Origin of the sequence: Okeania hirsuta (genome assembly GCF_003838195.1) — a bacterium.
GTDB classification, from domain to species: domain Bacteria; phylum Cyanobacteriota; class Cyanobacteriia; order Cyanobacteriales; family Microcoleaceae; genus Okeania; species Okeania hirsuta.
On the sequence record NZ_RCBY01000021.1, the window covers coordinates 1 to 57,671 of the forward strand.

Sequence of the window (57,671 nt, forward strand, 5' to 3'; positions counted from 1 at the left end):
AATTTTAGCCAAACAATTCACGATACATTAATGTAATCAATCTGCATTAGGATTGCTCCAACATAGATTTTCGATTTGAATCTTTCAGATGGTTTGGTAGTTTCCTGACCCATTGACTGAGTTTAGGTCCTGCAATAGGGCGATTGCCTCCGGCACCAGCGGAGCTGAACGCTTCCTAACCAGAGGCCATCGCAAAAAAACTAAACCTATGGACATTTCGTCCAGAGTTAATGTTGTTATTTAGAGGTTTTTCTTAATGATTTTCAATCGTATTTGGCAGCATCTGTGGAAGAAGGTAGTGGCGATCGCAATAACCACTACTTTCTTTTTTAGTGTTGCTGTCCCCCCGGCGACAGCATGGAACCTATTCGACTTCTTCAAAGGGCTTGACTGGTTTAGCAAATCCGAACTAGCTCCCACCAGCACTGCTGCTGAGTCTGAGGCTACAACCTTCACCCTGCAACTTCTCCATGCTTCCGATTTTGAAGCTGGCCTGGAAGCTCTGCAAGACGCCCCTCGTTTTTCAGCCGTCCTCAATGCTCTCAAAGAGGACTACCCCAATACGCTTTTCCTTTCCTCTGGAGATAACTACATCCCCAGTCCGTTCCTGTTTGCAAGCGGCGACCCGACCATGAGTGACACCCCTGTAGGTAAAGCTGGTATTGGTCACGCTGATATCGAAATCCTCAACCAATTGGGCGTTCAAGCCTCCACTTTTGGCAATCACGATTTCGATTTGGGCACCAAGGAAGTGAGCGATATCATTCAACCTTCCGGCGAATACCGTGGGGCGTTGTTTCCTTATCTGAGCGCGAACTTAAATTTTGGTACAGACCCCGACTTGGCAGACCGGGTGACGGAAAACGGACAAGAAATTAGCACGCTGGCAGCAGGAGAATTAGCTGGAACGGCGATCGCTACTGTTGGTGGTGAAAAGTTCGGCATCGTCGGTGCAACTACACCATTGTTACCTGTAATCTCTTCCTCCGGCAACGTAACTGTACTCCCTGAAAATGATACGGACTACGACGCCCTGGCTGCTGATATTCAGGCTGCTGTAGACGAGCTGACAGCAACGGGCATCAACAAAGTAATTCTTTTGTCCCATATGCAACAGTTGAATATCGAGCGCGACGAACTTGCACCCCGCCTCCGAGATGTGGATATCCTCGTTGCGGGCGGTTCTCATACGTTGCTCTCTGATGAAACAGACCGCCTCCGCACTGGAGATACCAGCGCTGGTCCTTATCCTATTCTCAAAACTGATGCGGACGGAAACCCAATCGCTGTAGTCAACACGAAAGCAAACTATACTTATGTGGGTCGCCTGGTGGTAGACTTCGATGCCGAAGGTATCCTCATACCCAGTAGCATCGATCCTAGCATCAGTGGAGCTTATGCCACTGACGAAGAGGGGGTTTCCGCCACTGGTGGCACGCCAGTTCCGGAAATAGTGGAAATCGTTGATGCCCTCAATGGAGTCATTGCTACCCAGGATGGCAACATTTTTGGCAACACGACGGTTTTCCTACGAGGCGATCGCTCCTATGTCCGCACTCAAGAAACCAATCTAGGCAATCTGACTTCCGATGCCGATCTGGCATACGCCAAAACGGTAAATCCCAAGACGCGTATAGCTTTGAAGCATGGGGGTAGCATCCGTTCCAACATCGGCATCATCAATGCAGCGAGTGGCAGCACCGACCCCAATGACTTTGAACTGTTGCCCCCAGAAGCAAATCCGGAGGCAGGCAAAGCAGAGGGAGAGGTTTCGGAACTCGACATCAATAATTCTCTCCGCTTCAACGACGGACTCACCCTGATTACTCTCACGGCAGAACAACTCTTACAGACACTCGAACATGGGGTTGCAGAGACAGCTCCCGGTGCAACCCCCGGTCAGTTTCCTCAAGTCGGTGGTCTGAAATTTAGCTTCGATCCAGAACGTCATGCTGGCGATCGCGTTATCTCTTTAGTAGTCTCTGGTGATGGCGAATCTGATGTTGTTGCTGAAAATGGCGAACTGGTTGGCGACCCCAGTCGCACCTTCCGGGCGATTACTCTTGGCTATCTCGCTGACGGTGGCGACAGCTATCCTTTCCCCAGTTTTTTGAATGCCGATCCAGTTTTGTTCGACCGTGTCGATCTCTTGGGCGAGCCAGATAGCGATGGCGATGGAGATTTTGAACCGGAAGAAGACCTCAACAAAAACGGGGTGAGAGATGAAGCAATAGCAGAACCTTTCGATGGCGTTGCTGACTTCTCTCCTTTCGGCACTGAGCAGGACTCACTGGCGGAATACTTCCATCAAGTTTTTCCTACGGCAGACAGCGCCTTTAGCCAAGCGGACGCCCCCCCTGCCTCTGACGAGCGGATTCAGAACCTAGCGTTTCGGGAAGATACAGTGATTTCTCAATAGACATAGGCGTGAAAAAGATATAGCAGAAGAAGGAAGGAAGAAGGAAGAAGCAAGAAGGAAAAATCTTGCGTTATCTGAGTTTTAAGCTTTTAATATGTCCTAATCTTTGCTTCGACTGCTATATAGACTTTTTGCATATTGTTTCGGTAATGACCCTGGCAACGTTTAATCAATAGCTAACTAAGGAACTTGTGCCTAAAGAACATACCAGTTATTTAGCATACTGCAAGTGAGAATCGGATACACTTGCCTCAAAGATCTACTGCACTACTTTAGAAGTAGTAGCTGAAGTCCAAGCTAATTCTACCTTGTTATCAAGTGTAACTGATTAATTAATCTTGTTAAGGAGAGCGATCAAGCACAATTCTGAATCATTTAGTTTTAAGGCGATCGCCGTCCTCTTAAATTCCTACATCTCCTTCAGAATAGTTGTTTCATATATAAGCTATTGGTGATTATTTGTCAACTAAAATCTCTGATTTTTAATAAAAAATAAATTGTTGACAAGAACAAAAGACGTGATAGTATTTTGAGTAAAGGCAATAAGTGCAAGCAACTAATGGGCATCTCCAAAAATCCCAAATAAAATCAATTCTCACACATAAATTATCAATTATTTCCCCTCCCAGGAGGGGGAGGGGCGAGGGGTGGGTTCCCTACTGCCTACAGCAAAGCTGCCTACTGCCTCTTTTCTGGAGATGTCTAATGAATATTATTTGATTGCTATGGCCTTCAAGAAAGTTGAATTGTTCACCTTCAAAACAGACAATAGTTCTTATGTTCAACCTAACTCGCCATCGTCTATTTAAGATGGCAGCCAGTATATTCCTGAGTTTTACACTTCTGTTTGTATCCAGCGTTCAACCAGCTTTAGCATTAGTGTCCTCAACTCATCAATATCCTGTTGATAATATTGATGGAATTATTGCCGATGTTCCCACAGGCGAACGTTGGCTGCAACATTTGGAAGAAGACTTGCTCCCATTTTGGACAATGGACGAAGCACTGGGCGATCCCGTTGGCAATTACCCGACTTATCGATGCAATGACGGGTCTTTGTACAGTTGGAGAAATCCCTGTCCAGAACTTGAAAATGCTGATTCGGGTATCGTCAAGCTCGATCGAGAGTACATCAGGGCAAAATCAAGACAAATCTTTGCTTATGGCGTTGCTTACCATCTAACCGGAAAGAGCGAATACCTACAATGGGCTAAAGATGGAGTAGATTATCTACGCGAATATGGTTTAGCCCCAGAAGGTGGTGCTTACACCTACTTTGAAGATGGAGTTGGCCTACCAAGTAAAGATCGCAGGATCAGTCAAGATATGGCTTATGCTGTTGCTGGTCTAGGATTCTACTACTATCTTACCCGTGACCCCGATGTATTAGAAGATATCGTTGCCCTCAAAGACTATATCTTTGAGACCTATTACGATGCAGAATGGGATTTACTTGCATGGGCACATGAGGATTATGTAGATTACGTTGATGAATATGGTAACGAACAAAAAGTTAGTAAGGATCAACGGGAATTAGTAGCTCAACTTGACCAAGTTTATGGTTATATGTTGTTGCTCACTCCCACATTGCCTGAAACTTTTAATGGCAAACCCCTCCGCTCCCAATGGGAAGATGACTTGGTGCATCTAGCTACAATTATGAGCGAGCAGTTTTATACACCAGACAACAATATTTTCTTTGGAGCAATTACCGATCCAAGCAAACAAAGGTTAGGAACAGATCATACAGATTTTGGTCACTCCATTAAAACCTTATGGTTGATCTATGAAATCGGTAAATTAACTGGACATTACGAACTCACTGCTTTTGCTCAAGAAAAAGTACCTTTAATTTTTGAAGAAGCTTTCCTAGAAGATGGAACTTGGGGTCGTCGAATCAATCAATATGGTCAGTTAGAAACTGATAAAGAATGGTGGATTTTAGCTGAGTTGGATCAAACTGCTGCTACCTTCAGTTTGCGCGATCCTTCTTACGCTAAATACTTGCCCACTACCTATGCTTATTGGTTTAAGTATATGATAGACCACGAACATGGTGGTACTTGGCACTGGGTAAGTGCTAAGAATAATCTTCCTGACTTGAGTATGCCTAAGCAACACTCCTGGAAAAATGCTTTCCACAGCTTTGAGCACGATCTAGTTGGTTATATTACTGGTCAAGCAATTCACAATTTGCCTGTCACTTTGTATTTTGCTTTCGAGGAAATTCCTGATAACACTCAAATTCGTCCCTACCTGTTTGCGGCTAAGGTTCAATCCATGATCGAGCCTCTGAAGCGCAATGGGAGAAAGATTCGCCCAGTTTTAGGTTCAACTCAACAAATAGTTACATTAGTTGATGTTCGATAAACCCTAAATCTCAAGATATAGTTACTAGACTTGTCGCTTTATAACTATAAAAAACTGCTAAACCCTTATCATGTAAGGATTTTAGCAATTTCCAGTGCAAAACGTATGGAATTACTACTGTGTCTTAATTTGAGCGATTTTTTCTATCTATTTAGCGACAACTCTATTTCAGAAACTTTAGGGGACGGGAAGCAGCACCCCATTATTGCGGTGGTTGCGGTGTTTGGCAGCACGGAAGAGGGCACAGTGGATGAGCTGGTGAAGATTTTGGATCTGCGGAACAACTATCGTAAAGATAATGATGTGGACTTTGTGGTGCATGCGGATTGTGCTTGGGGTGGTTATTTTGCTTCGCTGATCGGTGTCGATGAAACCAACGTCCCGAGAGCCGTCAGCGACTACGTTATGGCTCAATATGGGCAACTGGGTAAGACGGATACAATTACGATCGATCCCCACAAAACTGGTTACTTGCCTTATCCAGCGGGGGCTTTGTGTTATCGCAATATGACGATGCGGACTCTGATCGCCTTTGGCGCCCCCTATATCAACAATGCTCCCGGCGAGACAGATCCCAAATTGTCTCTGGGAGACTATGGTATTGAAGGCTCGAAGCCAGGGGCAGCAGCAGCAGGGGTATATCTCAGCCATGCGGCTATCCCCCTCACACCTCATGGTTACGGTAAACTGATGACCCTGACGGCGTACAACTGTAAAATCTTCCATTGGAAGTTAGTGGAGATGAGCGATCAGGACCCAGATTTCACTGTGGAGCCAACGCCTCATTGGTCTGACTCAACCCTAAGTAAAGAAGAGGCAGTCAAGTCTTTTCTGAGCAAGCTGTCTGGCAAAACCCCTCAATCAATCCTCAACGATGCCATGGGTACGGATCTGGCAACTCTGCGCGAGGAGGGGTCAGATTTGAATATCCTCACTTATGCCTTCAACTATAAGCTAAACCCAGGTGGCCCGGTGGAAACGAATCTGGACAAGTTGAATGCGTTTAATGAGATGATCTACGATCGCATCAGTTTGAAGGCAGATGATCGTGACATCTACAACTATAAGATTCTTGTTAGTTCGACATCCTTCTACAGCGACACCTACGGCGAGGTATTTTTCAATGATTACCTCGGACGCTTGACGGAGACTGACCCGAATCTTCCCGATCCTACTTCCAGTACTGGAACTGGCGACAAGATCGTGGTAATGCGCTCGGTCATTATGGACCCTTGGATTACAGAGAGATGTGGACGGTAAGCCCTTTGTCGAGTACATCGTGGCTGAGTTATTTGACATCGTGCGAGAGGTGGTTAACGAAGTTCGGGCTAATCCAGCCATATTGGGTGTTTAGTTAGGTCAGGTGTGTTTGTTAGAACGCACCCTTTTGCTTTTAGGGAAGTCATGGTGGGCAAAATAGCCCACTTTGATTTGATTACTTCCCTAATATTTGGAAAGAGGCGATCGCTATGCTCAATACCACAGTACGATCGCCCCTATTGACAAGAAAAATCTACCAATGGTAGATCAAACAATATTGTTGATTGGAGTTAGTCAGAATAATGCTTTTTGCTACCTCTCGACGCTATTTTTTGCGAGAGATGGCTGTATTTGCAGCCATCCTCAAAACTTTCTCAACTTTCAGGAAATTAACTTAAGGAGAATATCATGTCACTACCAAACAAAGAAGACATTCAACCATTTATCAACCAAATCAGAACTTGGTACAATACTGATGATACTGGGTTTAAAACCTTTTTTGATGCAGCAGTAGAAAATGTCAAACCAATTCCCGAAGGTATAGATGAAAGCGTTAAAAAGGACTGGCAAGGGGCAACAATAGATACCCTATGCGCTTTCTTTGAAGAATGGTACGAGTGGCTACCGGGAGTACCAGAAGGGTTGGATTATATCCAAAAATTTAGTTGGCTATATTATAAGAATGAATACGGTTTGGCTTTTGTCACCAAAGGTAAAGGTTATGAAATGACCAAACAATTTGTAGATTTGCGCGGTGATTATCTTGATTCTACTGACAGCACAGACCTCATTGACCAATGGATAAATGAACTGGGTGGTGCAGATGCAGTTTGTTCTGAGTTTTCTTGTCCGGCACCGGGAACCGCACATCAAGGATTTACTAATTTTAATGAATTTTTTGCCAGGGAACTCAACACAGAAAGCAAGTCAAGACCCATTACTGCACCAGATGATGATTCTGTTGTGGTAGCTCCAGCAGATAGTGTCATCAATATGATTGTTGACGACTTAACATTGGAAACAAAAATTGCTGTCAAAACAGTATTTTTGAATGTGAAAGAGCTGTTGAATAATTCCAGTTATGCCGATCGCTTCCTGGGAGGAACTGCAGTTTCTTGTATTCTTATGCCTGATACTTATCACTACTACCATGCACCTGTATCTGGCAAGGTTGTAGAATCTAATGAAGATGTAGCTGGAGAATATTTCGGCATCAATAATTTTCCGGGTTTGTTGAACGATGATAATGTTGGTTATGGATATAGCTACAGCGTCTTTGAACATTTTCGGCGGGGATATTTGGTGATCGAAACAGCCAATTATGGTTGTGTTGGCATGATTCCTGTAGGATTGAATACTATTGCTTCAGTGATATTTGAGGAAGCATTCAAGAATATTACTGATAGTACAAATGGTGTTGAAGTGAAAAAAGGCGATCGCATAGGTTGTTTTAAATATGGTGGTTCCTTAAATATTCTTTTGTTTGAAAAGGACCATTTTCCTTCATTAAATATTATGCAAGGTCAGCAAATTGGATTATTGATGGGCGAATCCGAATCAGAAGTCAAGTTAACGAGAACAAGGTTGAATCGTTTCTTGAATCGAATTGCTTATTTAGCAAAATAAAAAATTAGTTCTCTAAATCTACAAAATCCACCTAATATATTTGATAACTCTATTGCTGTCCTTGACAACAGGTTACAAAGGCTTGTTTATTTTCTAGAGATGTCTCATTATAAATAGCCTTAAATTCAGACAATTTGTTATATCATTTTGCTATATCATATCTGGTTGAATATTTATAATTAGAGCTGCATAGTAGGGTTTGAGCAAAAAGATGGATATTTAATTGGCTAAATCTCTACTACAGACAAAAACTTTTTTATCACTTATGATCGGAACATGATATTACCTATAAAGTAGAAACAGGAATCGTATTTATGGACACAAAAAATCGTTTGGCTTTCAGTTTTCTAATAACGTGGGTTTGTACCTGCTTCCTGGCAGTAATTATTGGACTGACATCCAATGCTGCTCCTGCCAAAGCAGATGTTATCTACCACGCTTTCGATGAATGTTTTGCCAATGTCACAGCAGAACTGCCAGAAATTAAAGCAGCAGGATATAACTATATTCAAATTTCTCCTCCCAATCAAACACCATCACGGGAAGATGATGCCTGTACATCAGACAAATACTGGTACTTTCAGTATCAGCCTTATGATTATGTTCTCGAAGGAAATCTAGGAAGTGAGCAAGATTTAAAGGATTTGATTGACGCTGCTCACGAACGGGGAATTAAAATTATTGCCGATGTAGTTTTTAATCACATGGCTAATTATCGTTTTTATAAAGATGTTGCACCTTTCCCTGAAGCATATCCGCTCTACCCAAAAAAAGAATATTTCCACGAGGCAAAATGTATCGCCAACTATAATAATTCCTACGAAGTTGAAAATGATTGGTTATGCAGTCCCAATGACAAGGAAGGATTGCCAGATTTGAGGACAGACTTACCTTATGTGCAACAGAAACAGCATGAGTATATGCAAAAATTGATGGATCTTGGCATCGATGGTTTCCGCTTTGATGCTGTCAAACACATTTCTGTTGAGGATTTGGAAAAGATAGTCGAAATTATCCCTGAAGATAAGTTTTATTATGGTGAAGCGATCGGTCGCAACTTTGACGAGAGCATGAAATATATTCCAGTGTTTCCCAAAGTAACAGATTTTCAACTGGTTAATACCTTGAAAAGTGCTTTTACTTACGGGGGAGACTTACGCTCTTTAATTAATCCAGTAGATACTCAGCGTGCTGTACCTGGAGACAATGCGGTTACCTTTGCTCGGAACCACGATACTTGGGCAATAGGACAGTTTGATAATTGGAAATTTGACAAGAACGATTTAGTTTTAGCAACAGCTTACGTTTTAGGGAGAAAAGAAGGAACGCCTTTGATTTTAACTTTTGATGCTTTCGACCCTACAATTGTTGCTGGCACAAAATTTCACCAACAAATGATGGGAGAATCTCAATATTATCGCAATGGTAACGAAATTGCTGACAGTGCGGACAGTCCTAATTTACTCTTGATCGAGCGTGGAGATAAGGGTTTAACCATTATTAATAAAGCTGGTGAAACATTTGATGTCAGTGCTGCTAAAATGCCTGGTTTAGGAGTTGGTTGTTACAACGAACTACAGTACGACTTTGAAATGTGTGTAGACTATGGCGGTGACGGTCAGAAGTATATTAACAAGTGGGGTTCTCCTAATCGTGGTGGAATTGAAATCGGTCCCCGTACCGCATTGTTCTTTGTCAAAAATGAGGCTTAAGTTGTCTCTTTGATGACCATACCAGATTAATATTGGTGAGGATAGCGATCGCCGTACAATGAATTTATTCATATTTGATGGCGATCGCCTCTTTCTGTAATCTTCTAATTTGAATGTACAGAATGTGGCTTCCAAGCTGACAGAGACTTTAATGCTGCTGTCAATTTGGATATTTGTGTAATTAGGTGGAATTTCCACCGAAATTATATCAAATTCGGTAGCATCGGTTTCAACAATTAATAATTAACAATTAATAATTAATAATTACCTCTTCTTATAAAGAAGCTGAAGATAGAACATTATTTTTATACCAAATTAAGCAGATTTGATATTAAGTCTGCTATTGAAGATAAGTTGCAGACTGCGGTCATATCATGTCCACTGGTATCGTTTGTGTAAAAGTTAGGGTGAATATCTACAGGAAATTTAAGTTTTTTCCAGCTTTTAAGCCTTCTCTCCTAGATAACTAAAGCCTTCTTCCTTACCCTTACCTTACAATACCAATGCTACCGGACTTGATATCATTCGTCTACTGTCAAACAGGAAGCTAGACTCCTAAGTTCAAACCATCATTTGGGTAATATGAAATACAAAAAATTGGGCGTTGCATAGTTGCGGGATGATGATTAAATTTGCACGCATCTGAAACTGTTAATAAACTAAGAGCAAATTTTTGGTCAGATATCAAAATCATCCCTTGATAATGCAACGCCAAAAATTGTGCTAGTTATACCAATTCACTTTAAAGATGTCACAAATAGTTTCAAACCCCCTATGTGAAATAATTGCCTGAAATTACTGTAGCATCAAACTCTTAAGCCTATAAAATCTTACTTTTGACTGTCAGATATGCGTCTTACATTCTGTTCGCGGAGCGTTTCCGCAGGAAATAGGAACCTCACCAATTAGCACTTGATGCATGACTTTTAACTTCCGTGAAACGGTATTAGAAATTTCCTCATCACCCAATCACCCATCTCCTTTGCTTGTATCGTGTTTCATTAACTGATAATCTGGCTAAGGACAGCGATCGCCTATAATTTGATTCAATTGTTTGATAATAATTCATATTATTATCAAAGACTAAGTATAATGACTTTAACACGTAATCCAAATCTAGATCTAACTACACTCTTCTCTCCTGAGCAGAAAGGGGAGAAAGATCAAACAGATCCCCTGATTGACCCTTGTCCAGATTGGTGGTGGACTGGGCTGCGACCTACAGAAGTCCTAAAAGCATTGCCGATCCCAAATCTAGCCACCTGCACGCGCCGCGAAGTTCTGGACTACTTTGATAATGGCTGGCTAATGACCGAAGTTTTGTTGTCAGCACTACAAGGAGAACAGGCATTCCTCGATCCACCCTACCACCAACTTCGTCATCCTCTAATATTCTATCTATGCCACCCTGCCGTACTCTACATCAATAAGCTTCGGCTAGCTGGACTCATCCACGAGTCGATTAATCCATACTTCGAGCAATTGTTTGAAACAGGTGTTGATGAGATGTCCTGGGACGATATGTCCAAGAATGAAATGGATTGGCCGTCAGTTCGTGAAGTTGTTGAATACAGACGCAGCACCTACAAAATTATCCGGGAATTGATTGAAACCCTGCCCGACCTGGAAGACAGCCATCCACCGATTGCGATGGACAATCCCGCATGGGCACTATTCCTAGGATTTGAACACGAACGCATCCACATCGAAACCTCCAGTGTCTTGCTACGAGAGTTACCACTGTCGGTTTTGCGTCGTCCAGAAGCATGGCCAAACCTGCATCCTTCAGCATTTGCAGAGAGTCATACCGTTGAGAACGAGTTAATCGCCATTTCCAGCAAAACTGTCACCTTGGGTAAGCCTTGGAGAGAACCCTATTTTGGTTGGGACAACGAGTATGGTTCACGGCAGGTAAGGGTTCGGAGTTTTCAAGCCAGTCAATACTTAGTTACTAATCGTGAATTCTACGAATTTGTTGTTGCAGGCGGATACCAGGAATCGAAATACTGGACAGAAGAGGGCTGGGCTTGGAGGCAAAATCGCAATACTAAATGGCCTACTTTCTGGGTTGCTGATGGACCAGCAGGACTGCACCAATACCGACTGCGGACAATATTTGAGGTGGTAGAGATGCCTTGGTCTTGGCCTGTTGGTGTCAACTGGTATGAAGCGAAAGCCTACTGTGCCTGGAAGACTGAGCAGGATAACAGCCCTGCACCCTACAGACTTTTAACGGAAGCCGAACATCATTGCTTGCGTAGGGGCAACCCGCCAGTTAATTTGAATTTAACTTGGGGTTCGGAAACTCCAGTGAATGCTTTACCAGCTAACGAAGCTGGATTTTACGATGTCTTCGGCAATGTCTGGCATTGGTGTGAGGATGACTTCAATCCCTTAGAAGGGTTCCGCGTTCACCGGATCTATGATGACTTTAGTACCCCTTGCTTCGATGGCGAACATAAGATGATTCTTGGTGGCTCTTTTATCAGCACTGGAGATGAAGCCACCCAGTGGGCAAGGTTTCACTTCCGGCGTCACTTCTTCCAGCACGCAGGATTCAGGCTTGTGCGATCTGATGATGGTGACGCAAGCTGCGATGCGGTACTGATTAGTAGCCAAAGCAATGGAGTTAAAGCCTATGAAGGTGAGAAAATTTTGGCAGAAAACCTGATGCTGCATTATGAGTTTGCTGATGAAGTAATGCCATACAATTTCGGCCCCAAGAATGCCGTGGGATTTCCCCAGCGTATTGCTCAACTAACCTTGGAGACAGCCGATCGCCTGGGAATCAAGAAGGATCGGGCAATAGATGTTGGCTGCTCCGTTGGTGGCTCAACCTTCGAGTTAGCCCGGGGATGCGAGTCAGTGTTAGGGATCGACCTCAGTGTCACCTTTATTGAAGCAGCCGAAACCCTACGTCGCAAAGGCAGACTAGCTTATAGTCGTCGGGATGAGGGGGAAAACACCAGCCAAGCTGAAGTTTGCTTGCCAGAAGACTTGGATCGCCGTATAGTGAATTTTCGCCGTGCCGATGCCTGTGGGTTGCCCCCCGAACTCGTTGGGTTTGATGTGGTGTTAGCGGCTAATCTTATTTGTCGTCTACCTAGTCCTAGAGGATTTCTCGGTCGGTTGTGTGGCGCACGCGGTCTAGTACGGCCAGGTGGACTACTGGTGCTAGCCACACCGTTTACCTGGGATGAGCGTTTCACTCCACGGGATGCTTGGCTGGGCGGACATGATGGTGAGGATTCCTTGACTGTATTGCAAGGAGAGCTAAACCAAGATTTTGAGTTGCTCGACACGCAGGATATGCCCTTCCTAATTCGGGAACACGCTCGTAAGTTTCAGTATGTGGTATCCTTGGTCAGTTTGTGGAAGCGGCGTAGCGACTAAATGTATCAGGACTTACGCAAAATATTAAGTCATACACCATCTGTAGGGGCGATTCGCGTTTGCGCAGCATTCCGGAGGAAATCGCCCCCTACTAGATATGCTGGTTATGCGTAAGTCCTGTGTATATTATTGCTAATGCGCTTGTTATATAAAATCCAATTGAACAGTCGTCATTGCGACGATAGGAAGCAATCTCAAGGATGCGCGGAGATTGCTTCCTTCCACTCCGTTCCAGTCGCAATGACTTGAGTATAGTAATTATCCAGATTTGATATTATAGTAAAAAAAATTTAGAGGGTGATAGAAAAATGAACAAATTCAAAAGTATAATCGACAGGGCAAGCAGTGAAGCAGATCAGGAACTTAAAACCCTACAAGAACTAGAAATCTTTGTTCTAGATAATTCTGTTCGTGAAACCACTGTGGGAACTGCTCGTGGTCATGTCCTTGAAGACAAAATAAATATCTTAAAATCTATTGCTGAAACTGAACTAAATGAAGTGATTCTTGGCACTTATGGTTCTAACAGAAATGTTGATGACCAAATTCCTAAACATTGGATCGATCTGGGTGGAACTTTAGATAATATGTGGGGATTTAGCGAAGCTTACAGTGCTTTAGATAAATATGGAGTTCCCATTGATGAGCCAGCAGATGGATTGTTGGAAATGGTCAACGATCATAAGATGAGTAATGCGATTATCGAAATAGATTTATGTAGTCCTGCCATCAATTATCAGCAGTTCGATCTTAACCAATTTATTTTAAACCAAGTGGAGTGGGGTAATAAAAATTTGATGCCACGGGGCGAACAAAAACTTCCTCCACGTCTCCTTGTAAATTTGAGAGATTTCGCAAATTTTGAAACTGATACAGAGGGTTTAACCAGAGCGCTCCATCTCGTTGAAGCTTTGGGTAATCTGCCTAGCGATCGGCGTCCCTTTGGACTGATGATAGAGGAACCAACGGGTTTTTTGCTGCCAGAAACTGTAAGCAAACTGACTAGCATTATTCGTGAAACCATGATTTCGGCAAATTGGTCAAATGGTAAGCTACTTGTTCATGTACATTGTGGTTTTGGTTTGGCAGAGTCAACGGTTTTAGAAGCATTGGCAAATGGTGCTGATGGGATATGGAGTGCTGTTTGCAAGGCTGGAGCAGCTTTGGGTCATTCATGCTCAAGTATTACATTAACAAATCTAGCTAGGCTTGGCAATAAATTTGTAACTCGTACATACAACCTGCCAGCCATTATTAAAGCTGCGCGCAAAGTACATACAATTGCATCAAAAGAACCTGTCCCTAGGGACCAGGAAGTTTATGGTAAGGAAGCTTTCGATCTCGTGTTCGGTGGATGGCATGGATTCATGGGAGATAAAATGGGTGCCGTTGCTAGTATGATTGGTGTCAAGCAGACTGTAAGAATCAGCGATTTTGCCAATGCCGAAATGCTACGTCAAGCTATGATTGAACGATTCGGCGAACCAGAAAAAACCGGATGGGATGAAAACTTATGCAAAAAGATGGAAGAAAAAATTGATGATCACTTAATTCGCGGACAAAGCTTTGACTATAATACTATTACTGGGTTAGCGCAATTATACGAATATAGCGGAGGATGTATTTCATCGTCTATGCTGAAAATTATTACCTCAGACAGCGATGTTCCTGATGAACACCCACTGATCGTTAGTCTCAAACAACGATGGAAAAAGTTGTCAGAAAAAATTAATTCGCCGTCTCATGAAAGTATAGAGGAACTGACTTCAAAACCTAGCATATTTTGGCAAAACCCAGAGATTCCTGAAACAATGGAAGAGATACCCATCAATCATTTTCTTGATGATATTTTCACAGGTGTTCATGTCACAGGAAAACAAAGGGAGATGATTAGCAATTTGTTAGATGTTGACGGTAACGGTTATGTATCTTGGCAAGAGTTTTGCTTTCGTTTGAAATGGACTATACAACAGAAGGGTGTACTCTACTACCCAACACCGGAAGCATTAATTTTGGGAACTTTTGAATTCATCTTACAGCAATTTTAATATAGCAATTCCCATACTGGTGAGGTACAAAATTTTAGGTTTGAGGGAACAGGGAACAGGGAACAGGGAATAGATAAAGAAGAAAAACAACTGTACCTCATAACTTTGGGAATTGCTATCATGTGTGTAGACTACTGTGGTGATGGTCAAAAGTACATTAATAAATGGGTTTCCCCTAATCGCGGTGGAATTGAAATCGGTCCCCGTATCACATTGTTCTTTGTTAAAACAGAGGCTTAATATCAAGTCCGGTTGACAAGTGGTGATTAGCGACGAAAGGAAGTAATCTCTTAAACCTTTGAAATAACTTCCTTTCACTCCCTTCCAGTTGCTGTGTGCCAGGCTATAGTAATTATCTGGATTAGCCTTCTAATTACAAACCAACAATTAATAAAGAAGGTGGAGTCAAAATTGCTCCTGATACTGCATCTTCTCTCTAAATCAGTCATCATATCAAATCCGGTAGCATCGGTGTAATTAGATAGTTAATCTAGGAGGACCGAGTCAACCCACCCCTCGCCCCTCCCCCTCCGGTGGAGGGGAAGGACCTCCTCAGGAGGGAAGAGAATGCGCGAAACATTTGCTCTTGGATGAAGATGAAAATTTTTTTTATACCGAACCCGAGCGGATTTGATATCAGTTAAAATTAGGATTGAGGAAAAATTATAAATATCTTCGATCTTTAGCAGTAATTACAGTAATTAAATAATTGATAATCTGGATTACATAAATTGCTTTACTGGGAAGATTTTATGTTTTGCCGAAGGTCTATAGGAATATAATCATTATACTTATTCTGATTGTAGAAATAAACAGTCCGAATTGGATAAGGAATATTAATATCTACCCGATCAAAAACTTTCTTAATAGCAATAATTGCGTGAGTTTGAGTTCGGCGTACTTCTTTCTGTTCTGCCTTAGTCCAATACCGCACAATAAAGTCTATTGAACTATCATTAAAACTAACTAAATCTATCTCAGGATCGGGATCTTCTAAGACACCTTCAACCTTTTGAATAAGTTTGTATAATATCTCTGCTGCTTCTGATAAAGGAGTATTATAATCTACACCTACTCCTAGGTCAGTTCGTCGAATACCAAAAGCAGTTCTTACTTGTATAGCACTGGTAAATACATTAGCATTAGGTAAAATCACTCTTTCGCCATTGTAAGTCCGAATTTTCGTAGTCCTAATATCAATTTGTTCTACAGTACCTTCATACTTATCAACTATTATTTGGTCGCCGATACGAAATGGCTCTTGTAATAAGAGTAATATTCCTGCAAGAAAATTTTTAAATATGTCTTGAAATGCAAAACCAACTGCAACAGAACCAAGACCTAATGTCGCAATAATATCTCCTAGTTTTAAACCGGGAAAAGCAATAACACAAGCAATAATAACTCCTATTACCCAAACACCCACATGGGTAGTTTTTGTGATTAAAATTTGTAAGGATTTACTACGAGTTGCACGCTTTCCTACCCGTTGAGCAAGGTTCCGAAGTAATTTTGCTGCATAGCGAGTTAAAAAAATAATAATTAATGCTATTAGTATGGCTGGTATGACTTTTATAGTACTTTCAAGTACATCTTTTAATCCATTAATAATTATATTGATTATTTCATCCATATATAAGTAAAAATCCTGAACTTTAGTAACCTCTATTTAATTTCTTGAAGAAGGTTTAAGGTTAAATTGATAATAAGATTATAGGTGGTAATTTGGGCATAAATACCCGGATATTACCACCTAAAATATAATAACTATTTATCTTTTAGCAATAATCCAAACAGCATGAACAATTCCTGGGATATAACCCAGTAAAGTCAAAAGAATATTCAACCAAAATTGACCGCCAAAACCTACTTGCAGAAATACGCCAAGCGGTGGTAAAAAAATCGCACAAATTAAACGAATAATATCCATGTTAATCTCCTTAATAAAATGGTTCTGTGGTATATAATCTATCTCACTCTTTGTGAGGTATCTTGGTTCTCCTTCTTTTATGTCCTCTGTTCTCTGTTTTCAGTTCTCTAAAACCCAGAACTTTGTATCTCACTCAGAGATGAGAATTGCTATATTATCAACTTGTGAGGCAAGTTTGTCAACGCTTTATATGAAATACGAAAAATGATGCTAGTTATGAATTTCCCCATCTCCCTATCTCTCATCTTATCGCTAGCAAATATTAACCTATTTCATATTATTTACTATTGCCAAACAAAAACTTAGGCTTCATATTCTGGCAAATTGCTCTGAATATTTTCATCTCCCGATTCAATATCGTAGTTTCCATTCCATTCATGACAAGTACCATTTTCAGGAAAATGAGGAACTTGATACCCAGCCAAATAGTTATATGAAAGTTTAATAGAGGGCTTTATTTAATTTTAATAATTCAGGTAAAAAATATATTTATTATAGAATGTATCTTACTTCTGACACTGAAATAAGTCATCTATCTCAAGATATAGATCCTATACAGACCCAGCAAATCAAAAAAGTTGTTTTTATTGGATCTTAATTATTCATTCTATCCCAAATTAAAAATATCGTGAAAAAGAGACAGGAAATAGGGTAAACCAAGCCTATAAAAAATCTACCCTAACTCTTGATTTTTCTGTCGTATTCAATTCTTATCTCTCCTATATGAGTTGTGAATTATGGCAACTCAATCTTTATTGCAACTGTTATTAATTCTTTATTTGTCTCTCTAAAATTATCCAAGCTTTACTGCCACTTCAACCTTTTGATAGATGTGAATTTATATTTTTTTAATTTACTATGACTGTAGTAAGTTCAAATTTCGGATTAAGGAGCATTCTAATATTATGTATTTATTAGAAGTTGCTACAAAAGCACCTCATTTTCCTTTTGCTGCAACAGCAGTATTGGTAATTGGGTTCGTTGCTGCAGTAACAATGGGTTCTATTGCCTGGTACAACTCTAAGCGTCCCCCTGGTTGGGAAAACAAAGAACGTCCTGATGTTGTTCCTAAAGTTGATTCATAAAAAATAAAATACTGAATAATATCTGCTTTAGTCGAGCGATCGATAAAACATTTTTTTTAAGTTCAATAGAAATTTATTTGGAGGTTAAATAATGACAAATCAAACAAATATAAGTCCTAACTACGATGCTAATATCATTCCTACAGATGTAGCAGATAGGATGGAAAGAGAGGGAGAAAACTTTATGAAAACTCCTGAAGCAGAAGGAGAAGAAAATAATACTACATCAGGTTATACTGTTGATACAGAAGGTAGGTTAAATAATTTTGCGATTGAACCTGAAATGTATGTCAATGAACCAGGAGATTTAAGACAGCAAGAAGAAGAACAAAGACTAGAACGTGCTAAAACTATGAAAGAAATAAATCAGACTAATGAAGATGGAAAGTTAACTATGTCTGAAGATAATCGTGGTAAAGGAACAGGTATAATTTAGTTATCAATTATAATTAGTTGAGCTGCACATATCATCAAGTATTCATAAGTGACATAAAAATTACTGACCTAGCTAATAATGCTAGGCTTTTTTGTTGATAGAGGCAAAATCAAAAACTATACCGATCTTACCGAATTACCGAATAATTAGGGTTTGCGTATGGAAAGTCTTATGGGTGAGGGGAGGAGACAGGAGACAGGAGACAGGAGAAATGGGGAATTTAGAGGAGTTAGTCGAATATTTTATCCCTCAATTTTTCTGCAATTATTCTCCTTTCAACCCTAACTTTCTGCTTGCTCAAGCCGAAAAAGCCAGACCCACTGGAGCGAAAAAAAGCCTAAAACCTTTATCTGTCGATTAAAAAAACTGACACTCCCGCCTGTTCCCTGTTCCCTAAAAGCGATAAGGTTTTTATACACAAATAAAATAGGACTGCTATATCTATCAAATGGTATAATCATAAAATACATCAAGATACTCCTTTCGATAGAAGAAAGTTTAAAAAATTATTATTAGTATATAAATGTAGATAAAAAAGTTCTGAGGTTAATATCCATGACTACCGAAGATAGAGTAAAAGCAACTGTTAAAAATATTGAAGGTAAAGCTCAAGAAATGCTTGGAGAAATTACTGGTAATCCAGAAGACAAAGCTGAAGGACAAGTTAAGCAAGATGAGGCTAGAGTAGAACACATTGTAGAAAATGCTAAAGAAGAAGCTAAGAAAAAAATTGACTAGACTGACTAAATTTTCTCAATCATTTTAGTATAACTAATATTTGATCAGAATCCAAGGAAAATATATTGAATACTTTTCCTTGAATTAATAAACTCTTTTTCAAGATAGGATAAGTCAAGAATTAGTTGGGGTGAATTTTTAATAGCAAAGGATTGAATAAAAAAATCTTTTTATTCAAGCTATTAAACCACTCTGACATCTTTGACTAATGCAGATAGAAAGCATAACTATTAAAGGAAATCGATCGAGCTTAACTAACTAAACCAGCACGCAAAGCACGGACTGCTGCTTGAGTCCGATCGTTGGCACATAGCTTATTTAAAATACTACGAACATGGGTTTTGACAGTTCCGATAGTGATATAAAGCTTGTCAGCAATTTGAGCATTGCTACACCCAGAAACTATTAGCTGTAATACTTCTAATTCTCTTTCTGTTAGAGGATCTATCTGAATTATTCCATCTCCTCCCGGCGCACAGTCCATTTCATTTAGTTTTATTAGTGGTTGAGAAGTTGGATAGTTACTATCAGAAGTTTCCTGAGCTTGCTTAATTACCACACTAGCGATCGCCGGGTCGATCCAATTATTACCTTCATTAGTAACCTCAATAGCCTGAAGTAAATTACTAAAACTGACATCTTTGAGACTATATGAGTCTGCACCAGCACTAAAAGCAGCTATTACAGTATCTTCACTATCTTTTGTTGTTAAAACTAACACTTTTGTTTGTTTATATTCCCGAGCACCATTTAATTGTTTCAACTTCTGAGTTAGTTCAACTCCATCCATATCAGGTAGATTAAGAGCAACTATTGCTACATCAGGCTGAGTTGTTTGCACAATATTTAAACCTTTTTGGCCAGAAGCGGCATCCCCAACTACTTTAATACCTTCAGACATTTGTAATGCAGCTACCAACCCAGCACGACTTGAGTCATGCTTTTCAATCAAAACAACTCTGATTATGTTCATCGTAATTCCCTTTTGCTTAAGTTAAACTTGTGGGATTGTTTGTAAATCAGTTTTGATTTATCTTATAGGGAAAATAAGAAAATGCTCTTCAGCTTTAACGTAAAGCCCCTATTTTTGTAAGCTTATCATCTAATTGTCTCAAAAACTGTAAATCTGTCTCTGGTAAATACCCCCCACTATCCTTTTCTAAAAAACTAAACCCTTGCCTAAACTCATACCCACTTGCCTGAATAGGTGCGTCAAAATGACAGGGAATAATCTGCCGAAAATTCCAACTTGCCACTTTCTCAACCCACTCCATCACCTGTTTGGGATCGCGATTCAAAATCAGGGTTTGCAATATAGGTGCTACTAACAACCGCCCATCCTGTCGTAATTGTGTAAAAGAACGCTGCCAGTCAGACTTCCATCGCCACGGTAAGAGACCAAAATATGCACGCTTCGAGCGATCGCCTGCTTTCCAAACATTCTTAAAAATTTCCCCAGTAGGAACTACCTCTAAAGCACCCACCTGAAAATATAATCCAAACAAACATATTTTTTGCCACCCTACACATCTATTTGTGGGAGTATCCTCTACCACATCAAACACATCATCTTTGGCATGAAACAATAACGGATAGGGATCTAAATTCAAAATATCGGGCGGTTCAGCAGGTACAGATAAAACAGTATCAACCGCCAGTAAAGTTTGGGATGGACTATGCCAGAATACTACTTCTGCAAAAGGTTTGAAACCAATATCAAGGGGTCCGAGAGTTGCGTAGTCAAATTCTGCTGCAAAAGGTGCATCTCCACTATTCACAGGGAGTAAGTAGGTGCGGTTTCTTGGTAAACCCAACCAACTCAGGGGTAAATTTAGAGGAAAACTCCATTGGTTGGGCGTGACAAAAACTTCAGCTGTGGGAAATTTTCTCGCAAAGGGTCCCACATATACTTTATGTTCTAAGCCAGAAATAGTTGGTAAAATAATATAGCGAACTTCTCCAAATTTTTCTACCAATTCATTGACAAGGCGCACACATTCCCGGGTTGGTGCTATTGGGGCGTAGACAAACAAACCACCTCCGATCATTCTTACCACTGTCATCCGAATTGGTACAGTGACATAGAAGATACCCTGAAGTTGGTCAAAAGTCCAGATTGTATCTTTGACAATCTCCTTTCGTAATGTTCGTCTTTGTCCATAAGGGTATAAGGGTAAAATAGGCCATAGAGGCCATGACCAATCCTGAGAGTGAGAAATATTCTGTTGTCTTTGTTTCCCTGAATGCACTTTTAATGCAGTTATTTACTACAGTTATTACTTTATAGTATTAAGAAGAAATAAGGAAGTGGGCTAGCCAAAATTAAATTTCGGAAATTAGAATTTGATGCAATTCCTTTACGTTGGTAGTTCTACTGTAAAAGTTGTCCAACCATTACTGCTAGTGACAAGTATATTGCCATTTAGCTGCTCTACCAATTTTTTTACTAGAGCTAAACCTAAACCTGTCCCCCCTTGTTTCCAAGGATCGGCATTAGGCACTCGATAAAATTTATTAAATATTTTAGGTAACTCAGATTCGGGAATTTCTGATGGGTTACTAATCATAAATTTGATTGTAGAAGGTACTTCTTTAAGGCTTTTTTTGCTACTTTTTTTCTGGTTAGATTCAACGGAAAACTTAATTTCGCCACCATTCTGGGTATACTTACAAGCATTATTCAGGAGTTCTGCTAAAATTCTGCTTAAACTATGATTATTAGATATAATTTTAGGTAGTTTTTTAGAACATTTAACTTTTAGAGTTTGTTCCCGTTCTCTAACTCTAGATTTAAAAGGATCGATCATAGTGGGAAGCCAACTTGCTAAATCTATTGTATCTATAGGGATAAATTCAGTGCCACCTTCTAAGCGCTGTAAATCTAACAAATCGGTAATTAACTTAATTTCTCTTTTACACTCTGTATCTAAAATATTTAAATATTCTTTACCGCGTTCTGATACAGGAAAGACTTTCAACATATGAATAGCCATTTTCATGTTCGATAGAGGTGTTCTTAACTCATGAGAAACAGTGCTTAAAAAATCATCTTTGAGAATATTAAGTTGCTGTAGTTCTCGCACTTTTTGTTGCAATTCTGCTGTGCGGTCTTGAACTTGTTTTTCTAAATCTGTGTTCAGAGTTTGTACTTGTTGATAAAGTTGGGCCTGTTGAATACCGATCGCTAACTGAGTTGCTAGCTGCTTCAAAAAATCAATTTCAGATTGTTGCCACTCTCGAATTCCCGAACCTTCCTGGGTACACATCAGTCCCCATAGTTGTCCATCTTGGGAAATTGGTACTATTAACCAAGCTTTTACCTGTTTTTCCTTCAGCTCAGTAATTTTTTCTGTACTTGAATCTGTTTGAGTGATATCAGAAACTGCCTGAATAGTATTTTGATTCATGTTTAAATTTGACATTAAGCATTCAGATGAAATTGTTTCTCCCATCCAGGAGTTGCAGTTTTTTTCTACTGACTCAGCAACTATTTTAGCGACTTTTGCAGTTTCTACCTGAAATAACACTACTCGATCTGTTTTGAGGAATTGCTTAACTTCTGTCACTACAGCATTAATAATTTCATCTATATCTAGAGATTGATGAATCCGAAGAGCTATTTTTGCCAGGAGGCGATCGCGTTCTAACTGTGCTTGTATTTCCGCCGTTCGTGCCTGCACTTCTTTTTCTAATTGTGCATTTCTAGTGCGTAATAGTTCAAATTTTTCTGCTTGCAGTTGATTAACATCTTTTCGTAATTTTCTGACCAACCCAAACATTACTGTCGGGTCTAATACTTGCAGTAAACTAGTCTGATTAACTGTTCCCAGAAACTCTCCTTGTTTACCACATACTATCAATATTTCTACCTGTTCATGCAACATTTTTTTATGAGCATCCCAGAGAGAATCTGTTTGTTTCAAACAATTCAATGGCGTTTTCATTACCTTTTTTACAGGTGTTGTTGCCAAACTCATATTTATATAATAGCCTTGTGCAATATCATCTGTAGTGATTATGCCAACAGGTTTGTCAATTTCAGTCCTTTGTGTTTTATTTTTTTTATTCTGTGTTACGATTACACTATTTACTTGTTGATCAGACATCAATTTACTAACCTCCAACAATGATGCCGTTTCTGGAGTTGTGACTGTAAAAGAATCATTTTTTACTTCATTTACCCTTCTTGAGCTGAGAATATTAGAAGGTTGCAGTACTTGACGAATTCTTTCTGGTGTCACAACGCCAACTATTTGACCCATACTATCTAGCACTGGTAGATGACTAATTTTATGTTGGCGAAACAGAGATAAAGCAGTAAATAAATCTTGATCGTCTGATTCTTTTATAGTCACAAAATTAGATGATATGACTTCTTTTATCTTGACATTTTCTGATAAATTGCTTAGATTACCAACTTGACCAGTCGCAATTAGTTTAACAAGATCGCTGACAGTAAATATTCCTAATAGAAAAGAAGATTGTGCATTATATTTTTGATCTTTTTCAACATATTTTTGTTCTACAATTAAAACACTTGTAGCTTTTTCCTGTTTTGATAATGGTGATTCATGAATTCCATTTGTCAGTGTATTGACAGGTATTTCACAACTGCTTTGTAACAGACTCATTTGTTTTAGTACGTCTACCAGAGGAGTTTCGGGTGTTACAGTTAGTGGATAACGGTCAATTGCTTTTTGTAGAGGTGATGAATAGATACAAGATTGAGCAACCATAATCATATCTCCTTTATAAATAAATGCAAAATATTATTTAAGATTTTTCAGGCAAATCTAGAGTTTTTTATATTTAATAAGTAATTCTATTAGAACCGTAATTATTGCCTAAAAATTACAGTATAAATTTTAGCATCAAATCAAGTTTGGATCAATATTTGAAAGTGCTAAAATTAGGTTTAGTTTGAGTTTACTAAACTCGATCTACTTTGAAAAAAATCAGAGTGTTGTGAAACTGATTACTGTTAACAATAGTGGTGATTAATGTATGAAACTAAGTAAGGAAGCGATCGCGAGCACTACTGATATTAAGTTCGATTGGATACTTACTTGCATTTTATAGAAACAGACCCAAGGAGGTTATATAATAGAGTTGTCGCTAAATAGATAGAAAAAATATCCAAAACCTAGACAGGGTAATTATTTTGAGTCTTTTTATCTATAAATAATATCATGTCCGTTGGTATCGTTTGTGTAAAAGTTAGCGTGGATATCTACAGGAAATTTAAGTTTTTTTCTTGCTCTTAAGCTTTCCTGTTTGTTGCCTTCCGGAGCTGTTGCCTACCTTTGCTATACAATACCGATGCTACCGGACATGATATAATTACAAGCTTTACATAAGGGGATTTCTACAATTTTTTAGTTTATCAAGCGACAAGTCTAATATATTTACATAAATATAATGCTCTACTTTTTGAAGTACGGACTTCTCAGGATTTTTGCTGACTAGCATGGCCTTCACTTTTGATATTTAAGAAATAAATTAGAATATAATTTGCCATTTCTAGAATTTTTGTTTCAAAATATTAAGTAAAGATGAGTTGAGAGTATTACCTATGTTTCCATTCTTTGCTAAACCCTGCTGTGGCTGGGACTTTTTTCAACCAGAGTCTCGTAAAGTCCATCAGGAAAATAAACTGAAATTCCTCAAGTGGATGCGAGATGATCTAGAAACTAGATTAGCTGGACTTAATGCGGCCATTCAAACCATTGAACGCCAGATTAATCAAGACCAACCTTCTTAATGTTATAGAGTTTATCATCCACCGAGAAAGCCTTGGAGTGCATTACTCCTAACACTTTAACTACAGTTATTTTTTCTGGGGCGCATAATATTACGCCCCTTACTTTGAGAATATTGGAATTACCCAAGTAATATAATTTCTCATTGATGAAAGCTACAGAACTAATCTTTTAGCCCTTGACAATAAATTTAAAGGTGTTGGTGAATCAACATAAGAATTAAGATATTTGGACTAACTGTAATCAACATAAGAATTATGAATACCCCTTTCATTACTTGCTCCCGAACAACCCGTAAACGAAATAATCTGTAGGGACTTTGTATTCAAAGTCCCTACCTATTCCCTATTCCCTAAGCACGAAAATCATAGCTAAATTTACCAACGCCAATTTAAATTGTCAGGCAACATTGGTATAATATAAATGATTTCTTCTTCTTTGTTACTGTTTTATCTTTTAATATCTACAGCTTTCCTCCAAGTCTAATCACAACCCCATTCTCAGTCACTCATTGACTACTGAATACTTCTTCAAAATTTCCTAGAGATTTTCTACACACCCATGCCGAGGATGACTATAGCAAAATATGATAGAAGCTATCAATCAAGTTACCCCTTTCCAGGCTTTGGCCCTTCAAGTCCAGGCGAAAGCAGTAAATCAGGCCAACGATCGGGAATCTGCGCGATCGCTGATTCAATCAACCATCAATCACCTAGCCAAACAAATAGCTGCTAGTAAAGCTTTTATTGGCCTAAACTGTAAATTAGTTTTACTGCCAGAATATTTTCTCACAGGTTTTCCGATGGCCGAGTCTTTGACAAGTTGGGCAAATAAAGCGTGTTTAGAAATGACTGACCCCATCTACGATCGCCTAGGAGAGATTGCTCAAAAAAATGATATTTTTCTAGGGGGCAATGCTTATGAAGTTGACCCCAACTTTCCCGAATTATATTTTCAAAGCTGCTTTCTCATTGACCCCAGTGGCAATATCGTATTGCGCTATCGCCGTCTTAACTCCATGTTTGCTCCTACTCCCCACGATGTATGGGATAAATATCTCGACTGTTATGGTTTAGAGGGAGTATTTCCCGTTGCTAAAACAGCGATCGGTAATTTTGCTGCCTTTGCCTCCGATGAAATTTTATTTCCAGAAGTGACCCGATGTTTGGCAATGCGTGGAGCAGAAATTTTACTGCATCCTACTTCAGAAGTTTATGGGCAAGCGCGATCGCCAAAAGAAGCAGCGAAAGTTTCTCGTGCTGTGGAAAATATGATGTATGTGATATCTGCTAATACTGCAGGTATTGCCAATACTCCCATTCCTGAAGCTTCCGTTGATGGGGGTTCTAAAATTATCGACTACCGAGGTTTAATATTAGCGGAAACGGGTGCAGGGGAAAGCATGGCCGCCTATGGTGAAATTGATATTATGGGTCTCCGCAACTATCGCTCTCAAGTGGGAATGAAAAATTTATTAGCAAGGCAACGATGGGATATTTATGCAGAAAGTTATCGTCAGTTTCATGCTTATCCTGCTAATACTATGGATGGTGGAGTAGTTGAGCGAAAACATTTTATTGAAACTCAACGTGCAACTATTGAAAAGTTGAGAAAAGAAGGTATTATATGAGGAACAAGGGAGTAGGGAGTAGGGAGTAGGGAGTAGGGAGTAGGGAATATATTGAAACTTACCTTACTATTGAAGTAATAAGATAGGTTTTTTCAACTAACTCCTACGACCTTCTTCACATCATATTATCGCTGAAAAAATGTAAGCATTCAGCTATTAGCGTTCAGCGCTTCAGATGCATGAAAGAAAGAATCAAGCAATAACCAAGGTTAGCTGAAAGGACTATTTCATTTCCTGCGGAATGCTGCGCAAACATCACTTTTCATTATCCTTGAATACTAATTACTTTTTCCAAGATAATTACTTAATAACTCATAGCTGATAGCTGACCGCTGAATGCTTACGAAAAAATATATAATATTATGTCCGGTTGAATAGTTATAAATAACGAGAGAGGAGTCAGGAGTCAGGAGTCAGGAGAAACGGGGAATTTAGAGGAGGTAGAAGTAAGAATTGTTCCTCAAGTTTTCAGTCCTTGATTTGCCCAAAATGCGCTCCTTTTTGAACGTTTTAAACTAAAACAAGCGCATTTTCTTGGGATCTCAGAAGACACTTACCTTTATCTGTCAATGCTTTGATAGTTAATCAGCAAATCCTAATTATCCGGACATAATATACAGTGGTTTCCTTTGCTATGAGGTACAGTCCAATCTTCTTAGTTTTTGACTTCTGAATTCTGCCTTAAAATAAGGTGTGCCTGATTACATTGGAAAGTGCTGTAAGTACCACCTACCACCTAAAACCTACTACCTACGACCTTCTTCAATAGCCATAATAATACAGATAAAATTTATAACCTCCAATACTCCAACAGGAAAAAATCGTGAAATAAATCAAATATTTTAAAAAGTTATCTGCTGGTACAAAACCGCATAAATTTAAAAACAAAGATTTCACAAATTGACCCTGTTGTTCTGACTTTTGTTTGTTAGTTTCACCTAATAGATAATTTTCCAGATTTGTCAATATACAAGTTTCTTGATTTAGTTGCCATTGAATCACCATTAGTGGTATCCAAACTAAATAAATCAATAACAATTTATTAGGTAATAGCCATCCAGTCAAGGTAAAAATCAAGACAGAAGTATGTAATATTTTGAGCAAAAAAACAATTAATTTTTTATCCAGAGATAATTCATTCATCAACTTTTAAACCACCAAGGGTTAATTATAGAATTTACTTTACTTAAAATCGATTTTTTCCGCATAAATCTTTTCATACCATCAACTCCCATTCGAGAAGCACCTAAACCGGAAAACTTAAAAGAATTTTTTTCTCCTTCATTGATAAATGCTGTTAAACCCGCATCATTAATACTAATACCTCCAGCATTTATCTGACTAGCAACTGCTAAAGCTTCAGCTTCAGAACCAGCAAAAACAGCAGCACTTAATCCATAAATTGTATCATTTGCTAATTTTACCGCCTCTTCAACAGTAGTAAAAGACATCACAGGTATTATTGGTCCAAAAGTTTCCTCAGTCATTATTTTCATACTATGATTTACATGATTTAAAACTGTGGGTAAACACCAGAAACCACCATCTAAATTTTCGACATTTCCTCCACAATGAATAACCGCACCTTTAGCCACAGCATCTTGTAAATGTTCTCTAATAATCTCAGCTTGTTTTGTGGAAATAATTGGTCCGATTTCTCCAGATTCAACATTGGGATAAGCTAATTTCAGACCTTTAGCTTTTTCGGTAAGTTTAGTAATAAATTCTATCAAAATTGATTCGGCCACATAAATACGTTCAATTGATAAACATGACTGCCCCGCATTAACAACTGAAGCCCATAAAAGTGCCGATGTTGCTAACTCTAAATCTGCTGAAGCTAACACTATTGCCGGGTCTTTACCTCCCAATTCTAAACAAGCTGGAATAAATCTTTTTGCTGCTGCTTCGGCAACTTTTTTACCTGTGGCAACACTACCAGTAAAACAAATAAAATCTACATATTCTATTAAAGCTGCGCCAGTTTCTCCAGATCCTTCAATATAAGTAAAAACATCACACAACAAGGGAATATTAGCAATAGTGTCTAACAGAGGTTGGATAAATCTCGGAGTAATTTCACTTGGTTTAATTGCCACAGCACAACCAGCAATTAAAGCTGGAATTGCATCGATTAAAGAAAGTAATAAAGGAAAATTCCAGGGACTAATAATACCAACTAACTGATAAGGTGAAAATTGATTTTGTAGTTGAATAAATTGAATTGTTGTAGTTTTGGTTGACTCAGTTGATAAGAGTTGCGGTGCTAACTTACACCATCTATCTATACTATTAGTCACAGAGTCCATTTCTAGTCTTGATTCTATTAGTCTACCTGTATCATTTACTAATGCCTGTATTAGTTTTTCCCGATGAGAAAATATAGTTTCTTTCCATTGTTGTATTGCCTGAATACGTTGTTCTATTCCACACTTTTCCCACTCAATTTGAGCAGATCGTAAATTAAGACATTTAGTAGCAATTTGTTCTACAGTTGGTTGGGTAATGAAATAATCATTTATACCAGTGCGCGGGTTACGAATTTTCATTTGATTGACCATATTAAATCAGGGGGTTTGGGACATTTTAGTTGGGGATTATATCAAATTTGGTTGAATACTTATTATATAGTTGGGGGAGTAGGGGAGATTTACGGCAGATTTAAGGTAAATGAGGTACAAATTATGAATGGTAGTCAGATATATAAAAGGTGCATATTCCGCACCCTAAATCGTCAATTTAATCGACAAGGAACAGCAGAATCTCTGATATAGAATTCGGTTATACAGTATGTGTTTATAATTCTATAACTACTTCAATATTCAATCTCCCCTACTCCTCCACCCCTTAGTCCCTACATGATATAAACTCCTCCACTTGCTCCCAAACTTTATCTAATAAACCTGTTGCTGCTGCATCAAACCATTCAATTTCTGGGTACGCTCGAAACCAAGTCCGTTGTCGCTTGGCAAACTGACGAGTATGTAAAACTGTTGCATCTATCGCCTCAGTTAAACTAATATCCCCTGCCAAATATTGTTTCATCTCTGCATAACCCAATGTATCTAACAATGGCAACTCCGCACCATATTTTTCACACAAAAATTTGACTTCCTCCACTAACCCAACTTCCACCATTTTATTAGTCCGATAACGAATACGATCGCCCAAAACTTCCACATCACAGTCTAACCCGATCTGCAAAATAGGATAATTTGGTGGGTTTTCTCCCTGCTGTTGAGAAATGGGTTTCCCACTCACATAAAAAACTTCCAATGCTCGCAAGGTTCGTACCGCATCATTAGGGTGAATTTTTTGAGCAGCAATTCCATCAACTTGTTGTAACATTTCGTAACATTGTTTTTGACCTAAATCTGCTAACTGCGATCGCAACTTTTCATTAGGCCCAACTCTAGGAATCTTTAAACCTTTAACTACTGCCTTAATATATAGACCCGTACCCCCCACTAATAAACTCGGATATACCACATCAGTTTGACTAATTAAATCTTGTGCCTGTTCCTGATATTCTGCTAAAGTCAAAATCTCTGTGGGTTCACAAATATCTACTAAGTAATGAGGTACTAATTCCCGTTCTTTTGTAGTTACTTTTGCCGTTCCAATGTTAAAATATTTATACACTTGACGAGAATCTGCACTAATAATCGCCGATCCTAGTCTTTGGGCTAAATCCAAGGCTAATCCAGATTTACCTGTAGCAGTAGGCCCACAAATAGTAATTAACATTATTAACCAGTTTGAACCTTCCATAGGTTAGCATAAACTCCCGCATTTGCCAATAAGTCTTTATGCTGGCCAAATTCTACTATTTTACCCTTTTCCATAACGTAGATACAATCAGCATTACGGATAGTAGATAGACGGTGGGCGATCGCTATTGTTGTCCGATTTTGAGTAATCCGTTCGAGCGATCGCTGAATAGATACTTCTGTTTCGTTATCCACTGCGGAAGTTGCCTCATCCAAAATCAAAATAGGTGGATTCTTCAAAACAGCTCTGGCAATAGCTATGCGCTGTCGCTGGCCTCCCGACAACTTCTGACCCCTTTCGCCCACTATTGTCTGATAACCTTCTGGAAGTTGCACAATATAATCGTGAGCTTCTGCCACTTTCGCTGCCTCAATTATCTCTGCCTCCGTCGCCTCAAAACTGCCGTAGGCAATATTCTCTGCCACTGTACCGTGAAATAAGAATAAGTCCTGACTCACTAACCCAATACAGCGACGTAAATCCTTTAACTCCAACTTTTGTAATTCGATGCCATCTAATAAGATACTACCGGATTGTGCTTTGTAGAAACGCAGCAGAAGTTTAACTAAAGTGCTTTTGCCCGAACCTGTAGAACCAGCGATGCCAATAGTTTTTCCAGTGGGCACTCTCAGAGAGAAATTTTCCAGCAGCGGTGGGCGATCGCGATAACCAAAAGTAACGTTGGAAAATTCTACTTCGCCGCGCACTTTATTCCCTGGTAAAGATATTTTTCCAGAAGGAGTCGTTAGTGGTGTATCAAGCAGATTCATTATTCGGGCAGTGGATGCCATCGCACGTTCGTAGAGGTCAAGAACATTTCCCATTATTACCAAAGGCAATAGTACTTGTTGCGCTAGTAATATTAACGTACTGTAGATTCCCACTGACAGTTTCCCTTCCACCACCTCCATCCCACCAAAAACCATAATGCCTGTAAAAGATAGAACTATAACCAGGCGAATTAGAGGTGTAAAAGCCGCCGAAACAGCGATCGCCCGTTCGTTACTTTCCCGATAAGCTTTGCTTTCTGCCGCTACACGCTCGACTTCATAATCTTCAGCAGTAAAGCTTTTGATAGTAGTCATTCCCGTCAAATTATTGTTCAACCGACCGTTAAGCAAATCTACCTTTTCCCTGACTTCTGCGTAACGAGGAGCTAAACCGCGCTGAAAAGCAATGGATACAAACCCGACTAGGGGCATGGGTATTATTGCCATCCAAGCAACGCTTGGGGCTAAACTTAGAAAAGTTATCATCACAAAGATAATCGTTATCGTTACCTGGAGTATTTGATTGATTCCGACATCTAAAAAGCGCTCTAGTTGGTTGATATCGTCGCTGACGACGGACATCAACCCCCCGGTGCTGCGGTCTTCAAAAAACTCCATTTCCATTTGCTGTAAGTGTTTGTAACTATCTAAGCGCAAGTCATCTTCTATTCTCTGGGACAGATTCCGCCACAACCTCGCTTGGGCATATTCAAAGATAGATTCTAAGGACCGAATTGTTGCTGTAGCTAGGGATAATACTAATAACTGTAGGAAAATATCTTTAACTCCCAATCGAGCTATAAAAGAATCTTCTTGTTTGACAATTACATCTACCGCAGCTCCCACAGTCACTGGGGAGACCAGGCTCGATATTTTATTGAGTATAGAACACAAATTCGCCAGCCAGAATTGTAGGCGATAGTTCTTGGCATAGTCAATTAAGCGCTTTAGGGAATTGACATTATTTTTCGACGATACCTCTACTGTTGGCTCTTTTGAATCTGTTTCTATTTTTAAGGTTTCCATAACTCTTGCTTGTTCATTGTTCCTATTTTTTAAGATACAGCTCGAAGTTTCAGTTCAATTGCTTGACAATTTGAGTTCGAGATGTTAATTTATCAGAAACTTGCTATTTGACTCTACCATAACTTGACTTTTATGAAAACCAATACCGAAAATTTGTCCTCAACTACCCCTCCCATTTTCATTCTCTGCTGCGAGCGCTCTGGCTCATCACTACTTCGCTATATTTTAGATACACATCCAGATATTGCTAGTCCTGCTGAACTCAATTTAGCAAAATTGTGTCGTTCCCTATATGTTTTTATTGAAAGTACGATGGGGCAAATTTCTAGTTGGTCGGAAGAATCCCAAAAAAAACACGCCATAGCTGAGGAGGTAAGACAAATTATATTTAGCGTGATGACAAAATATGCGAAAAGTAAAAACAAGTTAATGTGGTGTGAAAAATCGCCAAGCAATATAGATAATGTTGCTTGGCTCGAAACAGTATTTCCAGATAGCAAATATATATGTTTGCACCGTCACGCTATGGACGTAGTTCAGTCTTGTCTTGAAGCCACGAAGTATTCGTTTATGCCAGAGCAATTAAGCTATGTTTGTCGTAATTCTGGAAATATTGTAGGTGCAATGTTAGAGAATTGGATTGTGAAAACAAAAGCTCTTTTAGAATTTGAGAAGAAACATAAAACTCAATGTTTCCGAATTAAGTACGAGTCTTACGTTCTCAATCCAGGTCTATCTTTGGGAACTATGTTTGAATTTTTAAATGTTTCTTGGGATGAATCGCTCTTGGAAAAAGTATTCTCGGTTCAGCATGATGGAGGTTTTGAAGATCAGAAGTTGCAATTTTCTCAGAGCATTCATTCACGATCGATAGGTAAGGGAGCAACGATTAAACGTAGATTTATTCCCAATGATCTACTAGGACAGATGAACGAGCTGCTTGCGGAACTAGACTACCCGATAGTCGATACGAATTGGGATAGCGTTCTATCCCTAGACAATCAACTCAATTCAGATTCAACGTTAGAAACTTTGACTTCCACTTTAGAGGATATTTTTACACAAATCTTTCCCCCACGTTTACAGGAACTGAAAGAAGCACTGGAAGGTAATCCTGTTATCTATCAAATAATAGTCGTGGGTAAAAATGCCGGAATTTGGACAATTGATTTGACTAAGCCTAAGAATCAAATAAGTAAAGAGAAGGCGGAACGAAATGCCGATTGTGTGGCTCGAGTTTCGGCAAAGGATCTGGTAGAGCTCGTTAATGGTAATACCAATCCAGTAGAGTTGCAAATGCAAGAAAAACTTCAGATTACTGGCGATGCAAAACTAGCCGAAATATTCTGCTTGTTTTTAGTGGGGCGATTACAATCGTATCAATCATCGGTAAGTTGCTGGTGGCAAAGACACTCTACTGATATTGAGGAAAGCCACAAATCAGCCTTATAGAACCAGCAGGCACGGCGATCACTCAAAGATGCTCCCGATTCGAGCAAAGTAGTGCGCACTTCAGAGTGAGACGAAAGACTTTATTTATAGGAAATACAGTAATTTTTTCGACCATCTTGACAAAAGCATTGCAGAACTTCTACTATCACAAATAGCCTTCGGCGATCACTTAGAGAGTCAGGATGATTTTTCAGCAACTACCTTTATAAAGGAGAAAAATGACAAAGGAATATCGTTACAAAAGTAAAAACCCAAACCATCCTTATGTAAAGGAGTACATTCACCAAATCACAGAAGGCGGTACCGGGTTTGTTTGGGAAGAATTTCAGAATAAGGTTCTTCAAAACTGCCAAACAATTTACGACTGTGGTTGTGGTTTGGGTAGGCTTTTTCACAATCTTTCCCACGCCGATGTAATTGTTGCTGCCGAGTTAGATCCGCCACGATTTAAACACGCAGTCTTAAAAGCCAAGGCAATTGTAGAAAAAAATTCTGAATTGGAAGCTATGTTAGACCAGAGGGGAGATAAATACGATGCCTTATTAGATGAAATTGACAAAAAAGAATATCATTTCGGCAACTTTCATCTATTCAATAATAGCATGACTGAGGTGGAACCACTACGAGAATATGCTCCCTTCGACACTATCATTTCGGGTCAAGTTTTTCCTCATGTGACATTTGATTTGGTTCAGGGAGCGCTTTCAGCTTTTTACTCTTTGCTGAAATCTGAAGGAATCTTGACAATATTCACAACCAAAACAAAGGGCGAGCCATTGCAACACCTAAAAAGTAAGAGAGATGGTTCTCCTTTGTTAAAAATTGGCAGAAAGGAGTTTGCTGACGTATTTAAGTCGGAAATGGGAAAAGTTTTACCCATCAGATATTACAGTTTTGACTTGTTTAAATCAATTCTACAGAATCCTTTTTCAGAATCTATGAAGGAAATTTTTGCAGAAGAATTCGCTACAGCATCAAGTGAAGTGAATCCCTCATTCCAAATCATTGATTGGGTTGTTTATCGAGGAGAACAGGTAAACGGTTTTTATGAGGATTATGACAGGGCACAGAAACTACTGGGGATTCAGTGTCCGATTCAACCAAGGGACTTTGCCAAATCTGAGTTTGATGAAAGAACGGTAAAATTATTAAGAAGTTTTGCTGCTTGGATTGAGTCAAGTATAAATAAATATGATTGGAAAGAAGGTTTGCTCACAGATATGATGATTCTGGCTAAAAAAGCCAAATAAGATTGCTGGAGCTAGGGGAGGATATGAAGCAATTATCATATCCTCCTTCAACCCTACCTACTTACCGAAAATTTGTGGGTATGCGCCTCCCTTTTTAAAGGATAAAAAAAGAGACTACTCCTTATATCAAGCCTCCTTATTCCAGAGGTACTGATAACTAAAATGACTAGCTCTTAATACGCCCAACTATCATACCATTTTACCGTTCCTTGGTCTGCTAATATCCAAGAACGGTTGACTAGATTTTCTCGCAGGGGTGGTAAATTTTTCCGCAACAAAACATATTTATAAACAATTCTCCTTCCCGCACTTTCATTAAATGGAATCTCCCCAAACCAGGTATTTTGATTAATATACTCCAATGGATATGCTTTGCTAAGATCCCAATTGCCTAACTCTGGACAATCTCCGGTTACGACTACAGTTTCCCCTATTTTAGTAGCTATCCCATTTAACTGTGCCCGCACTATCATTTTTCCTTTGACGTGGTTACCAATATAGCTAAGGACAATCCCTTGCTTAGGCCCCAATTCCAATTTCAAAATCTTACCATCCTTGACTACAAACTGGCGATCGCTAACAAGGCAACTATACTCCCCATCTTTCAACTCTGTATCTTCTAAAGAAAGCTCCACTTTATGTTCTGTCCTATTCATTGCTACCAAGCAGCGAGAATCTTGATAACGTCGCAGATAGCAGTAAATATCGGCAGAAATATACTTTTCCACATGACTTCCCAGAGACACTGCCGGATTTAGTCGTCGCAACTTGGATAACAAATGCAAATCCTGATAGAGTCGAGTAGAACAATCCCACTTTTCCATCATCGGGCGATTGTAAGGTTCTTCTCCACCATTAGTATCGTTGTGGAGATACTGTTCCGTGCCGTAAGTAATGCAGGGAATTCCACGACAGGTCATAATCAGAAGCGTCGCTAGTCGTAATATATCTGGGTCGGGATTAATACTTTGAAATCGGGGTATATCGTGGTTGTCAATGAAGGTAATTAATTCTGTTGCCCTATTATAGTAATAATCTGCCTCAAAGACATTGTGAATCAAGTTAAATCCCTCCGGTGCTTTTTCAGCTAAGGCCGAGCGAATTGCTCCACACAAACAATAATCCAGAATCGACATTCCCGATTTATTAGTTAAGTTAGCCGACTTGCCATCCCAAGGGTGACATGGTATGCCAACTTCTCCAAAAACGAACAGAGAGGGTTTATGGGCCTGCATATCCCCAACAAATTCCTGCCAAAACCAGAGTGGCATATGTTTGACAGTATCAATTCGTAAAGCATCCACGCCCTTATCTAGCCATTCCTTAATTGCCGATTTAATATAACGGCGAAAGTCTGGGTTTTCTTCATTAAATGTTGCTAACCCTGAGATTTCACAGTAAAGTTGCTGCCATTCGTCATGCCAATCTGTAATTGTTTCGTTGTGATGATACCAATTATTGACATCGTTATGAAAGTCTGCTATTTTCACTCCATCATCGTAGAGTTCACCTTTGCAATCGTTAATATCAGGACTACTGTGGTTACAGACAATATCTAGGATTAGTTTCATGCTTCGAGAGTGCATTTCAGCAATCAAGCGATCGAATACTGTATAGTTGTTCAGAGTAGTCGATTCGCCCTTGTTAAGAAAACGCGGATTAAGTCGCTTAAAATCCCGTGGCCAATAGCCATGCAGGGCTGTCATATCACACCACATTCCTTCTACCTGTTCAAATAGGGGGGAAATCCAGATGGCTGTAATTCCCATTCCTTCCAAGTAATCGAGTTTATCAATAATCCCTTGTAAATCTCCGCCCCAATATTTGCACCAATGCTCTTGAGTCGGGTCGTAATATTCTGGGTTAAGTGCTTCATGTTTAGTTAGGTCACCTTCATAAAAGCGGTCTACTAATATAAAGTAAATAGTTTCTTGGCGAAACTCGATGGAAGGACTAAAAAAAGTCTCTATTTTGTCTTCGCAAACTGTTTGACCGTTTGAAGCAGCCAAACTATTTGTTTTGGACTTAAACTCAACACTGTAGATCATTAGCAACTTCTAGGGTTTTTTTTGGGCACATTTGATCTTTTCAGTGGTCATGCAAAATTAATTACATATCTATAACAAACTGAATTATTTGTCTTCTCAAGAATTTGACATCCTCCCCGGCCTAAAGGCACGCAGATTTTATCTTAGTCTAGTACAGCTATCACAGGCAAGATGTTTGTGCTACAAAGGTCTATATTTCCTATTTAGAAAGTAGCATCAAGGGAATTATCTCATTATTGATGGCTTGCTGATTAAAGATCAAAGCATTGAAATATAAAGGTTGTAGCATTTTAGGGACAATTTTTCCGACTATCTTCTCTATAATTCCAATTTCTCCTGACTTCTGACTTCTGACTCCTGACTCCTAACCTCTTTTAATTTTAGTTTTCTCCAAAAATCTCATCTTCCCTTCAATCCAAAATCAAAAACATAAAATCAATAATCAGGTACATCCCCTAAATAAATTTATCCTCAGAATAGCCCAGAGTCGCTTTTAAGGCTTTTATGTTATAATTTAGTAGAACTTTATCATTTTTTGACAAAAGTTGCGATTAAAGCCATTATTAGGAGGGATATTGCTATGGCCAGCAGCGATTATGGCGCTGAACAAATACAAGTTCTCGAAGGTCTCGAAGCGGTACGCAAGCGACCAGGAATGTACATCGGTACCACAGGGCCTCGTGGACTACATCATCTAATCTACGAAGTTGTCGATAACTCTATCGATGAGGCGCTAGCTGGTTATTGCACCCACATCGAAGTCGATCTGAATGAAGATGGTTCTGTTAAAGTTACAGATGATGGCCGGGGAATTCCGGTGGATACCCATTCTAAAACAGGTAAGTCAGCTTTAGAGACAGTTATGACTGTCCTCCACGCTGGAGGTAAATTTGGTGGTGGTGGTTATAAAGTTTCTGGGGGATTACACGGAGTGGGGGTTTCTGTGGTCAATGCTCTGTCAGAGTGGGTAGAGGTAACGGTTTGGCGTGATAAAAAGACACATATCCAAGGTTATGAGCGTGGCAAACCTACTGGTAACCTGAAATCTAAGTCTAATAAAGAAAAGCGCACGGGTACATCAGTACACTTTCTCCCGGATGAACAAATTTTTACTACAGGTATAGAGTTTGACTACAATACTATTGTTGGTCGTCTGCGAGAACTAGCATATTTGAATGCAGGTGTCAAGATTACGATCACAGATCACCGCCTAGAATTAATCAAAAGTGATGAACCACGAGTTGAATCTTATTGTTATGAGGGTGGTATCAAGGAATATGTTGTCTACATGAACCGGGAAAAGCAACCTTTGCATGAAGAGGTGATTTTTGTACAAGGGGAAAAGAATGATGTACAAGTAGAAGTTGCTTTGCAATGGTGTGTGGATGCTTTTAGTGATAATGTTCTTGGTTTTGCCAATAATATTCGGACTATTGATGGCGGTACTCATTTGGAAGGGTTAAAAACTGTTTTAACCAGAACTATGAATGGTATTGCTCGTAAGCGAAATAAACTCAAAGAAAGTGATTCTAATTTGGGTGGTGAAAATGTCCGGGAAGGTTTAACGGCAGTTATTTCTGTAAAGGTTCCCGAACCAGAATTTGAAGGTCAAACAAAGACTAAGTTAGGCAATACTGAAGTTAGAGGTATTGTTGACTCTTTGGTAGGAGAAGTTTTAACTGAATATTTAGACTTTAATCCTCAAATTGCTGATGCAGTTTTAGAGAAGGCTATTCAAGCTTTTAAAGCAGCAGAAGCAGCTCGTCGAGCGAGGGATTTAGTTAGGAGAAAATCAGTTTTAGAATCTTCTCCATTACCAGGAAAACTAGCCGATTGCAGTACGAAAAACCCTGAAGAATCCGAGATATACCTGGTCGAAGGAGACAGTGCCGGGGGCTGTTGGCTAAAAAATCAACAAATTGCTTTAGCTGATGGACGTAATCTCAGCTTTGGAGAAATAGTAGCTGAACAAGCTGAGGGTAAAGAACATTTTTGTTACACAATTAATGAGAAGGGATATGTGGCAATTGAAAGGATAATTAATGCGAGAATGACGAAGCAAAATGCCAGAGTTATTAAGATAATTTTGGATAATGATGAAACTCTAATTTGTACTCCAGACCATCCTTTTATGCTCAGAGATGGTAGTTATAAACCAGCAGCTTTATTAACACCAAATGATGCTTTGATGCCTCTGTATCGAAAGTTATCTCAAAAGACAAAAACTGGTCAGGGATTAGATGGTTATGAAATGGTTTGGAACCATAAAAAAGAAAAGTGGATTTATACTCATTTATTGGCAGATTTTTATAACTTGAATGCAGGAGTATATAAGTCAGGAGATGGCAACCATCGTCATCATGTTGATTTTAATAAACTGAATAATAATCCTACCAATATTCAGCGACTTCCAGCAGAGGATCACTTGGCATTACACAGGGAACATCTTGAATTCACTTTACATCGTCCTGATGTTAAGGAAAAAAGTCGTCAAGCTCATACAACTGATGAATTTCGGGCGAAGATGAAGGAACGAATGCAGGAACCTGAGACGCGAGAAATTTTATCACAACAAGCTAAAGCACAGTGGGAAGTTGATGAGTATAAAGCTTTTATGGTTCAGAAATGGCGGGAGTTTTATGATAGCAATGAAGAGTATCGTGAACAAAATCGCGAACAGTTAATGAAAGCACAGCAGGAATATTGGAGTAAAGCTGAGAACTGTGAAGCTCGAGCAGAACAAGTGCGGGATTATTTTGCTAATAACCCAGAAGCACGGGAAGCAGCTTCTGAAGTAGCAAAACAGCAATGGCAAGATGAAGATTTGTTGGAGTGGCGACGGCAAAAAACTAAGGAACAGTGGACTCCTGAATTTCGTGCCAAGCGTCGCGAGGCGTTAAATCAAACTTACTATCGCAAGACTCTTGAGGCGTTGCATAAGGTTTACCAGAGTTCTCGTTTCATAGATTTGGAATTGTATGATATTTATCGTCGTCGCGAGAAGGATAAGTCGATGTTGAAGTTTGAGACTTTCTGCGACCGCTATTTTGGAGGAGACGAATTTTTAGCGCGGGATGCTATTCGTAATTATAATCATCGGGTTGTTTCTATTGAACCTCTGGAAGAGCGACGGGATGTTTACGACATTGAAGTTCCTAATACTCATAACTTTGCTTTAGCTAGTGGAGTTTTTGTGCATAATAGTGCCAAACAAGGTCGCGATCGCCGTTTCCAAGCCATATTACCGTTGCGGGGTAAAATTATCAACATTGAAAAAACGGATGATGCTAGGATCTACAAAAATAATGAAATTCAATCAATGATTACAGCTTTAGGTTTGGGTATCAAAGGTGATGAGTTTGATGTGAGTCAACTACGCTATCATAAAGTAATTATTATGACTGACGCAGATGTTGATGGTGCCCACATCCGCACGTTGTTGTTAACATTTTTCTACCGATATAAACGAGCGTTGGTAGACCAGGGTTATGTATATATTGCTTGCCCTCCTTTATATAAAGTAGAGCGGGGTAGGAATCATTACTATTGTTATAGCGATCGCGAACTCAACCAACTCGTTCAAAATGAGTTTCCTGCTAATGCTAACTATACTATCCAACGGTTTAAAGGTCTCGGTGAAATGATGCCAGGACAACTTTGGGATACGACAATGAATCCAGAAACTCGGACTTTGAAGCAAGTAGAAATTGAAGATGCTGCGGAGGCGGATCGGATATTTACAGTATTGATGGGCGATCGGGTTGCTCCCCGGCGTGAGTTTATTGAAACTTATGGACCAAAATTGAATATTACTGACCTGGATATTTAGTAAAAAATAGGGATGACAAAGGTTCTTTTTGAGCAATTCTCGTAGAGACGTTTCATAGAAATGTCTCTACATTTTTTTTCACATTTATGTCTTGAAGAAAGCAGAAGGCAGAAGGCAGAAGGCAGAGGTCAGAAGGTCTAATACCATTTTGAAAAAAAAATGTTACGAATAATAAGTGTGATTAAAAGACAAGTGCAGGAAATGTCCCTTTGACAGAAAAGAGAATTTATGACCTAAAAACTGGTATTGAAACCATTCCCGTGTGACTTAGTCCTCCTGAGTTCCCCTCCTGAGAGGGGTTAGGGGTGGGTTGATTTCTCAGAAATACCCTAGCTATTTGTAGCAAACATTTATCAATTTGGTATAATTGCTCATGGATAGTCTTCTACACGCCATTGAGTGTCTTATCATCCCATACAATTTTCAACACCCCCGTTGACGGTGGGGTATTAAACCCACAAAAGAAGAGATAATAATATCAACTGATACTATGAAATCTCTACTTTATTCTGCTGCTTCACCCTCCGACTCTGTAGATGACGCTCCCACAGGAGCCATTACACGCGCTAACACTAGGTCTGCTTCTCCTGCCGCTTCTACTCCTTCTGGTAAAGTAATTTGATTTAGCTGAAGAGACTCTCCTAACTTAAGACCTGAGATATCTATATCCAATGTTTCAGGAATTTTATCTGGTTTACATCTGATTGCTAATTCTGTAACAACCTGGTCTAAAATTCCACCATCTACCTTAACTCCTACTGGATCGCCAACAAAATGTATAGGTACTTCTACATCTAAACTTCCATGAGCAGCTACGGAGAAAAAACTTAGGTGAAGAATTAAAGGTTTATAGGGATGAGATTGAACTTCCCGAAGAATAGTTTTGCCACTCCAAGAAATATCAGGAACTTGAAGATCGATAATAGTATTGTTAATAGAGGTATCTTTTAACAACTTTTGTGCTTTTTTAACTTCAATTGTTAATGGAACTGATTCTGTACCTTGATGACCATATAATACTGCAGGAATTAATCCTTCTCGTCTTAGAGCTTTGGTTTTGCTACCTTCAGGTCTTTTTTGACATTCTACTGTAACTTCCATCTTGACTTTTTTCGCTTAGTTTGCTTACTAATTATACCAAAGTTTTGGATACATGACATTGACAATTAATATAATGTTTGTTTAATAGACATAGGCGTGAAAAAGATATAGACTTTTTGCACATAGCAGGCAACAGGCAACAGCTCCGGAAAGCAACAGGGAATAGATTTGTAGGAAAAAGGTACGAAAAATGATTTAGGGAACTGACTTTTACAACTCTAGCTGATATTAAATAAAGGGTAAGTTTATTTTCACCAGATGTCTAATAGCTATTTGGAAAAAACATTCTTCTCACTTCAACAACAAATTTATCTATTTTCCCTACTCCCTTATTTATCAGTATTCAATCGGACTGATAATCTAAAACCTGAACAGATAATTACATTTATAGTCATTTAACTTTAGATTGAAACAAAGATTTCTTGCTATTAGGGAGTTTCAGACGAAAAAACGTCTCATTTTTAAGTTAAACTACTATAATTACATTTTTGAGGCAAGGAAGAAGAAATAAACGGCAATAACGAAAAGCGCTGTAAAAGAACTTTTAGACATTCTAGTTTTACAGCTTATCATAATAAAAAATCTCTTAGGATCGAGGAATCAGATTTTCAATTTTTTATATATTTCTGGATTTTTTACCAAACTTCGGTAGTGGTGCATTGTAATGGTATAACCAGTAGGAGGATCTTGCTCCCGTTCTAAGTTTTGCTTGCCTCAAGGTACCATTACGGCGACAGGATTACCAAATCTTTTATTGTAGAAGGCAGAAGTAAAAATCTTACCTGGTCTAAGTTTTAGATTCTTTAGCTGTCCTAACCTTTGCTTCAACTGCGATAAAATATCTTTGAAGAAGGCAGAAGGCAGAAGGGAAAATTGCTTATTGATTCAAACCCCAAGCCATTTTAAGCACAGTTTAGACAGTGGGGTATTAAACCCGCCACAGAAAAGATAATTATGCTTTTGGCAGAAGTTAGTATCCAGAGGAATAACAGAAATAGAAGAGGTATTAAAAAAACGGCATTGCATCACTAAGGGATGATTTTGATATTTGCCCAAAAATTTGCCATTATTGATCAAAAGTTTGAGTTTCAGCAAATTTAATCATCATCCCGCAACTATGCAACCCCAAAAAAACGGAATAAATTAATATTTAACTTTTACTTTTGCCAGCAGTTTATTATTTGAGTAGGTCAGTAAAGTCAAATAAAAAATAATTTTTGAGAAAAAATGGGAGTTAAACAATTTTTTTCTCCTTCCTTAAACTCTAAATTATTAGTTTGAGATTTCTTTATACCCATCCACATTAAAAACAATTATCATTTATCATTTATAGCCAAATCACATCAAAATCAAATTTGATCGATTAAGAAATAATCGTAGTACCATGGGAACCTAGGAGTGCTCGCTTTGGCCCGTGAATTGGGTCTTCAACTACAATAGTCTGATCACGACTAGCTCCTAAAGACACAATGGCAATAGGTACATTCATTAGCTCTGCCAAAAACCGTAAATAATCCAAAGCTTGCTTGGGTAAATCTTCAAGACTTCTACAATCTATAGTTGGCTTTTGCCAACCAGGTAAAGTTTCATAAATAGGTTCACATTTAGCTAGCTGCAAAGAACTACTGGGAAAATCTTCACAACGCTCACCCTCCATGTCATAAGCTACACATACTTTAATCTCTGGCAACTCATCCAATACATCCAATTTAGTAATTGCCATACAATCCATACCATTAATTCGGACTGCATAACGTCCAATTACCCCATCAAACCATCCACACCGACGTTCACGACCAGTTGTTGTCCCAAATTCTGCACCGCGATCGCGTAGCAATGTCCCTATATCATCTTTAGCTTCCGTGGGAAATGGTCCTTCTCCCACCCTAGTAGTATAGGCCTTCGCCACCCCAATTACTCGGTCAATCATTGTTGGCCCTACTCCCGTACCCACACAAGCACCTCCTGCCACTGGATTTGAGGAAGTAACATAAGGATAAGTACCATGGTCTAAATCCAAGAGAGTACCTTGTGCCCCTTCAAATAAAATATTGCGTCTGTGTTGAATTGCATTGTAGATTTTTAAAGACGCGTCTATAACATTAGGTCTGAGACGCTCTGCATACTCTAGATATTCTTTTACTACCTCATCTGGGTCTAAAGGAGATAGATTATAAAGCTTTTCTAAAATTACATTCTTATAGTTAACTGTCCAATTTATCTGTTCTTTTAATCTATCTGGACTCATCAAATCAATCATCCGAATCCCAGTACGCTCAGACTTATCAGCATAAGTTGGACCAATACCTCTTCCTGTAGTTCCTATTTTTTGACTGCCTCTACGTTCCTCCGATGCCCGGTCTATTAGTCTATGGTAAGGCATTGTCACATGAGCAGCTTGAGAAATCATCAAATTTGATGTGGAAATTCCTAAAGCTTCAACCTGGTCTAATTCTTCAATCAGAACCTTGGGATCGATCACTGTTCCAGAACCAATTATACACTCAGTATCAGGATAAAGAATACCCGAAGGAATTAAGTGTAGTTTAAATGTTTGACCATCAACAACAACAGTATGGCCAGCATTTACTCCCCCCTGGTAACGCACTACCACATCTGCTGACTTGCTCAACAAATCAGTAATTTTTCCTTTTCCTTCATCGCCCCACTGGGCACCTATCACTATTACGTTAGCCAAGGGTCTCCTCTACGGATAGTTAACACAATTTTTTATTATTGCATCAACTAAAAATTATGTCAATTTATTTTTGTTAATTTTTGTTACAATAAGCTAAGGTCGTATGCCTCAAATTCTTGCTGTCATTTAGGGTTCAAATAGCAGGAGTCAGGTAGGGGAGTCGTCGGATTAGCGACGTACAGGATAAATGGGGATTATAAACGAGGTTAGGAAGAAGAATTGTCTGAGATTTTTCAGCTTAGGTCTGCTCAAAATATTAGCTTTTCACTCCTAAGAGCTAGCACTTTAATTTCTGTGAAAAAAGGTTTTTACCTTTAACACTATCTCTCAAATGCTTTTATGCTTAACCAGCAAGCTCTAATTATCAATTGGTAAAGAGGCAAAAATCAGACTATTTGATTTTGTGTTGAAATACTGTTTCGATTCTTTAATCCTAACTAGGTGACTACTGATTTTTTAATCCTAGAAAATACTATTGTTGTCTTAGATAAAATATGGAATTATAGCAACTCCCAAGAAGCGTGAGGTACAAAATTCGTAATTTTTAGTAGGGGCGTTAACGATAGTTATTGGCAAGCTAATGGCCGTTCTACCTGTACAGAAGTAGCGGGTGTGGCACCATGGGGTGCGATAGCTTGAGCTACTCTGATGGTATAACCCTCAGTATTTAGATAACTAACATTTCATTTGTGCAAAACTTATTTAGGACAGCTATATATTACTGAAACTAGGATTACTTATTAATACTTATACTTACAAGGATGAATTAGATTTTTATGGCTTTACACGCAGAATTACATAGACATTTAGGAGGTTCCGTAGTTCCTAGAGTTTTATGGCGATATTTCCAACGCCAAAATGAGGAGCTAGCAAACCGTTTTCCCGAATATCAACAATTTGAAGAATTTTATACCAAACCAAGGAACACATTAGATGAATATTTAGAACTACATACGTTAGTAGAACACGTTCAAACTATTGAGACATTGCCTTACTTTATTTATCGCTTAATTCGAGGTGCTTATACATTTGAAAATTTAGCTTATTTAGAGTTACGTTATACACCTTACTTGAGAACTCCAGACCATTTATCTCAGTCTGAACGTATAGATTTAATGTCAGAAATAGTTACAACTGTGGGTAAGGCAAGTCAACAAAATGAATACCCGATTGTTACTAGCCAAATTTTATGTATGCACAGTAGGTTACCCTCTGAAGTTAATCAAGCAATTGTAGATTTAGCAGTGCAAATGCCAGAATATGTATGTGCTATAGATTTAGCTGGTGGAGATAATCATTATGGCGAACGTATAGATGAGTTTATTAAACTATATAAATATGCGCGCTCCCAGGGGGTAAAAACTACTGGACATATTTATGAAACTCCCAACGGTTGTCATCCAGAATTACTACCTTATTTAATGCGAATTGGTCATGGAATTCAAATTCCTTTAAAACATCCAGAACTATTAAAAGAAGTAGCTAACAAAGGGCAATGTTTAGAAGTTTGTCCAACTACTTATTTCAAAACAGGTACTATGGATAATATGAGTCAGTTAAAGACAGTATTTGACCAATGTTTTGATGCAGGAGTAGATATTGCTATTTGTACAGATAATGCTGGTTTACATAATGTACGTTTGCCGTTTGAATATGAGAATTTACTAACCTTAGATGTGATTGATTTTCGACAACTACAAGCTTGTCAAAATGCAGCATTTCGTCATGCTTTTGCTTGGCCTCATAGTAAGCGACCAGAGGAAATGTTAACAGGATTATTACAGCCAGAACCTATAGTTGCAGGAGCCGTAAATTCTAATCTAGCATAAAACATAAAAGTAAAAAGTACATTTCTAAGGCAGCTTCACTCTATAAGTAGGCTGTTTTTTTATCTAATATGAAATAGGCCGGAATTTATCAATTTATCTTTTTATTTAAAGGAACATCTCCTTTTAACTGGAGTTGTTTTAAACCTTAATTATTCGGTAAAGTCTTTTAACCGCCCTTATTATTCGTGACATTCTTTTTTCACAGTTGGTGTTAGTAATAGCAATTATTCAATATAATTCCACAAAAAATAACTTAGAAATTAATACCTAGAAGGAATCTCTCCAATCCTATTTGTGATCTATATCTATTATTATTTTCCTTTTTTTTCAGTAGAACATGGTAAATTTTGGGCGCTATGTATCAAATTGTAAATTAACTCAAAAGTTGATCTTCATTGCTTTTAGGGGTTTTTTGATTAAAAATGCAACATCTTTTTTTTAGCCTGCTCTACTTACTCTTCCTTCTTCTTTCTTACTTCTTACTTACCTTTGTGACGAAATTTTTCAAACAGAAATTAAAGCTACCCAACCTTGGAAAATAGCCTACATCCTCAAAACAACTCCACAAGAACCTTATTGGAAAGACGTTAAAGAAAGCGCTGAAAAGGCAGCACAAAATTTCAATGTAGATATAAGTATAATTAATTCCGAAAAACCTCAAACAACAGAATTTGTTGAAGACCAAAAAAACCTCAAACAACAGAATTTGTTGAAGACCAAATTATTCTAGTAGCAAATTTAATTGAAACGGAAGAAATAGATGGAATTATTATCGGTTCATCTGATTCAATTCGATTAGTTCCTGCCGTCGAAAAAGCTATTAATTCGGGTATACCAGTTATTGCTATGGATACTCCACTTAATAGCGATCGAATACTAACTTTTGGCTGTTGCCTGTTGCCTAGAGCAATAAAACTTTGTAACTCATCAACTAGAAAACTGCTGTAATATAGCAATTCCCATATTTTGAGGTACAAAATTGGTTTGTTTTAGGGAGTAGGGATTAGGGAGTAGGGAGTAGGGAGTAGTAATTTGGGAAACAGAGGATAGAAAAGAAGAAAAACAACTGTATCTTACTAATTCGAGAAACACTATATACAAATTTCAAAAATATAAAGTGCTATTAAAAAATCATATCAAATCCGTTTAATTCGGTATAAAAAAATGTTCCATCTTCAACCATTACCAAATATTTCCCCATCTCTTCATCTCCCCATCTCTCCGTCTCCCTACCTTCCCACACTCCCCTTATATGGCCGCAGGGCATTCCGTCTTTAAAGCTCGTGGAGTCCGACGGGGTACCGGGACTGCGAAACGAGAAGCTCACACTTTAGCTTCAGCTTAGTGTCGGAGTATGTCACAAAAAGTACCTATATCTCGAATAATAATTACAAATATAACTAATTTTGCTAAAAAAGCTAGAATGTCACCAGAAAAAGGAATCAATTCCAAGATTTGTGGAAGAGCAAAAAATAATATCAAGAAGCTGACAAAATTCATTATTCTAGAAATTTCATCTCTCTCTCCTTTATATTCTTTTGGAGTAAGGTCAACTTTTTTACTATCTTTATTTGAAACAAATAATTTTGGTACTTTATCTTCCTGAGTTCGTCTTCCCGACAAAAATCGAAATTCTACTTTACTTTTCGGTAAAATTTCTCTGAAAAAATACCTTTTTTTTTACTTCACTTTGCTTAATATCCTCTATCTTAATTTCATCCATACCCATTGAGTTATCATTCAATGGTGGATCAGAAAATTGTTCTAAAATTCCAACATTTGTATGAATAAAATCAAAAGTAATTTCTTCATTTTTAATTACTTTTCTACCAGTATTTTCAATATTGCAAGAGATGAGATACAAATCTACAAGCTCATAATCTTCACCATAAAGGATACTAATATTTTTCTGACCAATATCTTTTTTTGAACTCTAAAACACTCGATATATTTGTTGTATAGGAAAGCTCCATAGGTTTATGTCATAATTTAATTAAAATGGTATGAGTTTCCAAATTTGTAATATTAAGCTCTCCCATTTTAATTAAATCTGATGAAATTCGCTATAGCTGACAACTAATAACTGTTAACTGATAACTAAATAAACTGTTAACTAATTATCCACTGCCGAGTACCGAAATATTTACAAGAATGAGCAGCAATATTAGCAGCATTTGCCAAAGCTTCTGTAAATTCCCCATCAAAAATATAGTGACAAAAAGCTCCATGAAAAATATCACCAGCACCTAAAGTATCAACAGCATTAATTTTTGGAACTTCCACATTACCAAACTTACCTTGACTCAAATATTTGATAGGTTTTTCTCCTTGAGTAATGGCAATATGTGGAATATTTTGATTTGCTAAATAGGTAAAAACTTCCTCTTGACTCTCACAGTTAGGAGGATAAAAATTAGCAGAACAAATAGCATAATCAACAAAAGGTAAAATTTCCTCAAATCCTGGTTTCCAACTACCACCATCTATAACAATAGGAATATTTTTTGACTGAGCAATTCGAGCAACTTCTAAACTCGCTGCCATTTGATGACCGTCGATTAAAAGAATATCAATATTATTAATAATATCTGGGTCAATCAATTCTTTTGAGATTTGAGACTTAGTAGCATTGATAGAAATTACAGCGCGATCGCCTGTCTTTTGAGTAGTAATAATTGATGAAACTGGTGGTGGTTCGGAACGATTTTTATCTAAGTCTTGTATCGTGACATTCTGCTTTTCTAAATCTGCTCTAATTAGGTGAGTTATCGGATGATTTCCTAGCCCACAGAGAAGAGTTGTTTGATTATCAAAGTAGCTAAATGTTACCGCTGCATTTGTGGCAGGTCCCCCTGCTGTAATAGTATAATCGGCAGCAACAATTTTTTGATTTTTTTCGGGATAAGTTGTTGTGAGATAAAGTAAATCTAAGGTTATTAATCCCACAAATAGTCCGGTTTTAGTCACTTTTTATTTCTGCTTTAGCAACTTCAAAAAATATATTGACAGTATTCAAAATAAAATCAAAGAGCGTGTCAGACAAATTGATAAATGTTTGCTAAAAATACCCAGTTTTTTTCTAGTAATTATACGAAATCAGGTTTAGTCTGATTGCTATATTATGATTATTATTTGAGTAAACGTAAACCACTTAATGTTACTAAAACTGTAGACCCTTCATGACCGAGTACTCCAAGAGGCATATTGATATTTCCAGTAAAGTTAGCGACTAATAATAGGAAAATAAACCCAATAGCAAAAGTAATATTTTGCTTAATAATACGATTAGCGCGACGACCTAAATTTATAGCTTCTACTAATTTTTCTAAATTGTCTGCCATTAATACAATATCTGCCGATTCTAAAGCAACATCACTACCTGCATTACCCATAGCAATACCAACTGTAGCTAGGGATAAAGCGGGAGCATCATTAATACCATCTCCTACCATTGCTACATTTCTATTTTGTTGTTGCAAGCGCTTAATTACTGTTAATTTCTCTTCTGGTAATAATTCATAATAGACTTGATTTATACCAAGATTTTGAGCAACACTATCAGCAGTTTGTTGATTATCTCCTGTCAGCATAGCTATAGATTTGATATTCATAGACTTGAGTTGATTTATCATTTTACTAGCTTCTAAACGGACGGTATCAGCAACAGATATTAAGCCAATAATTTCTTGTGATTGTGCAACAAAAATAACTGTTTTTCCCTGTTTTTGGAGGCGGTTACTTTCCTCTAAAAAGTAGGAACTAAAATTATTTACTTCTGACTTAATTAAATTTTCTTTGCCAACCATAATAATTTGACTATCAACAATACCAGTAATTCCTTCCCCAGTTTTTGCTTTGACATTAGTTGCTACTTGCCACTGAATATTTTTTGTAATTGCTGTTTGAGTAATAGCTTTTCCAATAGGATGTTCAGAACAAGATTCTAGGGCAGCAGCTAACTGTAAAACTTCATTTTCTGACTTACCTTTTCTAGGGATAATATCAACAACTTGTAGTTTACCAGTAGTCAGAGTTCCTGTTTTGTCGAAGGCAATTCCTTGAACTTCTCCCATCATTTCTAGTTGAGCACCATTTTTAAATAAAATTCCCTGTCTAGCTCCATTAGCAATGCCAGATAATAAAGTTGGCATAATTGATGCCATTAAAGCACAAGGAGAAGCAACAACTAAAAATATTAAAGCTCGATAAATTGTCGTTTCCCAACTCCAGTTTAATAAAAATGGCGGTAAAATTCCGAGTAATATACCTGAAATAACTATAACTTTGGCGTAAATTTTCTCAAATTTTTCCACAAATCTCTGAGAGGGTGGAGTTTCAGTTTTTGCTTGTTCAACTAAACGAATTACACGCTGAATTAAACTACTTTCTGGAGATTTATTTACTTGTAGTCTTAAAACGCCATTACCATTTAATGTACCTGCAAAAACTTCATCTCCTACAGTCTTATCAACTGGTATAGATTCTCCTGTAATTGGAGCTTGATTAATGGTACTAATGCCTTCAATAATAATACTATCAGTCGGGATAAGTTCTCCAGGTTTAACTAAGACAACATCTCCCATTTTTAATTGATTAACCGGAATTTCTGTTTCTTGATTATCGACTATTAATCTGGCAGTATCAGGAGTAATAGCCATTAATTTATGAATGTTACGTTCAGTTCGCTCCATAGCAAAAGTTTCCAGAGCGCCACTAATAGCAAAAATTAAAATTAGCACTGCTCCATCAATTATTAAGTGATACTCTTGTTGCCATAAACCTAAAAAAGCAGCTCCCAAAGCAGCAACAATCATCAATAAATCAACATCTAATTCTTTTTCTGACCAGAGAGTTGTTATACCTTCTTTAGCACTTTCATAACCACCAATTACATAAGCTGTTGCTAGAATTAATAGTGCTAAAGCAACCCAATTAATTTGTAAACAAAACCAACTCAAAAAAATCAGTACAGCACAGGTTCCCGCAGCAAATGCTTCTGGATAATATTGAGCAAGTTGGAGGTATTGAGGCAGAGAAAAATTTTTCTGATTCATCATAGTTAAAGATAGTTTTTACTAAGTTTTTTGGCAACATAGTTATGATTACTTCTCACTGTTAAGGGAATGTAATCTAGTAGTGACTTTTTATTCTATCTGAATTTTTAAATTGCTTTTACCTGATAACTGATAACTGATAACTGAAATTACCCCATCCAAAATCAATAGCTAACTGAATTCTGACATTAGCATAATAATATAGACATATTCATAAAATCAATAATAATTTTATTTTCATATATTTTTCTCATTTTAATTATCGGTTTAATACCCCACCGTCTAAACAGTGTTCAAAATTGTTTGGGGTTATAATCCTGATGCAATTTTCCCTCCTGACTCCTTCTTCAATCAAAATATCTTGCATGAGTATCTCTTGTCTACTTCAGCCAAAAATCTATATCTTTTTCACGTTTATGTCTAATAATTATGTATGGTTACAGCACTTTTTAGAATAGTGAGGTACGCTTTTAAGGCTAATCTTTTTTTCCCTACTCCCTACTCCCTACTCCCTACTCCCTACTCCCTAAAGTCCTAAAATTTTGTACCTCATCAACTACAAAACTGCTGTAAGTGTTCATGTTCTATTGAGGATAGCTATAGCTAAGTGGTAATTTTGATATAGGGTTTCTCAACCTAATTAGGTACACTTATCTTTATTTGTTTTCTATTCCCTGTTCCCTATTCCCTAGAACCAACAAATTTTGTAGCTCACTCTTTTTGGGAATTGCTATAAAATAGATTTATTAGTAAGAAATTGGTGTATCTAAAAAATCAAAAAAAGTGAATAAATTAATAATAGACTTTAGCTACCCAATAATGCCATCTCATCTTAAATTACGACCCTATCAAGAACAAGCTATTAATAATTGGTTTACAAATAGAGGTAGGGGAATTTTGAAGATGGCAACAGGTAGTGGAAAAACAATAACTGCCTTAGCGATCGCTACTCAACTTTATCAAAAAATTGCTTTACAAGCATTAATTGTTATTTGTCCTTATCGTCATTTAGTAACTCAATGGGGAAGAGAATGTGAAAAATTTTCTCTCCAACCAATTCTCGCTTTTGAGAATGTACATACTTGGCAAAATCAACTTTCTACTACACTTTATAATATTCATTCTGGCTATGAAGAATTTATTACTGTTATTACTACAAACTCTACTTTTATTTCAGATAGTCTCCAATCTCAAATTAAATATTTTCCTGAAAAAACTCTGATTATTGGGGATGAAGCACATCATTTAGGTTCGCCCAAGTTAGAGAAGAGTTTACCAAAAAATATTGGTTTAAGACTTGCTTTATCTGCTACACCAGAAAGATATTTTGATGACCAAGGAACTACAGCGATTTTAGATTATTTTGGTGAAGTATTACAGCCTGAATTAACTTTGGCTGATGCGATTAGACAAGGTGCTTTAGCTCGTTATCTTTATTATCCAATTTTAGTAGAATTGACTGAAGCAGAAAGTCGCGCTTATGCAAAATTAACCTCGAAGATTGGTTGGGTATTATTATTATCAGAAAAAGAAAATGTAGAGATAGAAAAAGAAGACTTAACTGCTTTATTAATTCAGCGTTCCCGTTTAGTTGCTTCAGCCACAAATAAATTAACAGCATTAAAAGCATTAATGGCTAATCGTTTACAAACCAGTCATACTTTATTTTATTGTGGGGATAGTTCCGTAGAAACTGAAGATATTTCAAATTTAAGACAAATGGAAGCAGTGGTAAGAATATTAGGTTATGAATTAGGTTATCGAGTTAATACTTATACTACTGAAACTTCAATTAAAAAAAGAGAAAAATTAAGGCAACAATTTGAAAATGGAGAATTGCAAGGTTTAGTAGCAATTAGATGTTTAGATGAAGGGGTAGATATACCAGCAATTAAAAATGCAGTTATTTTAGCAAGTAGTCAAAATCCTCGACAGTTTATTCAGAGAAGAGGCAGAATTTTACGACCTCATCCAAGTAAGGAAAGGGCAACTTTATTTGATATGATTGTTTTACCTCCAGATATGGGTAGAAGTACCTTGGAAGTAGAAAGAAATTTACTGAGAAAGGAGTTGAAAAGGTTCTTAGAATTTGCCGATTTAGCAGATAATTCTGGGGAAGCTAGGAGAAAGTTATTAAACATTCAAAAAAGATATGGATTATTAGATATTTAATATCATGTCCAGATAATTAGCGATCAAAAACTTTCTCCTTTTCCTCCTCTTCTTTCTTACCGAATTATTAATTATTAATTATTAATAATTAAATAATTCTGGTTTAAAGCCTCCCCTTTTAAGGGGAAAAAATAAATAATATTTCTTTATATTCAATCCTCTCGGTTTTAACCAGAGGTAATTATCAATTATCAATTATCCATTATCAATGAATGAATTCTTGCTTCTTGCTTCTTTCTTCCCTCCTAACTCCTAACTCCTGTTCCCTTTTTGGCTTTATTCAAAATTGAAATGCACCCAAAATGTTCTAGTATTAACTAAATCTATTCTCCTCTTTCTTTTTCATCATTAAATAAGCTTTTTCTGCTTGTCTTTGTTTCTCCAGTGTCAATTCCTTGATCCTATAATTTAGTCCTTGCAATTCAGGATTTGGGGAAATTCCAGCCGGAATTGTTTGACTATCAGCTAATATCTCTTGAGCAGTTTTTACCGAAAAGCGACGTTGAAGGCCCCCGTGTTTTAACCGGGGGATGAAAACAAGCGAGTCGCTTAGACTAGACAACTTTAGTTGTCCTGTGTTATTATTACCTACAATAACTGTTCGGTCTGCCCGTTTCAAATGTACTGTTGTCAGCAAGTTTTAGTAGGTAAAAATCCTGAATTAATTCCCATTTTAACATTCTTGTGCGAACAGTCTCACAAACTAACTAACATGGGCATATACTATGGTCGGCAATTATATTTTAAAGCCAGGATTGGTATTGGCAAGTTTGACTTGGAAAAGGTCTATAAAAGGAACTATCATTACAAAGTTTTATATTCTCAAGCAGCACAACAAACATTGAGAACTGTAGCTGAATCATTTAGGTCTTATTATGGTCTTATTATTGCCTATAATGAAGGTAAAATCTCAGACAGACCAAGGATTCCTAACTATAGAAAAAAAGGGGGAATGGCTACAGTAAGTTACCCTAAGCAAGCATTAAAACTTAAAGATAATCAAATTAGAATACCACGCTTAGAATACCTGTAAACGCTGGTTTGGAGTAGATAGCTTTTTAATTCCAATGCCTAGTAATCTAGCATTCTCTACTCTCAAAGAACTGAGAATATTACCGAGAAACAGATGTTTTTATTGGGAATTTGTTTATGAAAGAGAAGTAATAGTTAAACCTCAATTAAATCAAGAAAATGTATTAGGAATTGACCATGGTTTAAATAATTGGTTGACCTGTGTATCCAATGTAAATACTAGCTTAATTGTAGATGGGAAACAGATTAAATCAATGAATCGTTGGTACAACAAACAAGTATCAACTATTAAAGAAAATCAACCGACTGGATTTTGGTCAAATAAACTAGCTGCCATTACAGAAAAGCGTAACCGCCAAATCCGTGATGGAATTAATAAAGCAGCCAGGATAGTGATTAATCATTGTTTAAAAAATCATATTGGTACAATTGTATTTGGCTGGAATAAAGGTCAGAAAAATCAAATAGAATTAGGAAAGAAAAGTAATTCAGAATTTGTACCAATTCCGACAGCTAGACTCAAGGAAAGAATAGCTCAATTATGTGAAGAGTATGGGATTAGATTTATAGAAACTGAGGAAAGTTATACAAGTATTGCTTCATTTTTAGATGGTGACAATCTACCTAATTATGGTGAGAAACCCAATAATTGGAAACCGTCAGGAAAGAGAATAAAGCGATGCAGCGCGGTCTTGGGGGTTTCCCCCATGAGCGACTGCATCAAGACAGCGTGGTTTGTATAGAACAGGTAATAATTGGTGTATTAATGCAGACTGTAATGGAGCTGCAAATATAATCACAAAAGTAAGCAGAAAGCTAGGGTTAAACTTAAGCCAACTGTGTAGGGGCACTTTGACTTGTCCCCAAAGAGTATATCTTTGGTCAGCTAAGAAGAAACGGAGCAACACGGATTTATCCTGTTGCGTAGTATCTGCTTAGAATCCCCGTGACTTAAGTCCGGGGAGTAGTCAAATAAAGATCGAACTCGAATAAATAACTGTAGGCTTTCAAGGCCCAAATAGAGTCAAATTGAAACGGGTCAATGATTCTTTGAGACTTAATAATTAGTCCTGTGTCAACACCTTGATCGATGTAATGGATGGTTACTCCCACAACTTCCCTAAATTTATTGACATCTTGGAGAATGGCAATATTCTCTACTGAATACATTCCACGACCATAGGGTAAAATGGCAGAATGACAATTGAACAGTTGGGATTGTGTCATTTCTATCCACCACGGTTTGAGGATTTGAGTTACGCAAACAAAAATTAAAGGTGCAGAATCTTTTGATGCTTCTATGAGCCATTCTTTTGCATAGACTCCATTCAAATTATCTCCAAGAAATATGGTTTGAGAATATCCAGTACTCGAGTACGGTGCTATACCATCACGTTCGATCATCGCCTGCTCAGTCGGCTCAATGTTAGGATATAAATCTGTCAAAGCTTGATAAATTTCATCTGTCAAATGTTTTTGACCAGAATACTGAGCGTGGAAAGCATTTCTAGCTTTAAGTAAACTTTCGGGTTGAACTTTTTCCTTGACGATCACTCCCTGGAAGTTTGGCAAATCTCCAAACGCTTCAATCCATTTTGATACCAAATAAGAGCAAAGAATATTCGTATCTACCAATAAGTAAAATTTTTTATGGTTCATGGATGCACCTTACTAACAACATATATTTGGGATTTAAGCTGAGTCTGAAAAAGCTGAATGACGGATATCTATAAATCTACACAAGAATATAATGGAATGCCTACAATAAATTCGCTCATAATCAAAATTCTATTTATAATACCATCTAATAATTATAGGCAAATAATAAACCTCTTGCAAAAGTTTTAATTAAATCAATTCAATAGATGAAATCAACAATTTAATCTCCCTATTCCCTATTCCCTATTCCCTGACTTATGCAAGAATTATAATATATAAATAAAAAGTGTTTTCGATAATATTTGTTGGTGTCTAAACCGGATTTAGTATAATATCTACCACCTAACACCTAGTAACCCAATATAATAATACCAACTTCATAAACTTAGGGGTAGTACAGTTTTTTTCACAAATAGTTTACTATAATTTTGTTGAACTGTATTATTACCGGATTGGTTTATAAATAAAAATGTGAAAATCTTTAGGATATAGGCAATATGAAAAGATTAGATATAATTAATATCATACTAATATATTGAAATAATTTTATCTTGCTTCAATATTTCAGTTATCAAGTAATAAATAAGATTCAGCAATGTTTTTTAACGATTATAGGAAAAGAGCAAAGATATTTTCATGCCTAAAAACACTACTCCCTACTCCCTACTCTTTACTCCCTACTCCCTGCTCCCTCCTGAAATTCAAATGACTTCAAAATACTCAGACAAACTAACCACAAAAATATCAATAATTTTTTCAGAAAAACATTCAAAGTATGACATTAAAACTCAAGCAAAACTGAATAACATTCAAGAACCAATTACTACCGCACCCCCAGAAGTAAAGCAAATTATTGGGCGAGTATTACAACTAGAAAAAGACCGACTTTATAAAAAAACACCCCGGATAAACGATGATATTCTCAAAATTATTAAAGAAGCGGTGCAATGAAATTAATTTCCATTATCCTGTGTAACTTTCGTCAGTTTTACGGAAAAACACCAGAAATAATTCTGGCATCAGGCCAGAAAAATACAACAATTATTCATGGCAATAATGGTGCAGGTAAAACAACCATAATGAACGCCTTTACTTGGGTACTTTATGAAAAATTTAGCGCCGCTTTTATAATAGAAACTCAACTGGTAAATAAACGAGCAATTACAGAAGCAAAACTTGGTAAAGCCATAGCTTGTTGGGTAGAAATTGTATTTGAACATGATAATAAATGGTATCAAGCCAAACGTTTATCTCGAGCTTATCGCAATGAAAAAAATGAAATTGAACATGGTAAAAGTGAATTATATATGCAGATAGCTGGAGATGACGGACGTTGGTCTCCACCTCCAGAACATCCTGATGATATTATTGGTAGAATTTTGCCAGAAAGTTTACATAGATATTTCTTTTTTGACGGAGAAAGAATTGAGTATATTGTTAGAGACGACCGGAAAAGTGAAATAGCAGAAGCGACGAAAGAATTATTAGGAATTGAAGTATTAAATCGTTCTGTTAGACATTTAGGGGAGGCAAAAAAATCCTTAGAAACTGATTTGAGATTAATTGGTAATCCT

General features: G+C 37.8%; 43 protein-coding genes and 1 pseudogene (1 of these 44 running past the window's edge). 25 read left to right on the forward strand and 19 right to left on the reverse strand.

All coding sequences use genetic code 11. The annotated features are described in order from the left end of the window. Window positions 1-256 precede the first annotated feature (256 nt). The 8 genes and pseudogenes from D5R40_RS05815 (at window position 257) to D5R40_RS05845 (ending at window position 14,828) form a co-directional block, all read left to right on the forward strand. Window positions 257-2,419, forward strand: coding sequence for a bifunctional metallophosphatase/5'-nucleotidase (locus D5R40_RS05815; RefSeq protein ID WP_124145408.1), 2,163 nt, complete (start codon window positions 257-259; stop codon window positions 2,417-2,419). Between the two features lie 777 nt (window positions 2,420-3,196). After that, the gene (locus D5R40_RS05820; RefSeq protein WP_205127396.1) at window positions 3,197-4,789 is read left to right on the forward strand and encodes an AGE family epimerase/isomerase; all 1,593 of its coding nucleotides are present in this window, start codon (window positions 3,197-3,199) and stop codon (window positions 4,787-4,789) included. Window positions 4,790-4,894: 105 nt separating this feature from the next. After that, the gene (locus D5R40_RS05825; protein ID WP_124154351.1) at window positions 4,895-6,049 is read left to right on the forward strand and encodes a hypothetical protein; all 1,155 of its coding nucleotides are present in this window, start codon (window positions 4,895-4,897) and stop codon (window positions 6,047-6,049) included. Window positions 6,050-6,457: 408 nt separating this feature from the next. Next, window positions 6,458-7,675 carry a phosphatidylserine decarboxylase gene (locus D5R40_RS05830; RefSeq protein WP_124154352.1) on the forward strand — a complete coding sequence of 406 codons (1,218 nt, stop codon included), beginning with the start codon at window positions 6,458-6,460 and terminating at the stop codon, window positions 7,673-7,675. A gap of 314 nt (window positions 7,676-7,989) precedes the next feature. Then, the gene (locus D5R40_RS05835) at window positions 7,990-9,387 is read left to right on the forward strand and encodes an alpha-amylase family glycosyl hydrolase (RefSeq protein ID WP_124154353.1); all 1,398 of its coding nucleotides are present in this window, start codon (window positions 7,990-7,992) and stop codon (window positions 9,385-9,387) included. Between the two features lie 111 nt (window positions 9,388-9,498). After that, a pseudogene (locus tag D5R40_RS42450) lies at window positions 9,499-9,627 on the forward strand (hypothetical protein); the annotation flags it as partial. Window positions 9,628-10,479: 852 nt separating this feature from the next. Next, window positions 10,480-12,780: a 5-histidylcysteine sulfoxide synthase gene (gene ovoA, locus D5R40_RS05840; RefSeq protein WP_124154354.1), complete on the forward strand. Its 2,301-nt coding sequence runs from the start codon at window positions 10,480-10,482 to the stop codon at window positions 12,778-12,780. 308 nt (window positions 12,781-13,088) lie between these two features. Then, the gene (locus D5R40_RS05845) at window positions 13,089-14,828 is read left to right on the forward strand and encodes a hypothetical protein (protein WP_124145402.1); all 1,740 of its coding nucleotides are present in this window, start codon (window positions 13,089-13,091) and stop codon (window positions 14,826-14,828) included. 736 nt (window positions 14,829-15,564) lie between these two features. On the opposite strand, the gene D5R40_RS05850 is transcribed toward D5R40_RS05845, so the two are convergent. The 3 genes from D5R40_RS05850 to D5R40_RS40815 all read right to left on the reverse strand — a co-directional run bounded on the left by D5R40_RS05850 (window position 15,565) and on the right by D5R40_RS40815 (window position 17,183). Next, window positions 15,565-16,461 carry a mechanosensitive ion channel family protein gene (locus tag D5R40_RS05850; protein ID WP_124145401.1) on the reverse strand — a complete coding sequence of 299 codons (897 nt, stop codon included), beginning with the start codon at window positions 16,459-16,461 and terminating at the stop codon, window positions 15,565-15,567. A 138-nt stretch (window positions 16,462-16,599) separates the two neighbouring features. Next, window positions 16,600-16,758: a YqaE/Pmp3 family membrane protein gene (locus tag D5R40_RS05855; RefSeq protein WP_124145400.1), complete on the reverse strand. Its 159-nt coding sequence runs from the start codon at window positions 16,756-16,758 to the stop codon at window positions 16,600-16,602. Between the two features lie 302 nt (window positions 16,759-17,060). Next, window positions 17,061-17,183, reverse strand: coding sequence for a hypothetical protein (locus D5R40_RS40815; RefSeq protein WP_275670387.1), 123 nt, complete (start codon window positions 17,181-17,183; stop codon window positions 17,061-17,063). A gap of 480 nt (window positions 17,184-17,663) precedes the next feature. On the opposite strand from D5R40_RS40815, the gene psb35 reads away from it, so the two are divergent. From psb35 to D5R40_RS05875, 4 genes are all read left to right on the forward strand, one after another. After that, complete coding sequence (psb35, locus tag D5R40_RS05860; RefSeq protein WP_205127395.1) at window positions 17,664-17,843, forward strand: photosystem II assembly protein Psb35; 180 nt, start codon at window positions 17,664-17,666, stop codon at window positions 17,841-17,843. Between the two features lie 91 nt (window positions 17,844-17,934). Next, the gene (locus tag D5R40_RS05865) at window positions 17,935-18,279 is read left to right on the forward strand and encodes a hypothetical protein (RefSeq protein ID WP_124145398.1); all 345 of its coding nucleotides are present in this window, start codon (window positions 17,935-17,937) and stop codon (window positions 18,277-18,279) included. Between the two features lie 94 nt (window positions 18,280-18,373). Continuing rightward, window positions 18,374-18,640 (forward strand): hypothetical protein, encoded by a 267-nt coding sequence (locus D5R40_RS34690; protein ID WP_124145397.1) that lies wholly within the window; start codon window positions 18,374-18,376, stop codon window positions 18,638-18,640. A gap of 194 nt (window positions 18,641-18,834) precedes the next feature. Then, window positions 18,835-19,017, forward strand: coding sequence for a CsbD family protein (locus tag D5R40_RS05875; RefSeq protein ID WP_124145396.1), 183 nt, complete (start codon window positions 18,835-18,837; stop codon window positions 19,015-19,017). A gap of 250 nt (window positions 19,018-19,267) precedes the next feature. On the opposite strand, the gene D5R40_RS05880 is transcribed toward D5R40_RS05875, so the two are convergent. From D5R40_RS05880 to D5R40_RS05890, 3 genes are all read right to left on the reverse strand, one after another. After that, complete coding sequence (locus tag D5R40_RS05880) at window positions 19,268-19,990, reverse strand: response regulator (RefSeq protein ID WP_124145395.1); 723 nt, start codon at window positions 19,988-19,990, stop codon at window positions 19,268-19,270. 94 nt (window positions 19,991-20,084) lie between these two features. Continuing rightward, entirely contained in the window at window positions 20,085-21,266 is a 1,182-nt protein-coding gene (locus D5R40_RS05885; RefSeq protein WP_124154355.1) for a DUF4336 domain-containing protein, read from the reverse strand. A 108-nt stretch (window positions 21,267-21,374) separates the two neighbouring features. Continuing rightward, a complete protein-coding gene (locus tag D5R40_RS05890; protein WP_124154356.1) occupies window positions 21,375-23,753 on the reverse strand; it encodes a CBS domain-containing protein in 2,379 nt (792 codons plus the stop codon). Between the two features lie 836 nt (window positions 23,754-24,589). On the opposite strand from D5R40_RS05890, the gene D5R40_RS05895 reads away from it, so the two are divergent. Continuing rightward, a complete protein-coding gene (locus tag D5R40_RS05895; RefSeq protein ID WP_124145392.1) occupies window positions 24,590-24,778 on the forward strand; it encodes a hypothetical protein in 189 nt (62 codons plus the stop codon). Window positions 24,779-25,362: 584 nt separating this feature from the next. Further along, a complete protein-coding gene (locus D5R40_RS05900; RefSeq protein WP_124154357.1) occupies window positions 25,363-26,406 on the forward strand; it encodes a nitrilase-related carbon-nitrogen hydrolase in 1,044 nt (347 codons plus the stop codon). A 762-nt stretch (window positions 26,407-27,168) separates the two neighbouring features. Here D5R40_RS05900 and D5R40_RS05905 read toward each other — a convergent pair. Continuing rightward, window positions 27,169-27,549, reverse strand: a complete 381-nt coding sequence (locus D5R40_RS05905) for a DUF2784 family protein (protein WP_124145390.1) — start codon at window positions 27,547-27,549, stop codon at window positions 27,169-27,171. After that, window positions 27,549-28,967 (reverse strand): aldehyde dehydrogenase family protein, encoded by a 1,419-nt coding sequence (locus D5R40_RS05910; protein ID WP_124145389.1) that lies wholly within the window; start codon window positions 28,965-28,967, stop codon window positions 27,549-27,551. Before D5R40_RS05910 ends, D5R40_RS05905 begins: the two co-directional genes overlap by 1 nt. A 15-nt stretch (window positions 28,968-28,982) precedes the next feature. Here D5R40_RS05910 and D5R40_RS05915 point away from each other — a divergent pair, with 15 nt between their 5' ends. Further along, window positions 28,983-29,180 (forward strand): hypothetical protein, encoded by a 198-nt coding sequence (locus D5R40_RS05915; protein ID WP_124145388.1) that lies wholly within the window; start codon window positions 28,983-28,985, stop codon window positions 29,178-29,180. Window positions 29,181-29,253: 73 nt separating this feature from the next. Here the strand turns inward: D5R40_RS05915 and miaA are convergent, their stop codons facing one another. Then, window positions 29,254-30,177: a tRNA (adenosine(37)-N6)-dimethylallyltransferase MiaA gene (gene miaA, locus D5R40_RS05920; RefSeq protein WP_205127394.1), complete on the reverse strand. Its 924-nt coding sequence runs from the start codon at window positions 30,175-30,177 to the stop codon at window positions 29,254-29,256. Then, a complete protein-coding gene (locus tag D5R40_RS05925; protein ID WP_124145387.1) occupies window positions 30,156-31,973 on the reverse strand; it encodes an ABC transporter ATP-binding protein in 1,818 nt (605 codons plus the stop codon). The genes miaA and D5R40_RS05925 overlap by 22 nt, the downstream gene beginning before the upstream one ends. 132 nt (window positions 31,974-32,105) lie before the next feature. Between D5R40_RS05925 and D5R40_RS05930 the strand changes: the two genes are divergently transcribed. Then, complete coding sequence (locus tag D5R40_RS05930) at window positions 32,106-33,425, forward strand: sulfotransferase (RefSeq protein ID WP_124154358.1); 1,320 nt, start codon at window positions 32,106-32,108, stop codon at window positions 33,423-33,425. A 218-nt stretch (window positions 33,426-33,643) separates the two neighbouring features. Next, window positions 33,644-34,675: a class I SAM-dependent methyltransferase gene (locus tag D5R40_RS05935; RefSeq protein ID WP_124145385.1), complete on the forward strand. Its 1,032-nt coding sequence runs from the start codon at window positions 33,644-33,646 to the stop codon at window positions 34,673-34,675. Between the two features lie 173 nt (window positions 34,676-34,848). On the opposite strand, the gene D5R40_RS05940 is transcribed toward D5R40_RS05935, so the two are convergent. Next, entirely contained in the window at window positions 34,849-36,684 is a 1,836-nt protein-coding gene (locus D5R40_RS05940; protein ID WP_345789231.1) for an alpha-amylase family glycosyl hydrolase, read from the reverse strand. A gap of 619 nt (window positions 36,685-37,303) precedes the next feature. Here D5R40_RS05940 and gyrB point away from each other — a divergent pair. Next, window positions 37,304-40,552 carry a DNA topoisomerase (ATP-hydrolyzing) subunit B gene (gene gyrB / locus D5R40_RS05945; protein ID WP_205127393.1) on the forward strand — a complete coding sequence of 1,083 codons (3,249 nt, stop codon included), beginning with the start codon at window positions 37,304-37,306 and terminating at the stop codon, window positions 40,550-40,552. 504 nt (window positions 40,553-41,056) lie between these two features. Here the strand turns inward: gyrB and D5R40_RS05950 are convergent. Continuing rightward, complete coding sequence (locus tag D5R40_RS05950) at window positions 41,057-41,653, reverse strand: 50S ribosomal protein L25/general stress protein Ctc (RefSeq protein ID WP_124145383.1); 597 nt, start codon at window positions 41,651-41,653, stop codon at window positions 41,057-41,059. A 1,363-nt stretch (window positions 41,654-43,016) separates the two neighbouring features. Continuing rightward, window positions 43,017-44,351, reverse strand: a complete 1,335-nt coding sequence (locus D5R40_RS05955) for an adenylosuccinate synthase (protein WP_124145382.1) — start codon at window positions 44,349-44,351, stop codon at window positions 43,017-43,019. A 776-nt stretch (window positions 44,352-45,127) separates the two neighbouring features. On the opposite strand from D5R40_RS05955, the gene D5R40_RS05960 reads away from it, so the two are divergent. Then, a complete protein-coding gene (locus tag D5R40_RS05960; protein WP_124145381.1) occupies window positions 45,128-46,180 on the forward strand; it encodes an amidohydrolase family protein in 1,053 nt (350 codons plus the stop codon). 692 nt (window positions 46,181-46,872) lie between these two features. Here the strand turns inward: D5R40_RS05960 and D5R40_RS34695 are convergent. Continuing rightward, the gene (locus D5R40_RS34695) at window positions 46,873-47,136 is read right to left on the reverse strand and encodes a hypothetical protein (protein ID WP_161564566.1); all 264 of its coding nucleotides are present in this window, start codon (window positions 47,134-47,136) and stop codon (window positions 46,873-46,875) included. 398 nt (window positions 47,137-47,534) lie between these two features. Here D5R40_RS34695 and D5R40_RS05970 point away from each other — a divergent pair, with 398 nt between their 5' ends. Next, window positions 47,535-47,786: a hypothetical protein gene (locus D5R40_RS05970; protein ID WP_124145380.1), complete on the forward strand. Its 252-nt coding sequence runs from the start codon at window positions 47,535-47,537 to the stop codon at window positions 47,784-47,786. A 33-nt stretch (window positions 47,787-47,819) separates the two neighbouring features. Here the strand turns inward: D5R40_RS05970 and D5R40_RS05975 are convergent, their stop codons facing one another. The 3 genes from D5R40_RS05975 to D5R40_RS05985 all read right to left on the reverse strand — a co-directional run bounded on the left by D5R40_RS05975 (window position 47,820) and on the right by D5R40_RS05985 (window position 51,237). Further along, the gene (locus D5R40_RS05975; protein ID WP_124145379.1) at window positions 47,820-48,044 is read right to left on the reverse strand and encodes a hypothetical protein; all 225 of its coding nucleotides are present in this window, start codon (window positions 48,042-48,044) and stop codon (window positions 47,820-47,822) included. Between the two features lie 245 nt (window positions 48,045-48,289). Beyond that, the gene (locus tag D5R40_RS05980; RefSeq protein ID WP_124145378.1) at window positions 48,290-49,147 is read right to left on the reverse strand and encodes a sugar kinase; all 858 of its coding nucleotides are present in this window, start codon (window positions 49,145-49,147) and stop codon (window positions 48,290-48,292) included. Between the two features lie 161 nt (window positions 49,148-49,308). After that, a complete protein-coding gene (locus D5R40_RS05985; RefSeq protein WP_124145377.1) occupies window positions 49,309-51,237 on the reverse strand; it encodes a heavy metal translocating P-type ATPase in 1,929 nt (642 codons plus the stop codon). An 816-nt stretch (window positions 51,238-52,053) separates the two neighbouring features. Between D5R40_RS05985 and D5R40_RS05990 the strand changes: the two genes are divergently transcribed. Continuing rightward, the gene (locus D5R40_RS05990; protein ID WP_124145409.1) at window positions 52,054-53,406 is read left to right on the forward strand and encodes a DNA phosphorothioation system restriction enzyme; all 1,353 of its coding nucleotides are present in this window, start codon (window positions 52,054-52,056) and stop codon (window positions 53,404-53,406) included. A 313-nt stretch (window positions 53,407-53,719) separates the two neighbouring features. Here the strand turns inward: D5R40_RS05990 and D5R40_RS34700 are convergent, their stop codons facing one another. Next, window positions 53,720-54,043 (reverse strand): hypothetical protein, encoded by a 324-nt coding sequence (locus D5R40_RS34700; RefSeq protein ID WP_124145376.1) that lies wholly within the window; start codon window positions 54,041-54,043, stop codon window positions 53,720-53,722. Here D5R40_RS34700 and D5R40_RS39180 point away from each other — a divergent pair. Both D5R40_RS39180 and D5R40_RS39185 read left to right on the forward strand, forming a co-directional pair. Continuing rightward, window positions 54,026-54,439, forward strand: a complete 414-nt coding sequence (locus D5R40_RS39180) for a hypothetical protein (RefSeq protein WP_240041549.1) — start codon at window positions 54,026-54,028, stop codon at window positions 54,437-54,439. The two genes, D5R40_RS34700 and D5R40_RS39180, sit on opposite strands and share 18 nt — an antisense overlap. A gap of 34 nt (window positions 54,440-54,473) precedes the next feature. Next, window positions 54,474-55,181, forward strand: coding sequence for an RNA-guided endonuclease InsQ/TnpB family protein (locus tag D5R40_RS39185; RefSeq protein WP_205127342.1), 708 nt, complete (start codon window positions 54,474-54,476; stop codon window positions 55,179-55,181). Between the two features lie 208 nt (window positions 55,182-55,389). Here D5R40_RS39185 and D5R40_RS06005 read toward each other — a convergent pair whose 3' ends face one another. Beyond that, entirely contained in the window at window positions 55,390-56,097 is a 708-nt protein-coding gene (locus tag D5R40_RS06005; protein ID WP_124145374.1) for a formyltransferase family protein, read from the reverse strand. A 705-nt stretch (window positions 56,098-56,802) separates the two neighbouring features. Between D5R40_RS06005 and D5R40_RS06010 the strand changes: the two genes are divergently transcribed. Continuing rightward, a complete protein-coding gene (locus D5R40_RS06010) occupies window positions 56,803-57,048 on the forward strand; it encodes a hypothetical protein (protein WP_124145373.1) in 246 nt (81 codons plus the stop codon). Continuing rightward, a protein-coding gene (locus tag D5R40_RS06015) for an AAA family ATPase (RefSeq protein ID WP_124145372.1) crosses the window boundary here: on the forward strand, window positions 57,045-57,671 show its 5' portion. Its footprint extends 1,440 nt past the window's final position; the window shows 627 of its 2,067 coding nt (coding positions 1-627); it begins with the start codon at window positions 57,045-57,047; its stop codon lies beyond the right edge, outside the window. The genes D5R40_RS06010 and D5R40_RS06015 overlap by 4 nt, the downstream gene beginning before the upstream one ends.

What these genes read in the sequence shown, in the direction of transcription:
- D5R40_RS05880 (WP_124145395.1), bottom strand. Translation starts at nt 19,990, where the DNA reads ATGAACATAATCAGAGTTGTTTTGATTGAAAAGCATGACTCAAGTCGT.
- D5R40_RS05990 (WP_124145409.1), top strand. Translation starts at nt 52,054, where the DNA reads ATGCCATCTCATCTTAAATTACGACCCTATCAAGAACAAGCTATTAAT.
- D5R40_RS05835 (WP_124154353.1), top strand. Translation starts at nt 7,990, where the DNA reads ATGGACACAAAAAATCGTTTGGCTTTCAGTTTTCTAATAACGTGGGTT.
- D5R40_RS05890 (WP_124154356.1), bottom strand. Translation starts at nt 23,753, where the DNA reads ATGGTTGCTCAATCTTGTATCTATTCATCACCTCTACAAAAAGCAATT.
- D5R40_RS05855 (WP_124145400.1), bottom strand. Translation starts at nt 16,758, where the DNA reads ATGGATATTATTCGTTTAATTTGTGCGATTTTTTTACCACCGCTTGGC.
- D5R40_RS05815 (WP_124145408.1), top strand. Translation starts at nt 257, where the DNA reads ATGATTTTCAATCGTATTTGGCAGCATCTGTGGAAGAAGGTAGTGGCG.
- ovoA (WP_124154354.1), top strand. Translation starts at nt 10,480, where the DNA reads ATGACTTTAACACGTAATCCAAATCTAGATCTAACTACACTCTTCTCT.
- D5R40_RS39180 (WP_240041549.1), top strand. Translation starts at nt 54,026, where the DNA reads ATGTACTGTTGTCAGCAAGTTTTAGTAGGTAAAAATCCTGAATTAATT.
- D5R40_RS05820 (WP_205127396.1), top strand. Translation starts at nt 3,197, where the DNA reads ATGTTCAACCTAACTCGCCATCGTCTATTTAAGATGGCAGCCAGTATA.
- D5R40_RS05850 (WP_124145401.1), bottom strand. Translation starts at nt 16,461, where the DNA reads ATGGATGAAATAATCAATATAATTATTAATGGATTAAAAGATGTACTT.
- miaA (WP_205127394.1), bottom strand. Translation starts at nt 30,177, where the DNA reads ATGGAAGGTTCAAACTGGTTAATAATGTTAATTACTATTTGTGGGCCT.
- D5R40_RS05875 (WP_124145396.1), top strand. Translation starts at nt 18,835, where the DNA reads ATGACTACCGAAGATAGAGTAAAAGCAACTGTTAAAAATATTGAAGGT.
- D5R40_RS06010 (WP_124145373.1), top strand. Translation starts at nt 56,803, where the DNA reads ATGACTTCAAAATACTCAGACAAACTAACCACAAAAATATCAATAATT.
- D5R40_RS05950 (WP_124145383.1), bottom strand. Translation starts at nt 41,653, where the DNA reads ATGGAAGTTACAGTAGAATGTCAAAAAAGACCTGAAGGTAGCAAAACC.
- D5R40_RS05825 (WP_124154351.1), top strand. Translation starts at nt 4,895, where the DNA reads ATGGAATTACTACTGTGTCTTAATTTGAGCGATTTTTTCTATCTATTT.
- psb35 (WP_205127395.1), top strand. Translation starts at nt 17,664, where the DNA reads ATGTATTTATTAGAAGTTGCTACAAAAGCACCTCATTTTCCTTTTGCT.
- D5R40_RS05960 (WP_124145381.1), top strand. Translation starts at nt 45,128, where the DNA reads ATGGCTTTACACGCAGAATTACATAGACATTTAGGAGGTTCCGTAGTT.
- D5R40_RS05845 (WP_124145402.1), top strand. Translation starts at nt 13,089, where the DNA reads ATGAACAAATTCAAAAGTATAATCGACAGGGCAAGCAGTGAAGCAGAT.
- D5R40_RS05935 (WP_124145385.1), top strand. Translation starts at nt 33,644, where the DNA reads ATGACAAAGGAATATCGTTACAAAAGTAAAAACCCAAACCATCCTTAT.
- D5R40_RS05830 (WP_124154352.1), top strand. Translation starts at nt 6,458, where the DNA reads ATGTCACTACCAAACAAAGAAGACATTCAACCATTTATCAACCAAATC.
- D5R40_RS05865 (WP_124145398.1), top strand. Translation starts at nt 17,935, where the DNA reads ATGACAAATCAAACAAATATAAGTCCTAACTACGATGCTAATATCATT.
- D5R40_RS05900 (WP_124154357.1), top strand. Translation starts at nt 25,363, where the DNA reads ATGATAGAAGCTATCAATCAAGTTACCCCTTTCCAGGCTTTGGCCCTT.
- D5R40_RS05970 (WP_124145380.1), top strand. Translation starts at nt 47,535, where the DNA reads ATGTCACAAAAAGTACCTATATCTCGAATAATAATTACAAATATAACT.
- gyrB (WP_205127393.1), top strand. Translation starts at nt 37,304, where the DNA reads ATGGCCAGCAGCGATTATGGCGCTGAACAAATACAAGTTCTCGAAGGT.
- D5R40_RS05925 (WP_124145387.1), bottom strand. Translation starts at nt 31,973, where the DNA reads ATGGAAACCTTAAAAATAGAAACAGATTCAAAAGAGCCAACAGTAGAG.
- D5R40_RS05985 (WP_124145377.1), bottom strand. Translation starts at nt 51,237, where the DNA reads ATGATGAATCAGAAAAATTTTTCTCTGCCTCAATACCTCCAACTTGCT.
- D5R40_RS05910 (WP_124145389.1), bottom strand. Translation starts at nt 28,967, where the DNA reads ATGGTCAATCAAATGAAAATTCGTAACCCGCGCACTGGTATAAATGAT.
- D5R40_RS39185 (WP_205127342.1), top strand. Translation starts at nt 54,474, where the DNA reads ATGCCTAGTAATCTAGCATTCTCTACTCTCAAAGAACTGAGAATATTA.
- D5R40_RS05930 (WP_124154358.1), top strand. Translation starts at nt 32,106, where the DNA reads ATGAAAACCAATACCGAAAATTTGTCCTCAACTACCCCTCCCATTTTC.
- D5R40_RS06005 (WP_124145374.1), bottom strand. Translation starts at nt 56,097, where the DNA reads ATGAACCATAAAAAATTTTACTTATTGGTAGATACGAATATTCTTTGC.
- D5R40_RS05895 (WP_124145392.1), top strand. Translation starts at nt 24,590, where the DNA reads ATGTTTCCATTCTTTGCTAAACCCTGCTGTGGCTGGGACTTTTTTCAA.
- D5R40_RS05905 (WP_124145390.1), bottom strand. Translation starts at nt 27,549, where the DNA reads ATGAATGAATTATCTCTGGATAAAAAATTAATTGTTTTTTTGCTCAAA.